The sequence below is a fragment of the Salegentibacter sp. Hel_I_6 genome (assembly GCF_000745315.1).
Classification (GTDB): Bacteria; Bacteroidota; Bacteroidia; order Flavobacteriales; family Flavobacteriaceae; genus Salegentibacter.
Genome location: NZ_JQNQ01000001.1, coordinates 3,575,084 through 3,632,754 on the forward strand (window position 1 = coordinate 3,575,084; position 57,671 = coordinate 3,632,754).

Sequence of the window (57,671 nt, forward strand, 5' to 3'; positions counted from 1 at the left end):
AAAAACATTTTGACTATTACGAACCTATTACCGTTCACGAATCTTCGCTTTCTCCTTGTGTGCATAGTATTCAGGCGGCTCTTTTAGGAAGAACAAAACAAGCTTACGAATTCTACTTGAGAACTTCAAGGTTGGATTTAGACGACTACAACAAGGAAGTAGAGCAGGGTTGCCATATTACCAGTATGGCCGGAACCTGGATGAGTATTGTAGAAGGTTTTGGCGGAATGAGGGTGAAAGAAGATCAACTTTCTTTTAATCCCACAATTCCTGAAGATTGGAAAACCTATTCTTTTAAAGTGAATTTTAGAGACCAGATCTTAAAAGTAAAGGTTGCTGCAGATAAAACGGTTTTCTTCCTGGAAGGCGACAACGCCATTGAAATTAATGTAAATGGGAAAGTTGTAGAAGTGCAACCCAATCAGGAGTGTGTGGTTTAGTACGTCATCCTGAATTTATTTCAGGATCTAACATGTGGAATTTTAATCGTCATTCTGAACTTGTTTCAGAATCTAAGTTGTTATGATATAAAAACACCTGCACGGTTTTCAAAACCTTGTAGGTTTATAATAAATAGATAAAATCTTTTCAAAAAGTAATTTAAAACGTCATTACGAAAGGAGTGAAGATAAAAATCGGGATCGCAATGACGGGATATTGAGAATACAATAATTTAAAATAATAGTCATGAAAAAAATACTAATCACTTTAATTCTCTTCACCGGTTTAACCGGGTTTGCGCAAATAGAACGCGTAGAGCCGCCAAACTGGTGGACGGGTTTTGAAGAAACCGAACTCCAGTTAATGGTTTACGGCGAAAATATTGGAAATGCCACCCCGAATATCGATTATCCGGGTGTTAGCATTGAAAATGTTGAAAAAGCCGATAGTCCGAATTACCTGTTTATCGATTTGCAAATCGGGCAGGCCAAAGCGGGAACCTTTGACATTGTTTTTGAAATGGAAGAGGGTTCAGAAGAAATTTATAAATATGAATTAAAGGAGCGCGAAAAACCTGCATCAGAATATGTAGGTTTTGATAATACCGATGCGATTTATCTCATCACACCGGACAGATTTGCGAATGGAGATAAATCTAATGACAGCTTTGATTACTTAAATGAAAAGACCAAAAATCGCGAAGATGATTATGGCCGCCACGGGGGTGATATCCGCGGGATCATCAATCATTTAGATTATATAGATGATCTGGGTTTTACCGCTATTTGGCCTTCGCCTTTAGTGATTAACGATATGAAATCGGGTTCTTATCATGGTTACGCAATGACCGATTTTTATAAGGTAGATCCGCGGTTTGGAACTCTAGAAGAATATAGGGAATTGGCCGATAAAGCTGCCGATCGTGGAATAAAACTGGTTATGGATCAGGTGGCTAATCACGCCGGCGTTGAGCATTGGTGGATGGAGGATTTACCTTTTGATAACTGGATCAACTTCCAGGAGAAATTTGAAAATGGAGAAGATCTGGTATATTCCAATCACCGTAGAACCACCAACCAGGATTTATACGCTTCAGAAACCGATAAAAAAGGAATGACTGAAGGCTGGTTTGTAGAAACCATGCCCGATCTAAACCAGGAAAATCCGTTTATGGCCAAATATCTTATTCAGAATAGTATTTGGTGGATTGAAACTCTTGGTTTAGGAGGAATTCGGCAGGATACTTATCCATATCCCGATAAAGCATTTATGAGTGATTGGGCGGGAGCAATTATGGCCGAATATCCAAACTTTAATATTGTAGGCGAGGAGTGGAGTTTAAATCCATTACTTATTCGTTACTGGCAGGATGGTGTGGATAATGGATATGATTCTAACCTAAAATCCACGATGGATTTCGCGATGCAGGAAAAAATTGTAACCGGCTTAAAAGCTGATGAAACCTGGGGTACCGGGCTTGTAGAGATTTACGAGGGCTTAGCCAACGATTTCGCGTATGCCGATCCTGAAAATATAATGATTTTCCCCGATAATCACGATAAAAGCCGAATCTACACCCAACTTGGAGAAGATGTAGCCAAAACTAAGATGACGGTGGCTTATATGGCCGTTTTGCCAAGAATTTTCCAAATGTATTACGGTACCGAAATTTTAATGGACGATACCGAAAATCCTGGTGATCATGGTTTAATTAGAACCGAATTCCCCGGCGGTTGGGACGATAGCGAAGTGAATGCTTTTACTGGTGAAGGACTTTCAGAAGAAAAGGCTGAGATGCAGGAATTCGTTAAAAAAGTGATGAATTATCGCAAAAACAGCGAGGCAATCCATTCAGGAGAAACCAAACATTTTGCTCCGGAAGACGGTACCTACTTAATTACCCGAAAAGCAGGGGATGAGATTATAGTGCTTATTCTGAATAAAAACAAAGAGGCGGTTAATTTGGATTTGGAACGTTTCAGTGAATTGAACTTAGAAGGAAAAAGCTTTAAAAATCTAATTTCAGAAGAAAACTTTATGTGGGAAGATTCTTTAGAACTACCTGAAGAAGGTGTTTACTTTTTTACTACTAAAATGGAGTAACCTAAATCCTGCGAGGTTTTCAAAACCTCGTAGGTATGTAGAAAAAGGAAAACCTACAATGTTTTAGAAACCTTGCAGGAATAAAAATATAGGGCACGTCAAGCTGAACCTGCCCGTCCATTCAGGCGGGCTTGTTTCAGACTTTATCCCGAATTTACTTCGGGGTTCTAATATGATTTTAAATTCAAACATGTTAGATCCTGAAACGAGTTCAGGATGACGTTTAAAGAAAGACTAATGGAAAAACTAAATTTCAACTAAAATAAATAAAAATGAAAAAAACACTAATAATGCTGCTGGCTTTTACGGCCTTATTTTCCTGTAAAGAGAACGAAAAACAAGAGCAGCCAGAACAGCAAGAAAAGCAAACTATAGAACCGGTTTCTAACGATGCCCTGGAATCAGCGGTGATTTACGAAGCAAATATTCGCCAGTATTCACCGGAAGGAACTTTTAATGCCTTTACAGAAGATATTCCACAGTTAAAAGAACTGGGTGTAAAAGTGATTTGGTTAATGCCTATTTACCCGATATCTATGAAAAATAGAAAAGCAACCGGCGATCTTTCAGTAGAAGATATTGAAGATCCGGAAGAAAGAGAGAAGTACCTTGGTAGTTATTACGCGATTTCAGATTATACCGATGTTAACCCTGAATTCGGAAACTTTGAGGATTTTGAAAACCTGGTAGAAACCGCTCACGAAAACGGAATTTATGTGATTTTGGATTGGGTGGCTAACCATACCGGTTGGGATCACAAGTGGATTGAGGAAAAACCTGAATATTACCATAAAAATGAGGACGGAGAAGTTACAGATCCTATAAACCCTGCAACCGGGGAATCCTGGGGCTGGACAGATGTTGCTCACCTAAATTTTGAAAATGAAGAGCTTCACAAGGCAATGGGTGAAGAAATGAAGTTTTGGGTAGAAAAATATGATGTAGACGGGTTTAGAGCCGATGTTGCCGGGGAAGTTCCTACCGAATTTTGGGAAAGCATTGTGCCGCAATTAAAAGATATAAAACCTGTGTTCATGTTAGCCGAGTCAGAAGACAAAGATCTTTTTGAAAATGCTTTTGATATGGGCTACAACTGGGAAGGTCACCATATTATGAACGAAATGGCGCAGGGTAATAAAACTCCAAAAGATTGGGACGCTTATATGCAGAAAATAGATACCACTTACCAGGAGGATGATTATTTGATGAATTTCGTGACCAACCACGATGAAAATTCCTGGAATGGAACGGTAAAGGAAAGAATGGGAGATGCTTCAGAAACTATGATGGCGCTTACCTACACCTTGCCGGGAATGCCGCTCATTTACAGTGGGCAGGAATATGATATGGATAAAAGGCTTTTATTCTTCGAAAAAGATACTATCCCTAAAGAAAAAGGAAAAGTATGGCCATTACTGGAGAAACTTGGGAAATTGAAGAACGAAAACAAAGCCCTTCACGGCGCAAAAGAAGCAGCTTCTTATGAAAATATAGAAACTTCAGAAGAAGAAAAAATTCTGGCTTTCAAAAGGGAAAAAGAGGGGGCTGAGTTAATTTACATAGCTAATATGAGCGATGAGAAAACCAGTTTCAGTATAAAAATAGATGGAGATTTTGAAGATTATTTATCGGGTGAGACGATAGAAATTTCAGAAGATAAAAATATGGATTTGGATCCATGGCAATACTTTATCTTAATAAATAAGTAATAAATTTACTAAAATAGTAAAAACAGCCCTCTCAAAAGGGCTGTTTTTGTTAGTTATCAACCGAAAACGTTTTAGTTTTTTAGGAAATTAGGTTATATTGTAAAATTGGAATAGCTTTGGGCTAATGGCGAAAAAAATTAATAAAATTGCAGTTTTAACATCTGGAGGTGATGCCCCTGGAATGAACGCTGCTATTAGGGCGGTTGTTAGATCCTGTTCTTACTATAACCTGGAGTGTGTGGGTGTTTACCGAGGCTACCAGGGACTTATAGAAGCAGATTTTGAAGCGCTTACCGCAAGATCTGTTAGAAACATCATTAATAAAGGTGGAACTTTTCTAAAATCTTCCCGATCTGAAGAATTTAAAACCGAAGAAGGAAGGGCGAAAGCTCATAAAAATCTTACCGATGCTGGCGTAGACGCTTTGGTAGTTATTGGTGGAGATGGAACTTTTACCGGTGGACTTTATTTTAATAGAGAATTTGATTTTCCTATTGTAGGAATTCCCGCAACTATAGATAACGATATTAACGGTACCGATTATACCTTGGGTTACGACACCGCTTTAAATACGGTGGTGGAAGCCATAGATAAGATTCGGGATACCGCAAGTTCTCATAACCGCTTATTTTTAATTGAGGTTATGGGTCGGGATGCAGGTGATATTGCTTTAAATAGTGGTATTGGTGCAGGAGCCGAAGAAATATTACTTCCGGAAGAAGACCAGGGAATTCAGCGTATGATGGATTCTTTGGAAAAAAGTAAGAAATCCGGAAAAACCTCCAGTATTATCGTGGTGGCTGAAGGTGAAAAGAGCGGAAAAAATATTTTTCAGTTAGCTGAATTTATCTCGCAAAGCCACAAAGAATATGACATTAGAGTCTCTGTGCTGGGTCATATTCAAAGAGGAGGTTCTCCAAGTTGTTTTGATCGTGTTCTGGCCAGTAAACTTGGTGTTGGTGCGGTTGAAGCATTAACCGATGGTAAAACCAATATCATGGTAGGTGTACACCACCAAAAAGTGGTGCACGTACCTTTGGAAACTGCTTTAAAAGAAGACAGGGAATTTGATCAAGAATTGAGAAGGGTGGCAAACATCACTTCCGTGTAAAATTTTTAAAATTTAAATTATGAGTACAAAAATTGGAATTAATGGTTTTGGCCGAATTGGACGTATCGCGTTTAGAATCGCGGCTGAAAAGAGTGACGTAGAAGTTGTAGCAATAAACGATTTACTGGATGTTGATCATTTGGCTTATTTGCTGAAGTATGATTCTGTTCACGGTAGATTTAAAGGAGATGTTTCTGTAAAAGACGGAAATCTTGTAGTGAATGGTAAAAACATTCGTATTACAGCAGAGAAAAATCCGGAAGACCTGAAGTGGGGAGATGTTGGAGTAGACGTTGTAGTAGATTGTACCGGAATTTTCAAAGAAAAGGATAGCGCTAGCGCACACCTTAAAGCAGGAGCTAAGAAAGTTGTAATTTCTGCACCTTCTAAAACTGCACCTATGTTTGTAATGGGTGTGAATCACCAGGATGTAAAACCAGAAGATACTATAGTTTCTAATGCTTCTTGTACTACCAACTGTCTTGCACCACTTGCAAAAGTGATAGATGATGAGTTCGGACTTGTTGAAGGTTTAATGACCACGGTTCACGCAACTACAGCTACTCAGCTAACTGTAGATGGCCCATCAGCAAAAGATTTTAGAGGAGGTAGAAGTGCTCTTATGAATATTATTCCTTCTTCAACCGGTGCAGCTGTAGCTGTAGGAAAAGTAATTCCTAAATTAGACGGGAAACTTACCGGGATGGCTTTTAGAGTACCAACTGCTGATGTTTCTGTAGTAGACCTTACGGTTAAGACTGAGAAGTCTGTAAGTTACGATCAGGTTAAGGCTGCTTTTAAGAAAGCTTCTGAAGGTTCCTATAAAGGAGTGATTTCTTATACAGAGGATGCAGTAGTTTCTCAGGATTTCGTATCAGATGCACACACGTGTAACTTTGATGCCGATGCTGGAATCGCACTTAACGATAATTTTTTCAAATTAATTGCTTGGTATGATAACGAATATGGTTATTCTGCTAAGCTTTTAGAATTGGCAGCACACGTTAATTCAATTTAATATTTTATTTTAGAGCCTGAAGAAAGTTACGCTTAGGTTATTTTTAATCTTTTTAGCGCTTTCTTCAGGCTTTTTAATTTAAATTATATTCACACACATGATATTAATAGCGGACGGTGGCTCAACAAAATGTGACTGGATTTTACTTAGTGAAAAAGGGGAAGAATTACTTAGAACCCGCACCAAAGGATTAAATCCGGCAGTATTTCCTGAAGTAGTACTGGAACAAAGAGTTGAAGAAAATGCCGATTTAAGGGAAGTAAAGGATAAAGTAGAACGCGTGCACTTCTATGGTGCAGGTTGTGGTACCGAAACTCCTAAGAAATTATTGGAAGGGATTTTTACAAATTTCTTTACTAATGTAGAAGAAGTTATAATTCTTGAAGATATGGTGGCTGCGGTATATGCTGCCACTACAGAACCCGGAATTGTTTGTATTCTTGGTACCGGTTCTAATAGTTGTTACTTTGACGGGAAAGACATACACCAGGCCGTTTATTCTCTGGGTTATATTCTTATGGATGAAGCCAGTGGAAACTACTTCGGAAAAAGACTTATAAGAGATTACTACTATAAAAGAATGCCCCCGGAACTAGCAGAAGAATTTGGTGCAAAGTATAACATGGAATCTGATGAGATCAAGAAGAATCTTTATCGCAAAGAGAATCCAAATACTTATCTCGCCTCTTTTGCTGAATTTATTTTTGCCAACGAAAGAAATGGCTATTTCTATAAATTAGTTCACGAAGGTATTACAGATTTTATGCACTCCCGAGTAATGTGTTACAAACAGGCACAAAATACACCGGTTCATTTTATTGGTACCATTGCTTATTTTAGCGAAGATATTATTCGTGCAGTGGCCCAACCTTATGGGATAGAAATTGGGAATATTGTTCGTAGACCAATTGATGCACTAATAGAATATTACAGAAAAGAAGTGCTTATTGCTAAATAGCTATAGTTTTTTATAAAATTTAGTACATTTAAGAAAACAAAATTCTTAGATGCTTATTAAAGTTTACGGAAGTGCCGTATTTGGGGTAGAGGCAACTACAATTACTATTGAGGTAAACGTAGCAACCGGTATTGGATATCATTTGGTTGGTCTTCCAGATAATGCGGTTAGGGAAAGCAGTTTTAGAATTGCTGCAGCCCTTCAGAATAACAAGTATAAATTCCCAGGTAAGAAGATCATTGTCAATATGGCGCCGGCAGATCTTAGAAAAGAAGGATCGGCTTACGATCTTAGTTTAAGTCTTGGAATCCTGGCCGCTTCAGGCCAAATAAAATCAGAAAATATATCAGATTATCTCATTATGGGTGAGCTTTCGTTAGACGGAAGCTTACAACCCATAAAAGGAGCATTACCCATTGCTATTAAAGCTAAGGAAGAAGGTTTTAAAGGTTTCATCCTTCCAAAGCAAAACGCAAAAGAAGCTGCTATAGTTAGCGGACTTGAAGTTTACGGAGTTGAAAATATCACAGAAGTAATTAACTTTTTTGATAAGGATGAAGCTTTGAAGAGAACAATAATTAATACCCGTGAAGAATTCTATAAAAGTCTTGATCATCCAGAACATGATTTTGCCGATGTAAAGGGGCAGGAATCTATAAAACGCTGTATGGAAATTGCTGCGGCGGGCGGTCATAATATAATTCTTATTGGTCCGCCGGGAGCCGGGAAAACGATGTTGGCAAAACGTCTTCCCAGTATTTTACCACCAATGACTTTACATGAAGCCCTGGAAACTACTAAAATTCATAGTGTTGTTGGGCGGGTAAAAGAACACGTGGGATTGATGTCGCAAAGACCTTTTAGAAGTCCGCATCACACAATTTCAGACGTAGCACTTGTCGGCGGTGGGGCGTATCCGCAACCGGGAGAAATTTCACTTTCGCATAACGGAGTTTTATTTCTCGATGAACTCCCGGAATTTAAGCGTGGTGTTTTAGAAGTAATGCGGCAACCTCTGGAAGACAGGGAGGTAACTATTTCCCGGGCTAAATTTACGGTGACTTATCCTTCCAGTTTTATGCTGGTAGCAAGTATGAATCCCAGCCCAAGCGGTTATTTTAACGATCCAGACGCTCCTGCATTTTCTTCTCCGGCAGAAATGCAACGTTATTTAGGTAAGATTAGTGGTCCGCTATTAGATAGGATAGATATTCATATTGAAGTCACTCCCGTGCCTTTTGAAAAACTTAGTGAAGAACGCCGTGGCGAAAGTAGCGTTGAAATTAGAAAGAGAGTGACTAAGGCGAGGCAGTTTCAAACCGAACGTTTCGCTGAATCTGATTCAGTGCATTATAACGCACAAATGAGTGTAAGGCAAATTCGTGAATTTTGTGCTTTAGATGAGGCTTCTAAAACTTTACTTAAAACCGCGATGGAGCGTTTAAATTTATCAGCCAGGGCCTATGATCGTATTCTTAAAGTTTCAAGAACTATAGCCGATTTAGAAAATTCAGAAAACATTAAAGGAAACCATATTAGCGAAGCTATCCAATACAGAAGCCTGGACCGGGATGGCTGGTTGGGATAATTTTCTTCTATTTTAAGTTAATTTTGATAATTTTGAAGGCAATATCGGTTTAAATATGTCAACTTTTAAATTTATATTTACTCGAGAATTAACGCTACGAAATAGTTTACTTTGCAAAAATGGAATTAAATAATTCATTTTCAATGCTAATGAAGAATTTGTTTCCGGCTCCAGTTTACTAAGACCTAATTACTATGAAAAAAAAATTATTGCTCCTAATCGCGGTTACCATATTTGCGTGTAAAGGAGATCCAGAGGTTGAGCCAGTTTCAGAAATGGAAAATGATAGCATTAAGGAGAAGAGTTTTTTAGATGGGGAATTGCTTGGTGAAAGTAGTATAAAATTCACTAAAGAGGAAGCGAATAAGCTTGCCGAACTTCCTTTAAACTGCATAAATACCGAGTATCCTAATAAACTCAATCAAACCCTCGAAAATAAAGAGGCTATAGGAGAACCTTCAGATTTACACCCGGCATTTTACGGCTGTTTCGATTGGCATTCTTCGGTACACGCGCATTGGTCTATGGTGAGTTTGTTAAAGCAATTTCCTGATCTTGAAAAAGCGGAAATTATAAAAGAAAAATTAAAAGAATCGCTTACCGCGGAAAATATCCAGGGAGAAATAGCATATTTCAAAAGGGATCAAAGCGATTCGTTTGAACGTACATACGGTTGGGCCTGGCTATTAAAACTGGCTGAGGAAATTGAAACCTGGAATGATCCCCTGGCCGATGAAATTGGTGAAAATTTAGCTCCTTTAACCAATCTTATCGCCAATAAATACCTGGAATTCCTTCCAAAATTAAATTACCCTATTAGGGTAGGTGAGCATGCGAATACAGCTTTCGGACTTAGCTTTGCTTATGATTACGCAATTGTGGTTGGGAATACTGAGCTTGAGGAGCTTATCTCAAAACGGGCAAAAGATTTTTATCTGAAAGATGATGACTGTCCTTTAACCTGGGAACCGGGCGGATTTGATTTTCTCTCACCCTGTTTGGAAGAGGTAAATATTATGCGCCGTATTTTACCGAAAAATGCTTTTGAAATGTGGCTTGACGATTTTCTTCCACAGTTAAAAAATTCTGATTTTGAGATGGAAGTTGGGGAAGTTTCTGATAGGACCGATGGAAAACTGGTTCATCTTGACGGACTTAATTTTAGTCGTGCTTGGGTCTTCTACGGATTAATAAATAAATATCCTGAAAAATTTTCCCATTTAAAGGAACTTGCCAATACACATGTGGCTTATTCATTTCCAAATTTAACAGGGGATAGTTACGAAGGTGGTCATTGGTTGGGAACATTTGCAATTTACGCCTTGCAGGAATCTAAAGGTATGTAGTGCGAAATTTCTTGAAAAATCTTGGGCCGGGAATCCTTGTTTCCGCGGCGTTTATTGGCCCGGGAACGGTTACTGTTTGTACGCTGGCTGGGGTTGAATTTGTATACAGCTTGCTCTGGGCCTTATTGCTATCTATTTTTTCCTGTATTATTTTACAGGAAATGGCTGCGCGACTTGGTGTAGTTTCTCAAAAAGGCTTAAGCGATGTAATTCGTGAAGAGATTAAAAAACCGATCTTCAGGGTTTTAGCGATTATTCTTATTTTTTCAGCCATTGTTATAGGGAATGCTGCTTACGAAGCAGGTAATATTACCGGCGCCGTTCTTGGAGCCGAAGCTATCTTTGGAATTCAAAATCTTCTAATTGGCGATTTCACGCTTAACTTATGGAGTATTTTTATTGGCGCAGTCGCGTTTATACTTTTATTCACCGGAAGTTATAAAACCCTCGAAAAGATCTTTATTGGCCTGGTTTTACTAATGAGTATAAGTTTTGTGCTTACTGCAATTCTTACCAAACCGGATATTTTAGAAATTTTAAGCGGGCTTATGCCTACAAGTAATGCTGCTGGATTGCTTACGGTGATGGCTATTGTAGGTACTACCGTGGTTCCTTACAACTTGTTTTTGCACGCTTCTCTCGTTAGTGAAAAGTGGAAAGAAGCTTCTTATTTGCCCATTGCCAGGAAAGAACTCATAGTTTCTATAATCCTTGGAGGTGCGGTTTCTATGGCAATTCTTATTAGCGCTGCTTCTTCCGGCTTAAGTAATGTAAATTCGGCAGCTGACATGGCGGTAAGCCTCGAGCCACTTTTCGGGAAATTTGCTACCTGGTTTATGTCCTTGGGACTTTTGGCTGCCGGGATCACTTCTTCTATTACCGCTCCTTTAGCCGCCGCTTATGTAGTAAAAGGCTGCTTTGGTTGGGAAGGAGGGATGAAGTCAGCGAAATTTAAATCAGTCTGGGCCGTGGTTCTTATTTTGGGTGTGTTCTTCTCTTCCCTGCAAATTAATCCTATTGAGATTATACGCTTCGCCCAAATTGCCAATGGAATCCTATTGCCCGTAATTGCTATTTTCTTATTTTGGGTAGTCAATAAAGCCTCGGTTTTGGGTAAACACCGCAATTCTAAGCTTCAAAATGTATTGGGAATACTTGTTATTGCACTTTCCGTATTTTTAGGAATTAAAGCGATTCTAAGCGTTTTACAAAGTTTTTAATAAATTCCGAATATTCTATTTACTACGAAGCTTACGTAGCTTTAAGGAATTGCAAAACTTAAAATAAAAAGATGAAAGAAATCCATATAAACTGCGATTTAGGTGAAGGCGGCGACTTTGATGCAGATCTAATGCCGCATATTTCTGCCTGCAATATTGCTTGCGGTGGTCACGCCGGAAACCTTGAAACCATGCAGCAAACTATTAAACTTGCTGTGGAGCATGGAGTGGAAATAGGGGCGCATCCTTCTTATCCCGACAAGGAAAATTTCGGAAGAAAAACTATGAAGATTTCTGCGGAAGAATTGCAGCGTTCTATTGTTGCACAAATTTTAAGTTTAAAACAATTGGCCGAAGCAGAAGGTGTAAAACTCACCCATGTAAAACCTCATGGGGCACTTTATAATGAAGCTTCAAAAGACGAAAAAACAGCTCAAATTATCATAGATTCCTTGCTGGAATTTGATCAAAATTTGGCGCTTTTTTGTCCGTTAAATTCGGTGATTTCTGAGCTTGCAAAAGCTCAAATTCCAATTGTTTTTGAAGCTTTTGCAGACCGAAATTATAACCCCGATTACAGCCTGGTTTCTCGTTCAAAATCTAATGCCTTGATAAGCGAAAAAGAAGCTGTTTTTGAACATCTATTTTCTATGTTTTCTGAAGGGGAAATTACCTGTGAAAATGAGGCTAAAATTAGTTGCAGCGCCACTACGTTTTGCCTGCACAGTGACACGCCAAATTCAGTTGAAATTATGAGTTTTTTACAGCAGAAATTTACGGAGCATAATATTAAAATTAAGAATGCAAAATGAATGATTTTCCTAAAATAACACCGATGGGAGAGCGGGGAATTCTTATAGAATTTGAGCCTGAAATTAGTGAAAAGCTTCTCGAAAAGCTCCTTTTTTACAAAGATAAACTAGAAGAGTTTTACGATGAAGTAAATGTTGAGGTAATCAATACATATAACTCGTTATTAATTAGTTATATGTTTAGTATAGAAAACTTCTATAATGAGGTTTCAGCGATTAAAGAGCTGTTTGGAGAGGCTAAGATAGGAAAAATAAATAACCAGCAAATTTTCTATTTACCGGTTTGTTATGAGGAAGAATTTGGTTGGGATCTGGAATATATTTCCAAAGAAAAAAAACTCTCAAAAGAAGAAATTATCGAGCTGCATACCAAACCATTTTATACCGTATTTTTTACAGGGTTTTTACCCGGATTTTTATACCTGGGAGGGCTTGATGAAAAGCTACAAATTTCGCGTAAAGATCAACCCAGAATGAAGATCGAAAAAGGGGCTGTTGGAATAGGCGAAAACCAAACCGGAATTTACCCGAAATCAAGTCCAGGCGGATGGCAAATTTTAGGCAACTGTCCGGTTCAATTTTTTGATAAAAATAACGATCCGCCTTGTGAGATTTCGGCGGGTGATAAAGTGAAATTTTATTCGGTTTCTAAAGAAGAATTTGAAGAAATTTCAGAGCAAATTTCCGAAGGAACTTTTCAACTAAAAAAAGAAAATTATGAAAGCTGAAGTTGAAATTTTACATCCGGGATTATTTTCCACGATCCAGGATTTTGGTCGTCGTGGATTTCAAAAATATGGAGTTCCTTTAAGTGGAGTGATGGATAGGATCGCTCTAAAAACCGCCAACCTTATTTTGCAAAATCAGGCCGATGCCGCGGTGATGGAAATTACCCAAATGGGGCCAAAACTTAAATTTTCGGCAGCGACAAAAATCGCCATTAGCGGAGGAAATCTTTCTCCAAAACTAAACGATACTGAAATTGACAATAATGAAGTAGTGAAAATTCACGAAGGTGATATTTTATCTTTTGGAAGGCCGGAATACGGAATGCGTTCGTATTTAGCAATCCTGGACGGATTTAAAACAGAAAAAGTCCTGGGAAGCCGTAGTTGGTACGAAGATATTACCAGCCACGAAAAGCTCGAAAAAGGAATGAAACTGCAGTACGAAGCTTCTGAGGAGGAAAAATATGAGACTCACGCTGGGATAAAGTTTGATGAGGAATATCTGAATTCTGAAGAAATAGAAGTTTTTCCCGGCCCTGAATTTGAAAAACTGCCAGAAACTTTAAAAAGTCATTTAAAACAAAGTAAGTTTAGTATTGATAAAAATAATAATAGAATGGCGATCCAGCTAAGTGAGCTCTTAGAGAACGAACTTCAGCCTATTATTACCGGCCCGGTGCTTCCTGGGACCGTTCAACTCACTCCCGGCGGAAAATTAATTATTCTTATGCGCGATTGTCAAACCACGGGTGGTTATCCAAGGGTTTTGCAATTAAGCGAGAAAGGAATTAATATGATGGCGCAGAAAAAGGCGGGGAATAAGATTAGGTTTAAAAGCCCCCCGACCCCCAAAGGGGGAGAAGCTTTATCCTGAAAAAGTTGTGTTATATTTTTCTTTATACTTACGTCAACCTGAACTTGTTTCAGGTTCTAACACGATAAACATTCGAATAAAGTTCATAGTAGTTTCTGAATGAAGTTCATTTTGAAGAATTATTTTAAGCAAAGAGGGTGAAAAATTCCCCCTTTGGGGGCTAGGGGGCTTTTGTCCCGATGTAAAATCGGGATTAGTTCGCTCTAAGATATTCATTACGGCCAAAGGCCTTATTAATATCAAGGCTCACTAAAATAAAAAAGTGCCGCCTTGGTTACGAGAAGCCTGATTACCCTACCAATCAAACTCCTCACCGTTGACGACACTTTTTTGCCCCAAAACACTTTAGCTAACTAAAATGACTATGTCAAATGTAGAAGATAAGTACGCTCGTCACAAGGGGAAAAATCCCCTTTCTTCAGAACGTCATGCTGAATTTATTTCAGCATCTAACATGATAGACCTCCGAATGAATTTCGGAGCAGGCTCTGAAACAAGTTCAGGGTGACGAACTATTTTCAAAAAGAAGATAATAGGAAAAAAAAACTCCCTCTTTGGGACTAGGGCGCTTTCGAGCGCATAGTGATAAAAAAATATTCGTGGCAAAAAAACAACAAATCTCAAACAATAAACACCAAACTGCCAACCACACCCTTAACCGGATTAACCGAGAACAAGAAACTCATAACTGAGAACCCACAACCGAGAACTCATCCAGAACAGATTACACGTCGGATATCGGCTTCTCCCAATGGCGCAACAGAAAATATTCGTGTATTCGTGGCAAAAACAGAAAACTCACAACTGAGAACTGAAAAACAACTGACAACCAAAGATTTGTCAAACAGAAAAATTCTCCTAAATTTACCTTAACAAAAAATTAAGTTTTTAATCAACCAACTTAAAAATGAAAAAACCAAAGAAATGCATTAGCGTTGAAGAGGCGCGAAAGGAACAGGACGAATGGGTAAAAACCCGTGGGAAAGACATTCGAGAAGCCGAAGGTTATGAAGATACCCGCGAATTCTGGTATAGTGTGGATGAATTACAGGAATACCTGGATTATGTTAAGGAGAAATCTAAGGAGCAGGGCGTAGAGAAACCGGGGATTCGGTTTTATTTAGGGGCTTATCCTACTATAAATGATAAAAAAGGATATTCTACCATGTTTTTGTCACCCACAAAAGAAGCTGCGGGAGATACAGCAACTGCCAAGGAAGATTCTGACCCTAATAATTATGAAATTGAGCCTATGAATATAATCCAGAGTGGTGATCCTCCAACAAATTATTAATGCAAAAACTTATTTTTCTGGTAATTTTGCTCGAAGGTTTTGCGGCAATCTCAGGCCTTTTTTATTATAAGAAAAAGCCGACCGATAAAGCGGTCGGTTTTTTTTCCTATTTTTTATTGCTTACATTCTTGGTGGAAGTTATAGCATCAATTCCCAAAATAATTTATTTGTATGAGCCTTTTCATTTTCTTAAAAGCACTTTTTTGTATAGTAATTTCTGGCTTTATAATCCTTATCTGGTCATAAGTTTTGTTGTGTATATACTTTATTTTAAATGGAATATTTCAAATAATAAAACAAGAAAATTTATTGATAAAGCTTTATTATTATATGTGATAATTTGCATTATTAATTTAATATTTTCAGATGTATTTCTTCAGAGTAACTCCGTAGTTACTTATTTATTGGGTAGTTTTTTTCTGCTGGGGGTAATTTTCTATTATTATTTTGAAATTTTATTGAGTTCTAAAATTCTAAATATTAAAAGGGAAATCAGTTTTTATATTTCCTTTGCGGCACTTCTTTTCTTTTTAACTTCAACACCTATTTTAATTTACTATAAATATTATACTACTCAGAGTCCAGAATTTATTACGCTAAGTAAATCCGTTCTAATCGGTTTGAATATTTTTATGTATAGCTCTTATAGTATCGCCTTTTTGAGCCTGGCCAACAATAGAAAACCAACTTCTAAGAATATAAAAAATGCTTTCTAAGGAAGAAATTTTACTCATCATTTACTTTATTGTAGTTATCCTCCTGCTAACAGCTTTTGTGATCGTTTTTTTTGTGGTATATCAACGACGAAAAAACAAGATGCTAAAAGAGCAATTTGAGGCCAAGCAACGCTTTGAGCTGGAAATTTCCCAATCGCGTTTAGAAATGCAGGAACAAACTTTAAAAAACGTAGGCTGGGAGCTGCACGATAATATTGGTCAGTTGCTTTCTTTAGCCAATATGCAGTTGAATATTTTTTCAAGAAAGCTACCTGAAGCCGAAAAAAACTCAGCTTTAGAAATTAAAGAAACCGTCTCGAATTCACTTCAGGAAGTGCGTTCGCTCTCAAAGTCCCTAAACAACCAGGTGATTGGTTACGCTGGTTTGGTGGTTTCGGTAGAAAATGAGCTGGCAAGGTTTCAGCGTATGGGCGTTATTGAAGCCGAATTGAAAGTAACCGGAGAAAAACAGGAAATTCCGCAACAACACAGTATAATTTTATTCAGGATACTTCAGGAATTCTTTTCTAACGTGATCAAGCATGCGAAAGCTTCAACATTAAATGTTCATATTAGTTTTACTTCCGAAGAAATTATTATTACTGCAAAAGATAACGGGCAGGGATTTGATATGGAAGCGGTAAAGAAGAATTCAGGATTATTCAACATGGAAAGCAGAGCAGCGCTGATACAGGCAAAGTTTGAGCTGGAAACTTCTATGGGAGCGGGAACTTCCTTATCTTTACGTTATTCTTTAATGGGGCAACAAGATGAATAATACCGTAGCAATTGTAGACGATCACACTTTATTTTCACAATCTTTAAAAAACCTGGTGAATTCTTTTGAGAATTACGAGGTTAATGGCGTGCATAAAAACGGGCAGGAACTGGTGACTCAATTTAAAGCTAACCAGCCTAAACCCGATTTAGTGTTGTTGGATATTAGAATGCCAATAATGGATGGCCCTGAAACGATGGCCTGGCTCAAAGAGAATTATCCCGACCAGAAAGTTTTGGCGCTTACTATGGAAGACGATGAGGAAACCGTGACTTTTATGGTGAAATTGGGTTGTCGCGGGTATTTGCTAAAAGATATAGATCCAGATGAGTTTAAATTTGCTTTAGATGAAGTGATAAAAGAAGGTTTTTTCTATAGCGATGCGGTTTCTGAAGCGATTAAAAATAAGGATAAAGAAAATAAACTTGCAAACCTTACTAAACGCGAACTGGAATTTCTTAGCCTGGCCTGTTCTGAAATGACCTATAAAGAAGTGGCTAACGAAATGAATCTTAGCCCAAAAACCATAGACGGTTACCGCGAAAGTTTGTTTCAGAAACTAAACGTAAGAAGCCGAACCGGTTTGGTACTTTATGCAATTAAACACAGGATTTTGTTGTTGTAAAAAGCCCCCCAGCCCCCGAAGGGGGAGTAACGAAAATTTTAAATAGAACTAAGATTATTTGAATATGTTTCTAACAGTTATGATCTTACCATAGAACGTCATGCTGTTTCAGACTTTATCCCGAATTTTCTTCGGGAATCTAACATGAAAACTAGTTACGCTCTACTTAGACCCTGAAACGAGTTCAGGGTGACGATTAACAAGAACAAGGATTGAAATTGTAAAAGGTAATTCGTCAGAAAAACTATTCGCGAATTCGAGTCAAATCACTTTCCCATTTTTAATAGATAACTTTCTGCTGTATCTTCGCAATCTCAAAAAAACAATGTCGTGAACGAAACTCCCAAAATTGAACTTCGAAATTTAAAGCTTAAAGATTATCAGGAACTCAAAGTTTCTATGATAAAGAGCTACCAGAAAATGCCAGAGGAATACTGGAGTAAAGATGAAATTAGGAATCTGGTCAATAAGTTTCCCGAAGGGCAGTTTTGTATTATTATAGATAATAAAATTGCGGGCTGTGCGCTTTCCATCATCATCGATTCTAAAAAGTTTGATGAAGATCATACTTACGATGAAATAATTGGGGGTGAAAACTTTTCTACACATACTAAAAACGGTGATATTTTATACGGAATAGATGTTTTTATTCATCCAGATTACCGCGGGATGCGCCTGGGAAGACGTCTGTACGAAGCCCGAAAAGAGGTTTGTGAGCAGCTTAATCTAAAATCTATTGTGTTTGGTGGGCGTATTCCTAATTACGCGACATATTCTAAAGAACTCACGCCTAAAAAATATATTGAAAAAGTAAAACTTCAGGAAATTCATGATCCTGTCTTGTCTTTCCAGCTTTCAAACGATTTTCACGTAAAAAAAGTAATTAAAGGCTATTTGCCCGGCGATGCCGAAAGTAAGGAATACGCGGTGTTAATGGAGTGGAATAATATTTACTACACCAAAACCACCAAATTGATAGATACGCCCAAAACCGTGGTTCGTCTTGGTTTGGTACAATGGCAAATGCGACTTTTTAAGGATTATGACGCGCTGGTTTCCCAAATTGAATTCTTTGTAGATGCGGTAAGTGATTATCAGAGTGATTTTATTCTTTTTCCTGAATTGTTTAATGCGCCACTTATGGCCGAATTCAATGAATTAACTGAACCTGAAGCCATCCGTGGACTTTCTACCTATACTGAACGTTTGCTGGAAACCTTCCAGGAATTTGCGGTGAATTACAATATAAATATCATCACCGGAAGTATGCCGATGGTGATTGGTGAGCATATGTATAACGTAGGCTTTTTATGTCGCCGCGACGGAAGTTATGAACGTTATGAAAAATTACATATCACTCCGGCTGAAGAATCGGCCTGGGGAATGAAGGGCGGTAGCAAACTCCAGACCTTTGATACCGACTGTGGGAAAATAGGTGTACTAATTTGTTATGATATTGAATTCCCTGAAGTAGGCCGAATTTTAGCCGAAGAAGGAATGAATATTTTATTTGTTCCGTTTATGACCGACACCCAAAACGGTTATTCCCGCGTAAAAATTTGCGCGCAGGCCAGGGCGGTAGAAAATGAATGTTATGTGGCTATTGCGGGGTCCGTTGGGAATTTACCCAAAGTGAATAATATGGATATTCAATATGCCCAAAGCGCCGTATTAACGCCTTCAGATTTCGCATTTCCCGTAAACGGAATTAAAGCCGAAGCTACGCCTAATACCGAAAGTACTTTATTGGTTGATGTAGACCTGGATTTGCTAAAAGAGTTACACGCCTTTGGAAGTGTAAGAAATATGAAGGATCGCAGGAAGGATTTATATTCTTTAAAGAAGAAAAAGTAGGTTCCAGTAAGCAGTCTCAATTCTCAGTAGGCAGTTTTCAGGTGGAATTATTTACAATTGCCACTTACATTAACTTGTTTACCGTCATTGCGAGACCAGATACCGTAGCAATCTTTTCTAAAATGTTAATTATTTCGAGAACCTAGTATAATTACCAAATTATTAGAAACTCAGCTTAAAATAGTCAAAAAACAAAAATTACCTCAATAAATTAAGAATCTTTCAAAAGCCCGAAATTCGTAGAATTCCGGGCTTTTTCTTGCTGTAATTTTTCCTCTTCAAAATGCCTTTTCAGGTATCGTAATCAAAACACGGTTAAAGTTCTGTAAAACAGTTGTTTAGGTTAATTATTTTTATTCCGAAAGTAGTGCTTTCTATACTGCAACTTAACTGTTGAATTCTTATCGGCTTACTTTTAATCTTTAAATCACACGAAGAAGAATAAGTAATGCATAATAAATTCAGTAAAGTTTTAACACAAAGCGATTCGCAACCGGCATCACAGGCTATGTTGCACGCCATAGGTTTAACCAAAGAAGATTTTAAAAAACCATTTGTGGGTATTGCCAGTACCGGGTACGAAGGCAATCCGTGTAATATGCACCTTAACGATTTGGCCAAATTGGTTAAAAAGGGCGCTAACGAGAATGAACTTGTTGGTTTAATTTTTAATACCATTGGCGTGAGCGACGGGATTTCTATGGGCACGCCTGGAATGCGTTATTCGCTGCCATCTCGAGACATTATAGCCGATTCGATGGAAACGGTAATTCATGCGATGTCTTATGATGCATTGATCACCGTTGTGGGATGCGATAAAAATATGCCCGGCGCGCTAATGGCAATGTTACGAATAAACCGACCATCAATTTTAGTTTATGGTGGGACGATAGCTTCCGGTTGTCATAAGGGTAAAAAACTCGATGTGGTTTCCGCTTTTGAAGCCTGGGGCGCAAAAACTGCCGGAGATATCGACAAGGATGAATATGATAGCATTATAGAAAAAGCCTGTCCGGGTGCAGGTGCCTGTGGTGGGATGTATACCGCTAACACTATGGCTTCTGCGATTGAGGCTTTAGGAATGGCGCTGCCTTATAATTCTTCAAACCCTGCGGTGGGTGAAGAAAAGAAAACTGAAAGTGAGGAAGCCGGAAAAGCGGTGCGTTTGCTAATTGAAAAAGATATAAAGCCTCGTGATATTGTAAATCGAAAATCATTGGAAAATGCGATTCGTTTACTTACGGTGCTAGGTGGTTCTACCAATGCTGTATTACACTTTTTGGCCATTGCGAAATCGGCCGAAGTTGATTTTAGCTTAACCGATTTTGAAAAAATATGTGATAGCACTCCGTTTTTAGCCGATCTAAAACCAAGCGGAAAATATGCTATGGAAGATGTGCATAGAATTGGAGGAATTCCAGCGGTTCTAAAATATATGGTGGAAAACGATATGCTTCACGGCGATTGCCTTACTGTAACCGGAAAGACCTTAGCCGAGAATCTGGCAGATGTTCCAGGTATGGAAGAAGGCCAGGATGTATTTAGGCCTTTGGATAACCCAATCAAGAAAACCGGACATATCAGGATTCTCTACGGAAATCTTGCTGAAGGCGGATCTGTAGCGAAAATCACCGGAAAGGAAGGTTTACAATTCACCGGAACAGCTAAGGTATTTAATAGTGAATATGATGCTAATGATGGAATTTCAGAAGGAAAGGTAAAAAAGGGAGATGTCGTCGTCATTCGGTATGAAGGGCCAAAAGGCGGTCCCGGAATGCCGGAAATGTTGAAACCTACTTCTGCAATAATGGGAGCAAAACTCGGTAAAGATGTGGCTTTAATTACGGACGGAAGATTTTCTGGAGGAACCCACGGTTTTGTCGTCGGTCACATTACACCGGAAGCCCAGGAAGGTGGTTTGCTGGCATTTCTGAAAGATGGAGACCAGATTACCATAAACGCTGAAACCAATAAAATTGAAGTTGCGCTTTCAGCAGAAGAAATAGAGAAAAGAAAAGAAAACTGGAAAGCCCCCGCTTTAAAATTTAATAAGGGTGTGCTTTACAAATATGCAAGAACGGTTTCTTCGGCCTCTCAAGGTTGTGTTACCGATGAATTTTAATAAGGTGAATTATGGAAGTTAAAACAGCTAGTTTCGAAAAAACGGCTTCCCCAAAAGCAACCACGGTTTCAGGAGCTGAAGCAGTGATAAAATGTTTATTGGAGGAAGGGGTGGATACGCTTTACGGCTATCCCGGCGGAGCAATTATGCCCGTTTATGATGAATTGTATAAATATCAGAAACAAATTCACCACGTCCTCACCCGTCACGAACAGGGTGCAACCCACGCCGCACAAGGCTATGCTAGAGTTAGTGGAAAAGTAGGGGTAGCGATGGCAACATCGGGTCCCGGAGCCACGAATTTGGTCACAGGAATTGCAGATGCGCAAATAGATTCTACCCCAATGGTGTGTATCACCGGGCAGGTAGGTTCGCATTTGCTGGGAAGTGATGCTTTTCAGGAAACCGATATTATTGGAATTTCCACGCCTATTACCAAGTGGAATTACCAGATTACCAAAGCAGAAGAAATCCCGGAAATCTTAGCTAAAGCTTTTTTTATCGCTCGTTCAGGAAGACCGGGTCCGGTTTTAATAGATATTACCAAAGATGCACAATTCGCTTCATTGGAATTCAATTATAAAAAATGTTCTGGCATTAGAAGTTATAAACCTACACCTGAAATAAATTTAATAGAAGTTGAAAGAGCTGCCGAAGCGATCAACAATGCTAAAAAGCCTATGATCGTTTTTGGTCAGGGAGTGATTTTAGGTGGTGCTGAAGAACTTTTTAAGCAGGTTGTTGAAAAATCGGGCGTACCGGCTGCCTGGACAATTTTAGGGCTTTCAGCAATGCCAACCGATCATCCTTTAAATGTGGGAATGGTTGGAATGCATGGAAACTATGGTCCAAATGTGTTAACCAATGAATGCGATGTGTTAATTGCCATTGGGATGCGTTTTGATGACCGGGTAACCGGGAATTTGGAGAAATATGCTAAACAGGCTAAAGTGATCCATTTTGAAATAGATCCGGCTGAAATTAATAAAAACGTTTATGCCGATATTCCGGTTCTGGGAAATGTAAACGAAACGCTTAAAGTTTTATTAGAACTTTTAAAACCTAATAAACACGAGGCCTGGCATCAAAAATTTAAAGATCATTATAAAATTGAATTCGATAAGATCATTAAAAATGATTTAAATGCAGAACGCGGTAAAATTGGAATGGCCGAAGTTATTGATGAAATAAATAAATGCTCTAAAGGTGATGCGGTAATTGTTTCAGATGTTGGTCAACATCAAATGGTGGCCTGTCGCTATTCAAAATTCAATCAAACCAGAAGTAATGTAACTTCCGGAGGCTTAGGAACAATGGGATTTGCACTTCCCGCGGCTATTGGTGCTAAAATGGGGGCACCAGAACGCGATGTGGTTGCAGTAATTGGTGATGGCGGTTATCAGATGACGATACAGGAATTAGGTACTATTTTTCAAACAAAAGTTCCTGTGAAAATTGTGGTTTTAAATAACGATTTCCTCGGAATGGTGCGGCAATGGCAGCAATTGTTTTTTGAAAAGCGCTATGCCTCTACTGAAATGATCAATCCAGATTTTATAACAATTGCTAAAGGATATCATATTAAGGCAAAACAGGTTAGTAAGCGGGAGGGTTTAAAAGAAGCGGTTACCGAAATGATGCAATCTAAAGAGGCATATTTCCTTGAAGTAAAAGTTGAACAGGAAGAAAATGTTTTCCCAATGGTTCCTACCGGGGCTTCAGTTTCTGATATAAGATTAGAGTAATGGAAAAGAAAAATTTCACAGTTTCGGTGTATACCGAAAACAACATAGGCCTTTTGAGCCGTATTGCAGCTATTTTTCAAAAAAGGCACATCAATATAGAGAGTATTACAGCTTCCAGGAGCGAGGTAAACGAAGTAATGCGCTTTACCATTGTGGTGCAGGTTACTGAGGAACAGGTTAAAAAAGTTGCCGGACAAATAGAAAAGCAAATTGAAGTAATTAAAGCTTTTTACCATACCGATGATGAAATGATCTACCAGGAAACCGCGCTGTATAAGATCAACTCAGCCGATTTTGTTGAAGATCTTAATATCCAGGATTTCATAAAGGAATCTAATGCGCGCATTGTCACGGTTACACCAAAGTTTTTTGTAATAGAAAAAACCGGAAAACGCCATGAAACCGATAGCCTTTACGAAAAATTAAAACCTTATGGATTGATGCAGTTTGTACGTTCGGGCACTATTGCAGTGACTAAGAACGAAATGCCAATCTCGAACATTTTAGAACAATTTGATACAACCAATTAAATAAAAGTGATGACGAATTATTTTAACAGTCTTTCTTTACGTGAACAATTAGCCCAATTAGGAACCTGTAGGTTTATGGGGAGTGATGAATTCAGCGACGGAGTGGCTGCTTTAAAAGGAAAAAAGATAGTGATTGTGGGCTGCGGCGCTCAAGGCCTTAACCAGGGCTTGAATATGCGAGATAGCGGCCTTGATATTTCTTATGCGCTTCGGGATGGAGCTATTAAAGAAAAGCGCCAATCTTATAAAAACGCTTCAGAAAATAATTTTAAAGTCGGGACTTACGAAGAATTGATTCCCACAGCTGATTTGGTAATTAACCTAACGCCAGATAAACAACATACTTCAGTAATAAAAGCGATTCAGCCGCATATTAAAAAAGACGCGGTGCTTTCTTATTCCCACGGATTTAATATCGTGGAAGAAGGAATGAAAATTCGGGAAGACATTACCGTAATTATGGTGGCGCCAAAATGTCCTGGTAGTGAAGTTCGAGAAGAATATAAAAGAGGTTTTGGAGTGCCGACTTTAATTGCCGTGCATCCTGAAAACGATCCGCAGGGAATTGGTTTTGAATGGGCTAAAGCCTATGCCGTTGCCACTGGGGGAGATAAAGCAGGTGTTTTGGCATCTTCTTTCGTTGCTGAAGTAAAATCAGATCTTATGGGAGAGCAAACCATATTATGTGGAGTGCTGCAAACCGGGTCTATTTTGAGCTTCGATAAAATGGTCGCTGAAGGTGTGGAACCTGCTTACGCTTCGAAATTAATTCAGTATGGTTGGGAAACCATTACCGAGGCTTTAAAACATGGCGGAATTACTAATATGATGGATAGGCTATCAAATCCGGCCAAGATCAAAGCCGATGCGATTTCCGAAGAATTAAAGCAAATATTGCGTCCGCTTTTTCAAAAGCATATGGATGATATTATTTCAGGAGAATTTAGTAGCCGAATGATGCGTGATTGGGAAAATGGTGATAAGGAATTGTTTGAATGGCGTGCAGCCACCGGGGAAACTGCTTTTGAGAAATCTGAAGCAACTTCTGAACAGATCAAAGAACAGGAGTATTTTGATAAGGGAGTTTTACTGGTAGCCTTTGTGAAGTCTGGTGTAGAGCTGGCTTTTGAAACTATGGTAGAAGCTGGAATTATTGCAGATTCTGCTTATTATGAATCCTTACACGAAACTCCGTTAATCGCCAATACTATTGCCAGGAAGAAATTGTTCGAGATGAACAGGATTATTTCTGATACGGCAGAATACGGTTGTTATTTGTTTGATCATTCGGCAAAACCGCTTATTAAAGATTATGTGAGTGGATTGCCAAAAGAGGTTATAGGCCATTCTTTCGGAACTGATTATACCGGAGTGGACAATCAACAGTTAATTGCAGTAAATGATGATATTAGGCAACATCCCGTTGAAAAAGTGGGTGGAAGGCTAAGGAAAGCAATGACTGCAATGAAAAAAATACAGGAATAAAATGGATACTTTGCTGGCAGATAAAAAAACATATAAACCTCAGTTAAAAGCTGTGAAAGAAGCGGCAGGACGCATTTCTAAGGTGGTTGTTAAAACCCCTTTGATGCCTTCTTTTACCTATAGCAATAAATTTTCAGCAAATGTAATGTTGAAAAGGGAAGACTTGCAACAGGTTCGCTCTTATAAAATTCGCGGAGCTTATAATAAGATTTCGAGCCTTCCGCAAGAACAGCTGGATAAAGGAGTTATTTGTGCCAGCGCCGGAAATCACGCCCAGGGTGTAGCTTTTGCCTGTAATAAACTGCAGGTAAAGGGTGTGATCTATATGCCCATTACCACCCCAAGGCAAAAAGTGGAACAAACAAATATGTTTGGGGGCGATTGGGTTGAAGTTGTTTTAAAAGGAGACACTTTTGATGATTCGTTTAAAAGTTCTATGAAACATGCCGATAAATTCGGGTTGGTTTTTATTCATCCGTTCGATGATGAAAAGGTAATAGAAGGCCAGGCCACTATTGGTTTGGAAATCCTGGAACAAGCTAAGGAACCTATAGATTATGTTTTTGCACCCCTTGGTGGTGGTGGACTTTTAGCCGGATTGTCATCAATGTTTAAGCAACTTTCGCCAAATACAAAGATAATTGGTGTAGAACCTGAAGGGGCTCCTTCTATGACTTCTTCTTTAAAAGAAGGAAAACTGGTAGAATTAAAATCGATTGAACGTTTTGTTGATGGTGCCGCGGTTCAGAAAGTCGGGAGCCGAAATTTTGAAATTTGTAGGGAAAATCTCGATAAAATGATCACGGTCCCTGAAGGAAAGATCTGCCAAAGTATTCTTGACCTTTATAATCAGGATGCTATTGTGGTGGAACCTGCCGGGGCAATGGCTATAAGTGCACTCGATTTTTTTGCTGAAGAAATTAAAGGAAAAAACGTGGTGTGTATTGTTAGCGGAAGTAATAATGATATCACCAGAACAGCCGAAATTAAGGAACGTGCTTTATTGTATGCAGGTTTAAAACATTATTTTGTGATAAGCTTTCCGCAAAGAGCAGGTGCATTAAAAGATTTCCTGGAAAAAGTTCTGGGACCTAAAGACGATATTACCCATTTTGAATATTCTAAAAAGCATCACAGGGAAAATGCTCCCGCGGTTGTGGGGATAGAAATAAACGACCCGGCAGATTTTGAGCCATTGGTTAACAGGATGAAAGCGAATAATTTTTACGGGGAGTATCTTAACGATAAGCCTAATTTGTTTCAATATTTGGTATAAATATTTTGTTGGTTAAAATAATTATGTACATTTACAATATGCTTTCAATGAGACAAATAATATTTCCCGTTTTTCGCTTCTTCCTGCGCCGCCGCAGGTAGTAAGTGAATTGCATTATTCTTTTTTTAATATTATTTGATTTTAATTATAACTTGAGAGATCCACAAAATATACCGTCCAATTTAAATTTCAGAATTACTTCTGAAATTACACCTATTCGCCGCCGCTTTCCGCGTCGCACCTTGGTGCGTGTATAATTTAATGGAACTTAGGTGAGTCCGGTTCCCCTTTCAAAAAGAACAAATCAAATTTATTTTCTCACTAATTTCTTAGCAAATGAAGATTGTCATTGCTAATAAATCTCACGCTCAATACGCTGAGATTATTTGTACAACTATAGAAGAATCTGCAAAGGTTCGCGGCACCGGCATTGCCCGCCGAACTTCCGAATATATCATTGGTAAAATGGAAAAGGGGAATGCGGTTATTGCTTTAGACGGTGAAAAATTTGCCGGCTTCTGCTATATCGAAACCTGGAGTCACGATAGGTATGTGGCAAACTCAGGCCTAATTGTGCACCCCGATTTCAGAAATCAGGGATTGGCCAAAGAGATCAAGGAAGTGGTTTTTAACCATTCCAGGAAAATGTATCCCAATGCTAAGATCTTCGGGATCACTACAGGTTTGGCTGTGATGAAAATAAATTATGAGTTGGGATACCAACCTGTAACTTTTTCTGAATTAACCGATGATGAAGCTTTTTGGAAAGGCTGCCAAACTTGTAAAAATTACGATATCCTTACCCGAACCGAGCGTAAAATGTGTCTCTGCACGGGAATGATGTATGATCCTGAACGAAAAAAGGAGAAAACACAGAAAAAGGAGAGTTTGAATGATAAAGCTTTTAAAAGGCTAAAAAATATCAAGCAAACTTTATTTTATAAAAAGGAGAAAAATGAAAACTGAGTGTTTCCTTCCCTTTTTAAGGGAAGGTGATTCCGCGTGCGGAATCGGAAGGCTTAAACCATCCCGCACGCATTTAAGGAAGGAAAAACAAAAATATTAGTGAATTCGTGGTGAACCCCACGATTTAAATTTAAAAAATGAAGAAAGTAGTTATAGCATACAGTGGAGGTTTGGATACTTCTTACTGCGCAAAATATTTATCTAAAGAAGAAAACTTTGAAGTCCATGCCGTGAGTGTCAATACCGGTGGATTTTCAGAAGAAGAAGTGAAGAAAATTGGGGAAAATGCCCAAAAAATAGGTGCAAAAACCTATAAAAACATTGATGCGGTTTCTTCATTTTACCAGAAAGTGGTAAAATATTTAATCTTCGGAAATGTGCTAAAGAACAATACCTATCCACTTTCAGTAAGTGCAGAGCGAATTGTACAGGCCATAGAGATCGTGAATTACGCAAAAAGTATTGATGCTAAATATATTGCGCACGGTAGTACGGGTGCAGGAAACGATCAGGTAAGATTTGATATGATTTTTCAAATTATCGCTCCGGAAATTGAGATTATTACGCCAATCAGGGATAAGCAACTCAGTAGACAGGAAGAGATTGAATACCTGAAGCAGAATGGAGTGGAAATGAATTGGGAAAAGTCAAAATATTCGGTGAACAAAGGCCTTTGGGGAACCAGTGTTGGTGGAGCAGAAACTTTGACATCAGAAAAGCCTTTACCCGAATCGGCTTATCCTTCCCAGCTTCTTGATAAAAAACCGAAACAAATCAGTTTGACATTTTTCAAGGGTGAACTTTCCGCAGTAAATGGAAAAGAAAATTCTCCTGAGAAGAATATTGAGATCCTGGAGAATATCGCTTCCAAGTATGCAATTGGGCGAGACATCCACGTAGGCGATACGATTATTGGAATTAAAGGTAGAGTGGGGTTTGAAGCCGCCGCGGCCTTAATTACTATTAAAGCTCACCATTTAATGGAAAAGCATACGCTAAGTAAATGGCAATTACAGCATAAAGATTATTTGGCTAACTGGTATGGTACGCATTTACACGAAGGTCAGTATTTAGAACCTGTAATGCGAGATTTGGAAGCTTTTTTAGAAAGTTCACAAAAGCAGGTTAGCGGAGAAGTTTTTATCACTTTGCATCCTTATAGATTCACTTTAGACGGAATTAAGTCTGAAAATGATTTAATGAATTCCAGTTTCGGAAATTATGGCGAAGAAAATAAAGCCTGGACTTCCCATGATGCCAAAGGATTTATAAAAATTCTTTCGAATGCGGGCAAGATCTACCAACACGTTAATACAGAAAAATGATAAAAGCAGGAATAATAGGTGGCGCTGGTTATACGGCCGGGGAACTCATCAGGATCTTAATAAATCATCCAGAGGTAGATCTGGACTTTGTTTATAGCACCTCGCAGCCGGGGAAACCTGTTGCAGGAGTGCACCAGGATTTACTGGGTGAAATCGATTTGCAATTTACCGGGGAGATCAATAAAAATGCAGATGTGGTTTTTCTATGTTTGGGACACGGAAATTCCATAAAATTCCTTGCTGAAAATCAGTTTTCAGGAAAAACAAAAATTGTAGATCTAAGTACCGATTATCGAATGAATGGCGAACATTCGTTTGTTTACGGTTTACCAGAATTCAATAAAGAAAAGATCAAAAAAGCTGATTTTATTGCAAATCCCGGATGTTTTGCCACGGCTATTAGTTTAGCAATTTTACCGCTTGCAAAAGCCGGATTGTTGCAGAATGAAGTGCATATCAATGCGGTAACCGGAGCAACCGGAGCTGGGACTTCACTTTCGGCTACTACGCATTTTACCTGGCGAGATAATAATTTCTCCAGTTATAAAGCTTTTGAACATCAGCATTTAAATGAAATAGGACAGAGCTTAAAGCTACTTCAGAATAACAAGCTCCCGGAAATCAATTTTATTCCGAATAGAGGTAATTTTTCCAGGGGAATTCACGCCACGGCGTACACAAAGTTTGAAGGAAGCCTGAAAGAAGCCAAGGCGATTTATTCTGAAGCCTATAAAGATTCGGTTTTTACGTTTGTAGTAGAGGAGGAACTGCATTTAAAACAAGTAGTAAATACGAATAAATGCCTGCTGAAATTACAGAAATTCGGTAATAAGATTTTGATCACAAGTGTAATTGATAATTTACTAAAAGGAGCTTCGGGGCAGGCAGTTCAGAATATGAACTTGATATTTGGTTTTGAAGAAACCACCGGATTAAAATTAAAAGCGAGTTATTTTTAATGAGATATGCCACTAATACACGAATTTAAAACGTCATTACGAACGGAGTGAAGTAATCTCACAATTAATTTTCAGATTGCTTCTCCCGATAAAAATCGGGATCGCAATGACGAGTAATAATTGTTTTGCACAATCACTTATTAATATTTGTAGAATAACCAACTAAAACCAAACCAATGAAAATAGCCATCATAGGAGCCGGAAACCTTGGACTTTCCATAGCTAAAGGACTTATTGTGAACAATGCGTTTACCACGCTTTACCTCACAAAACGAAAGATCGAGGAGCTTCAGGAGTACGAAGAATATTCAAAAGTTACGGTAACTAAAGATAACCGCGAAGCTGTTCAAAATTCAGATATCCTTGTTTTCGCAGTTCAACCTACGCAAATGGAGCGAATTCTGGAAGAGATAAAAGATCAGCTTACCGAGAAACACGTTCTTATTTCTACCGTCACAGGCTTTAAGATCGCTGCGATGGAAGCTATTGTTGGCAAGGATCAATTTATTGTGCGTTCCATGCCCAACACGGCCATTGCAGTGGGTAAATCAATGACCTGTCTTTGTAGCAACGAAAAAGGTGAAAAACGTATCGCTATTGCTGAGGCTATTTTTAATCGTTTGGGTACCAGTATTATTATTCCGGAAAATAAAATGCAGGCTGCCACGGTAATTTGTGCAAGCGGCATCGCTTTCTGGATGCGACTGATTCGTGCTACAACCCAGGGTGCGGTGCAGCTTGGCTTTGACGCGAAGGATGCACACCAACTGGCGATGCAAACCTGTTTGGGAGCTTCCAGCTTGCTTATAGAATCAGGTAAACACCCCGAAGAAGAAATCGATAAGGTAACCACGCCGCGGGGTTGTACTATTGAAGGACTAAACGAAATGGAACATAACGGCCTGAGTTCGTCTTTAATAAAAGGAATCCAGGCTTCCTTCAAGAAAATAAATACGATTACAACCGAATAACTATGGACTTATTTGATGTTTACCCGCTTTACGATATTACACCAATAAAGGGTGATGGGGCTTATATATTTGATAAAGAAGACAGGAAATATTTAGATCTTTATGGGGGGCACGCAGTAATCTCGATAGGGCATTCCCATCCGGCTTATGTGAATGCAATCTCTAAACAAGTTGGCGAACTTGGTTTTTATTCCAATTCAGTTAAAAATCCTTTACAGGAAGAATTTGCAGATAAACTGGAAAAACTTTGCGGGGTAGAAGATTACAACCTGTTTTTATGTAATTCGGGTGCAGAAGCGAATGAAAATGCTTTAAAAGTCGCTTCTTTTCAAACCGGGAAGGATAGGGTTATTTATTTCGAAAATGGCTTCCACGGAAGGACTTCAGGAGTAGTAGCGGTAACTGATAACGACAATATTAAAGCTCCTTTTAACCAAAACCATAAGGCTACGAAAGTTGCTTTTGAAGACTCTGAAGCTTTGGAAAATGAATTGAAAAAGGGCGATGTTGCAGCCGTTATTTTTGAAGTGATTCAGGGCGTTGGTGGCCTGGATGAAGCTTCTACTGAATTTTATCAAAAAATAACAGCACTTTGCAAAAAATACGGTTCGCTTGTAATTGCAGACGAAGTACAGTCGGGTTATGGTAGAACGGGAGATTTTTTCGCCTTTCAGAAACACGAAATTCGCCCCGATATTATTTCCATAGCCAAAGGAATGGGCAATGGTTTTCCGGTTGGTGGGATTTTAATAGACAAATCCATTCCAGCTAAATCGGGTATGCTGGGAACCACTTTTGGTGGAAATCACCTGGCCTGTGTCGCTGGGATTTCGGTTTTGGAAATTATTGAAAAAGAAAATCTTCTGAAAAATGCCAGTGAACTTTTTGAATATATAAAAGAGAAAGCGGCGGAAATTCCGCAGATCAAAAAAATCAAAGGCCGGGGATTAATGATTGGCCTGGAATTCGATTTTGAGATCGCACAGATAAGAAAAGAGCTTTTGTTTAAACACCAGATTTTTACCGGGGCTTCTGCAAACAAAAAACTACTGCGAATTTTACCGCCTTTAAATATTAAAAAAGAGCATTTTGATGAGTTATTTAAAGCTTTAAAGATTATTTTAAAATAAATTCGAGTAGACCTCAAAGGTTTCGGAAACCTGTGAGGTCTTAAAAATGAAAATAACTCCTGCGAGGTTTCTAAAACCTTGTAGGTATGTACAAAATAAAAACCTACAAGGTCTCGCAGACCTTGCAGGAGAAAACCAACAAAATGAGAAATTATACCGAATTATCAGATATAGAAAATTTACAGCAATTAATTACCGAAGCCCGGGAGTTAAAGAAGGGAGCGTCTACTTTAGAAATTGGAAAAGGGAAAACTCTAGGAATGTTGTTCTTTAATCCGAGTTTGAGAACGCGTTTAAGCACAGAAAAAGCCGGGAAGTTATTGGGAATGGACGTGATGGTGATGAATGCGGGGAGTGATAGTTGGAAACTGGAATTTGAAGATGGCGCCGTAATGGATTCCGATAAAGCTGAGCACATTAAAGAAGCGGCGGCGGTTCTTTCCCAATATTGCGACATCATAGCAGTTAGAGCTTTTCCCGATTTACAGAACAAAGAAAAAGACGAAGCTGAAACGGTATTAAATAGTTTTAAAAAATACGCCTCAGTACCGGTGGTGAATCTTGAAAGTGCCACGGGGCACCCATTGCAGGCGCTTACCGATGCGATTACTATTTCAGAATTAAAGAAAAAAGATAGGCCAAAAGTAGTGCTTAGCTGGGCGCCGCATCCTAAATCCCTGCCGCAAAGTGTACCCAATTCTTTTGCTGAAATCATGCAAAAGCTGGATGTTGATTTTGTAATTACCAATCCTGAAGGCTATGATTTGAATCCTGAAATCACTAAAAGTACTCCTGTAATTCACAACCAGGATGAAGCTTTAAAAGATGCCGATTTCGTGTATGTTAAAAATTGGAGCAGTTATGAACACTACGGTCAGAAACTAAGTGAAGACCGCAACTGGACTTTTTCCGCGGAAAAATTAAAACTTACCAATAATGCAAAAGTGATGCATTGTTTGCCGGTAAGAAGAAATATGGTGATTGGTGATGAGGTTCTTGATGCAGAAAACTCAGTGGTGATTCATCAGGCGGGAAATAGAACCTTTGCTGCACAGGCGGTTTTGAAAAGAATTTTAGAGGAAAAAGTAAAAGAAACCGAGTTAGGGAAAAATGCTTAAAATATAATGTCAGTTCGAGCGCAGTCGAGAACTCATTTAATTAGCGTTTAGGACATCTCGACTCCGCTCGATGTGACATTTAACCAGGTTTTGGTTGTGAAAGTAAAGATATATGAAAAAGAAGGTTTTAAAAGTTGTAAAAATAGGAGGGAAGCTTATTGAAGATGAAACGAAGTTTTCAGTCTTCCTGGACGATTTTGTTGCTTTAGATGGTCCCAAAATCTTGGTTCACGGCGGGGGAAACCTCGCTACCGAAATTGCAGGAAAGTTCGGTTATAAAACCCAAATGTTCGAAGGACGAAGAATCACCGATGCCGATTCAATTAAGGTGATTACTATGGTTTATGGAGGTTTCATCAATAAAAATATTGTTGCTAAACTTCAGGGGCTTCAAACCAATGCAATTGGTTTAAGTGGTGCCGACGGAATGAGCATTGTTTCCAAAAAACGTCCTGTGAAGGAAGTCGACTTTGGTTTTGTAGGAGATGTGGAGAAGGTTAATTCTAAATTTATAACTTCACTTTTAAAACAAAATATTACGCCGGTTTTTTCGGCAATTTCCTCTACCGCTGAAGGATTACTTTTAAATACTAATGGCGATTCTGTTGCCGCGGAAATCGCCAAAGCGATGAGTGCTATATATGAGACCGAACTTTATTTCTGCTTTGAGAAAAAAGGCGTTTTGGCCAACGCAGAAGACGATAATTCGGTAATTGAAGAAATTACCAGTGGAAAATACCAGCAATTGCTCCTGGATAAAGTGATAAGTGATGGGATGCTTCCAAAACTACATAATTGTTTCCAGGCGGTTGAAGGCGGCGTTAAGAATATTTTCCTGGGAGATTTCAGGCTATTGAAAAAGGAATCTATTTACACTAAAATCACGAATTGATGAAGCTCGAGGAATTACAAAATGATGCTTTAGACTTACTAAAAAATCTTATTAAAACGCAATCCTTCTCAAAGGAAGAAGATAGAACGGCCGAATTACTGGAAGACTGGTTTCGAATTAAAGAAATGACCTTTTATCGGCATTTAAATAATGTTTGGGCTATAAATAAATATTTTGATCCGGCTAAGCCAAGCTTGCTGCTTAATTCACATCACGACACGGTAAAACCGAATTCAGCATATACTCGAGATCCATTTGAACCCAAAATTGAGAATGGAAAATTATATGGCTTGGGTAGTAATGATGCCGGTGGTTGCCTGGTTTCTTTACTCGCTACGTTTACGTGGTTTTATGCAGACAAAGACCTGGAATATAACCTGATTTTTGCGGGAACTGCCGAAGAAGAAATTAACGGTAAAAACGGGATTGCCTGTATGTTACCAAAAATGCCGAAAATTGATGTGGCGATTGTTGGAGAACCTACTTTAATGCAATTGGCAATTGCTGAAAAAGGCCTGGTGGTTTTTGATGCGAAGGTAAAAGGAACACCTTCTCACGCGGCACACCCCAACGATAATAATGCGATTTACAAAACTGCGGAAGTTCTAAAATGGTTTGAGAAATTTGATTTTCCGAAGGAATCGGAGGCACTGGGGAAAGTAAAACTTACGGTAACCCAGATCAATGCCGGCAGCCAGCATAACGTGGTGCCCGGCCACGTTGATATGGTAATTGATGTTCGGGTTAATGATGCGTATTCTAATGCTGAAATTGAGCAAATTTTGCAGGAAAATGCCCCGGTAGATGAGATCAAAGCCCGTTCGCTTCGGTTGAACTCCTCTTCAATTCCCAAGGATCACGAATTGATTAAAGCGGGTATTTCTTTAGGAATGGAAACCTATGGTTCACCTACACTTTCTGACCAGGCGATGCTAAATTGTCCTTCCCTAAAATTAGGTCCGGGAGATTCCACAAGATCGCATTCGGCAGATGAATTTATTTATGTAAAGGAAATTGAAGAAGGAATTGAGAAGTATATAAAATTGCTCGATAAAGCTTTAAAAGTATAAAAAACTATAAGTAAACTGATAGAAAAAAAATGCGTCAGGCTGTCCCGAAGCTTCGGGATTGTTTCAGCTTCTAATGCGTTGCGGGTATATAACAACTTAGATTCTGAAATAAATTCAGAATGACGTTTATAATTAATTTTCAGCTTAAAATAAATATTATGAAACTCTGGGATAAAGGATTAGCTATAGATAAAAAGATTGAAAACTTTACAGTTGGAAATGACAGGGAGTTAGATATGCATATCGCTGAATACGATTTAAAAGCTTCAAGAGCACATGCTAGAATGCTTGGGGAAGTGGGTATTTTGACTTCTGAAGAAGTGAAAAATATTGAGGAGAAACTGGCAAAACTTCAGCAGCAGCTTGAAAATGGAACTTTTCAGATTGAAGAAGATTTTGAAGATGTGCATTCCAAGATTGAATTTGAACTTACTCAAACTTTAGGCGATACCGGAAAAAAAATACATACCGCTCGCTCCAGAAACGACCAGGTTTTGGTGGCGATGCAGTTGTATTTTAAAGAAAATTTGAAGGAAATTTCAGGTAAAACCAAACAACTTATAGATGTTCTTTTGGGTCTTGCAGAGAAGCATCAGGAAAAACTACTCCCTGGATATACTCATCTACAGGTAGCGATGCCATCTAGCTTTGGTTTATGGTTTTCGGCTTACGCCGAATTGCTTATCGACGATCTTTATTTACTGGAAGCCGGTTTGAAAGTTGTAGATCAGAATCCGTTAGGTTCTGCTGCAGGTTATGGTTCTTCTTTTCCTATAGACCGTGAATTTACCACTAAAGAATTAGGTTTTTCAACCTTAAAATATAATGTGGTCGCCGCGCAATTGGGACGTGGAAAATGTGAGCGAACCGTTACTTCCAATATTGCATCGGTTTCCAATACGCTTTCCAGATTTGCGATGGATATTTGTTTATATATGAGTCAGAATTTTGATTTTATCACTTTCCCCGATGAACTCACCACCGGTTCTAGTATTATGCCACATAAAAAGAATCCCGATGTTTTTGAACTGATTCGTGGAAAATGCAATAAACTACAAAGTATTGCAAATGAGATGATTTTAATTACCAATAATTTACCGAGCGGTTATCACAGGGATTATCAATTAATTAAAGAAAACAGCATTTATGCAGTTGAAAATATTAAAGAGATCCTTGATATTTTTATTCACTCTATCGCTTTAATTAAGGTGAAAGATATCAATTTACAGGATGAAAAATATAAATACCTCTTTACAGTAGATAGTATCAACGATTTGGTGATGCAGGGAAAATCTTTTAGAGAGGCTTATCAAATAATTGGCGGCCAGGTGCAGGAAGGAACTTATGAAGCTGCTGAAGGTAAAAAGCATTCACATTTAGGAAGTAAGGATAATCTGGCGCTGGAAGAAATTAAGAGAAAAAAGGAAGAGGTTTAGGTTTTTGAATTTATGTGAGTATAGAATAATAAGATCCCGACTGAAGTCGGGATAGTTCTACCAACAGATCCTGGAAGCTTGAAAAGCTTCCAGGATCTGGGTATCACTAAAAAACCCCCCGCAAAACCACACGAAATGCGAAGGGTTCAAAACATAAATGAAGAAAAAATAATCTTAAATAATAGTCATTTGCCCAAGGTTCAGGTTCTCGTTATTGATACTAATATTATCAACTTCACTGATAAGTCCCTCAAGGAAATCACCCACTTTTTCGGTGGTATAATGGTTATCTTTGTTAATGTCTATGGTGCAAACATTTAGTTTAATACTAAGTTCCACCGCCTTTTTTACTGCCTCGGCTTCTTCTACCAAACCGAAATGCTCTAAAAGCATTGCTGCCGATAAAATGGAAGCTACAGGGTTTGCGATGCCTTTACCGGTTGCCTGCGGATAGGAACCGTGAATAGGTTCAAACATTGCGTTTTCTTTTCCTACAGATGCCGATGCCAATAATCCAATGCTTCCACCAATTACACTGGCTTCATCTGAAAGAATATCGCCAAACATATTTTCGGTAAGAATTACATCAAATTGAGTTGGGTTAAGAATCATTTGCATGGCCGCGTTATCTACAAAAAGGAAGTCCAGTGCCACATCTGGATATTCTTCGCCAATTTTAGTTACTGTTTTTCGCCATAACCTGGAAGTTTCCAGAACATTGGCTTTATCTACCAGCGTTAATTTTTTAGATCGTTGTTGTGCAGCTTTAAAAGCTAGGTGTGCCATCCTGGAAATTTCTTCTACAGAATAGGTGCAAATATCGGTGGCGCTTTGGCCATCTTCAGCCGTAAATTTATCGCCAAAATAAATTCCGCCCGTAAGTTCCCGGTAAATCACCATATCGGCACCTGCAATACGATCGGCCTTTAATGGCGATTGTTCTATAAGTTTATCATAAGCTTTTACGGGTCTAATATTGGCAAAAAGTCCCAGGCCTTTTCTTAGCTGCAAGAGTCCCTGTTCGGGTCTAACTTTTGCATCGGGATTATTGTCGTATTTTGGGTGTCCTATGGCCCCAAATAACACAGCATCAGATTTCTTGCACAATTCCAGCGTAGCTTCAGGTAACGGATTGTCCAGCAAATCTATTGCTGCCGCACCTACCAAGGCGTCTTCAAATTGAAAGTGGTGATCAAAACGATCTGCTACAGCTTTCAAAACTTTAACTGATTGCTGTGTGATTTCAGGACCTATCCCGTCTCCGGGCAAGACTGCTATTTTTAATTTCATTTTTCTTCTTCTTTATGTGTGGTTATTTTTTAATCTTATAAACCGTCTTAGAATTATAACTCTCGTCAAGCTGAACTTGTTTCAGCTTCTAACAGGTTTAATCAACTTAGATCCTGAAACAAGTTCAGGAAGACGTTAATTCCAGATATCTATTCATATTCAAATTATACGGCTGTGGTCCCTTGTAATTTTTGTGATCTTTTCTGTTCATATTCTTTTATCGCATCCAGTTTGCTTACCAGAAAATCTATATCGTCAAAACCATTGATCATACAGGTTTTTTTATAAGGATCTATTTCAAAGCTTTCTGAAATATTCTTCTTCGGAATACTAATTTTCTGTGCTTCCAGATCTACCTTAATTTCTACTGAAGGATCTCTAGTGATTTCAATAAAAAGCTGTTCTAAAAACTTCGGACTTACCTGAACCGGAAGCAATCCGTTATTAAGTGCATTTCCTTTGAAGATATCGGCAAAATAACTGGAGACCACTACCGTAAAGCCATAAGCTTTAAGAGCCCAGGCCGCGTGCTCACGGCTGGAGCCGCAACCAAAATTATCTCCTGCTACTAAAATAGATCCTTTATATTCTGGTTTATTTAAAGCAAATTCCGGATTAGGTTCATCATTTTTATCAAAACGCCAATCCCGAAACAGGTTTTCTCCAAACCCCGCTTTATCGGTTGCTTTTAGGAACCTTGCAGGAATAATCTGGTCGGTATCTACGTTTTCTATTTCTAAAGGAACCGCTGTATCGGTTAATGTGATAAACTTTTCCATTTAATTTAAGTGTTTTGTAAAGTCGGTTAATTTGCCTGAAACTGCAGTTGCAGCCGCCGTTAACGGACTTGCTAATATGGTTCTGGAACCTTGTCCCTGTCTTCCTTCAAAATTTCTGTTGCTGGTAGAAACACAATATTCACCAGCGGGAATTTTATCATCGTTCATTGCCAAACAAGCCGAACAACCGGGTTGTCTTAGTGTAAAACCGGCATTTTCGAATACTTCGCGTAGTCCTTCCGCTTCAATTTGTGCGGCAACCTGGCGTGAACCAGGTACAATTAAGGCATTTACATTTTTCGCTTTTTGTTTACCTTTTATATAAGCTGCTGCCTGTCTAAAATCTTCGATTCTAGAGTTAGTACAACTTCCTATGAAAATCCAGTTTATAGGTTTTTCCAGTAAAGATTCTCCTGGTTTAAAGCCCATGTAGGCCAAAGCTTTAGCATCACTTTTTCCACCTTCCATTGGGATCGCACCGGTAATTTTAATTCCCATCCCCGGATTTGTTCCGTAAGTGATCATCGGTTCAATATCTTCTGCATCAAATGAATATTCCTGGTCAAACTCAGCGTCTTCATCGGTTTTTAAAGTTTCCCAGTAAGCTTTTGCCGATTCAAATTCTTCACCCTTTGGAGCAAATTCTTTATCTTTTACATATTCAAAAGTAGTTTCATCGGGAGCGATTAAACCACCCCTGGCACCCATTTCAATGCTCATATTACAAACCGTCATACGGCCTTCCATAGACATTTCTTCAAAGACATTCCCCGCATATTCGCAGAAGTATCCTGTTCCGGAATTTGTGCCGAGTTTGCTTATTATATACAGAATAACATCTTTTGGTAAAACTCCTTTTTTAAGTTTTCCATTTACGTTTACGCGCAATTTTTTAGGCTTTTGAACCAAAACACATTGGCTGGCAAAAACCTGGGAAACCTGGCTGGTACCAATTCCGAAAGCAATTGTTCCAAATGCACCGTGAGTAGAGGTGTGGCTGTCACCACAAACCATTGTCATTCCCGGTTGGGTAATCCCGAGCTCGGGAGCCATTACGTGAACAATCCCGTTATAAGGATGTCCAAGACCGTAAAGGATAATATTATTTTCTTCGCAATTTTGGGTTAATTCTTTGAGTTGTTTCCTGGATAATAGATCTTTAACCGGTAAATGCTGATTTTCAGTCGGGGTATTATGATCTGCCGTAGCCACAATTTGATCTGGGCGAAAGACCGAAATATCCCTTTCTTTCAATTCATTAAAAGCCTGTGGGCTCGTAACTTCGTGTATTAAGTGTTTATCGATATATAAAATATCGGGACCGTCGGGTATAGATTCTACCACGTGTGCATCCCAAATTTTATCGAATAAAGTTTTCTTCATTTTTATAAATTCAATCCTGGTTTATATTCAACTTTATACAGAATTATTAGGCTATTGCTCTTATTTTTCTTTCTGAAATTTCCATGATTTCGTGAATATCATTGTCTTCCACGCATCTTCTGGAATCAGCATAATTTAGGAATTCAGCATAAACTTGATCTAACTGAAGTTTAGTTAAATCGTATCCCATTTTCTTGGCTTTAAAAGCTAAGGCAGCTCTTCCGCTTCTTGCGGTAAGTACGATGGCAGATTCAGTTACCCCAACTTCTGCGGGATCTATAATTTCGTAAGTTTCACGGTTTTTAATTACTCCGTCCTGGTGAATTCCGGAGCTATGTGCAAATGCATTCGCACCTACAATTGCTTTGTTTGGTTGTACAAACATTCCCATTTCACGGGAAACCATACAACTGGTATCAAAAAGGAATTTTTGGTCTATATCTGTATTTAAATTTAAAGTTGGGTGTTGTCTTAAGATCATGACAACCTCTTCCAAAGCGGTATTCCCGGCACGCTCCCCAATTCCGTTGATGGTGCATTCTATTTGCCGTGCGCCATTCTGCACACCTGCAATAGCATTTGCTGTAGCAAGCCCTAAATCGTTGTGACAGTGGCAGGAAATTCTAACCTTATCGATGTCTTTTACGTTGTCTTTTAAATACTTTATTTTTCTTCCGTATTCATCAGGAAGGCAGTATCCGGTAGTATCAGGGATATTTAGAACAGTTGCTCCGGCTTTGATCATTTCAGTACAAACACGGGCAAGAAATTCATTATCGGTTCTTCCGGCATCTTCAGCATAAAATTCAACATCGTCTACAAAATTCTTAGCATGTTTAACCGCGGCAACACCACGCACAATAATTTCTTCTCGTGTGGAATTGAATTTATATTTAATATGAGAATCTGAAGTACCAATCCCGGTATGAATACGTGGTTTTTTGGCGGGTTTTAAAGCTTCAGCAGCAACTTCGATATCTTTTTTAACAGCACGTGTGAGTCCACAAACGGCGGCATTCTTTGCCAGTTTAGAGATTTCATAAACCGATTGAAAATCGCCGGGACTGGACACAGGAAAACCTGCTTCAATAACATCTACTCCCAGCTCATCAAGGCGCGCAGCTATTTTAAGTTTTTGGGCTGTATTTAATTTACAACCTGGAACCTGCTCTCCGTCTCGTAACGTTGTGTCAAAAATTTCTACCTTTTCTGTGCTCATAAGAGATTTATTTTACTTTATCTTTAACTAAAGTATTATTATCTATACACTCCCGGCCTCAGAAAATTAGGTCATTACGATAATTAAAGTATAAATTCAAGTCTATATATACTGATATTCAGTAAGTTAAAAACTATGTTGTTACAATGACTAATGATTTAACCGATAACTTATTTTTTCTAATTAAGTCGCTTTCGCCTTCTGAAAAGCGGCAATTTTCGTTATATGTGGGAAGGATTGGCGTGAATACCGATAGTAAATTCCTGAATTTATTTAAGGTAATGACCAAGCTGAAAAAGTATAATGAGAAAGAGATTCTGTTGAAAACAAAGATCAGTAAACAACAATTATCTAATGTAAAAGCACATTTATATAAGCAAATTCTTATAAGTTTAAGGTTGAACCCTGCACATCAGAGCATTCCGGTGCAAATAAGGGAACAATTTGATTTCGCTTATATTCTTTATCGAAAAGGGCTTTACAAACAAAGTTTAAAGTTGCTGGATAAAATTAAAGGTCAGGCGCTTGAATACGAAGAAAAAAACCTCGCTTATGAGATTCTGGAACTTGAAAAGATTATAGAATCACAATATATTACTCGAAGCATAGAAAACCGTTCAGAAAGTTTGATTCAACAAACCAGGGACTTAAGTGCTCTTAATTTAATTTCCAGTAAGCTTTCTAATTTATCTTTGCAGCTATATGCCATTTTTTTAAAAATGGGTTATGCCAGGACTCAGGAAGAAGCCGATAGTATTAGAAATTATTTCTATCAAAACTTACCAGAATATAAATTCAGCGAACTTGGGTTTAGGGAGAAATTATGGCTTTACAAAGCTCATTTATGGTTTAGCTTTATTACTCAGGACTTTCTTTCCTGTTATCGTTACTCAATGAAATGGATAGATCTTTTTAATGAGCATAAACATTTAGTACCTATACATCCGGTTTCCTATTTAAAAGGGAATCATTACTTGTTGGAATCTCTTTTCTACTTAAATCACACCAAATTATTTGAAAGTACTTTGAAAAATCTTGAAGCTACTTTAAAAGATCCTAAAATTCCAGACGACGATAATATTAAAGCGCTTGCTTTTCTATATCTGTATTCCAATAAATTAAACCTGCGTTTTATGCAGGGCAATTTTGCAAATGGCGATGAACTTGTGGAGAAAATTCAGAAACGAATTAAAAAATATAAAGATCGACTTGATGAGCACCATATTATGGTGTTTTATTATAAGATTGCGAGTTTATATTTTGGGGACGGTAACAATAAAAAGTGTATTGAATTTCTAAATAAAATTATCAATAATAAATCCCTTGAAATGCGGGAAGATTTAATGTGTTTCTCCAGAATATTGAGCCTGGTTGCGCATTACGAAGCCGGACTGGATTATCATTTAGATCGTTTGGTGAAATCTACCTACAAGTTCTTGATAAGGATGAACGATCTTCACGAAGTTCAAAAGGAAATGATACGTTTTCTTAGAAATTTACCTGAAGTTTCGCCGCTTGAAATTAAGGATGAATTTAGAAAACTGCATAGTAAACTGAAGGAGTTTGAAGATCATCCATATGAGCGTAGGGCATTTCTCTATCTCGATATTCTTTCCTGGCTGGAAAGCAAAATAGAAAATCGCCCGGTGGCAAATGTTATCGCTGAGAAGGCGGCTTTGGTGAGTAGATAGTTATTTTTGAAAAACGAGTGGTAAACTATAGCTAATCTTAATTATTTCTCCAAATCGCTTAGCGGGTTTCCATTTTGGCATTTCTTTTATTACTCTGTAGGCTTCTGCTGTATATTTTGAAGGAGCATCTTCTTTTATCTTTATATCTATAATTGAGCCATCAGTATCTACAGTAAAATTAACCACAACCCTATGAGTAGAATTATGCTCAGAAGGCATTTGTATGTTTAGTTTAATATATTTAGATAAAGTCGCTAAACCACCCGGAAATTCAGGCCGAATAAAATAATTAAAATGCTCAATTTCTTTACCATCCTGATTCCAAACTTTTCCATTTTTAAACTGATCTCTTTTAAAAACATCGTGTCTTCTTTTGTTTCCATTTTTCCAATAGGCTATAAGATCACCGTGTTTTTTTCCATTTTTAAAATCTATATTATAAAAAAGTTCTCCTGTATCATACCAATATGTATGCTCCCCTTCATTTATTTCCTTATCGTTTTCTAAATCGTATGTCTCTTTAGATTTAATTTGTCCGTCTAAATAATGTAAAGTTCTTAAAAATTCATAATCTTCGTCTGGAGTAGGAGTGATAATTTTGAAATATTCAGCATTCTTTTTATTATCTAACTCCTGGTACTTATTATCCATATAAATGGTATCCTGGGCAAATGCAGAAAATGAAATTACTGTAAAAATTAAGCTGAGGTAAAGTTTCTTCATAGGTGATTTAGTTACTTTTTAGTTAACACAATTATTCCAAAGCACTTCATCTGGAGGAGGTGCAAGAATGTGAATTTCTTCTTTTTTTACGGGATGAATAAATTTAAGTTCCCTGGCATGCAGATGAATACTGGCGTCTTTATTACTTCGGTCAAATCCGTATTTTAAATCTCCTTTAATCGGGCTGCCAATCGCTGAAAGTTGACTCCTAATTTGATGATGCCGCCCGGTATGCAAATCTACTACCAACAGAAAATAGTTATCCAGTTTTTTTAAAAGTCGATATTCCAGAATAGCTTTTTTGCTTTCAGGAACTTCTTTAATATGAGCGTAAGATTTGTTTTGTTTCGGATTTCTCTTTAAAAAGTGAATTAAAGTATCTGAATCTTTCGGGGGAGCATTTTTTACAATCGCCCAGTAGGTTTTCTTTGCTTCTTTTTCCTGAAAAAGTTTGTTAAGTCTTGGCAGGGCTTTGGAAGTTTTTGAAAAAAGTACGATTCCGCTGGTTGGCCTGTCTAAGCGATGAACAACACCTAAATAAACATTCCCTGGTTTATTGTATTTTTCTTTTATAAATTCTTTTACAACTTCACTAAGCGGTTTATCACCGGTTTTATCACCCTGTACAATATCACCAGGCCGTTTATTTATCACAATAATATGGTTATCTTCAAAAAGTATCTGAAGATTGTTCTTGTTTGAAATTATTTTTTCCAAAGAGAAGGTTTTATTTATACTGCCTACTGCAACTGTTCGCTGCCTACTGAATTAATACTGTTCATCATCAGATGGAAAACTTTTGCTTTTTACATCATCCCGGTAATGCTCAAAAGCATTTGTCATTTCAGTGTGAAGATCGGCATATCTTCTTAAGAACCTGGGATTGAATTCATGGGTCATTCCAAGCATATCGTGAACTACCAAAACCTGTCCGTCTACACCATTTCCAGCACCTATTCCAATTACCGGAATGCTTATACTTTCGGCTACTTCCCTGGCCAATTGCGCGGGAACTTTTTCTAAGACTATAGCAAAGCACCCAAGACGTTCCAATAAAATTGCGTCAGATTTCAATTTTTCAGCTTCAGCTTCTTCTTTTGCTCTAACAGTATAAGTTCCGAATTTATATATGGATTGCGGGGTTAAACCCAAATGTCCCATAACAGGAATTCCGGCATGCAAAATTCGTTTGAGCGATTCTTTAATTTCTTTTCCACCTTCAAGTTTTACGGCGTGGCCACCGCTTTCTTTCATAATTCTAATAGCCGATCTCAAAGCTTCTTTGGGGTCGCTCTGGTAACTTCCAAAAGGAAGATCAACAACTACGAGCGCGCGATTAATAGCCCTAACCACACTGGTTGCGTGGTATATCATTTGGTCTAAAGTAATAGGAAGTGTGGTTTCGTGACCTGCCATAACATTACTGGCAGAATCTCCAACAAGAATAACGTCCATACCTGCACCATCTACAATTTTCGCCATTGAGTAGTCGTAAGCCGTAAGCATAGCGATCTTTTCGCCATTCTTTTTCATATCTACCAATGACTTCGTGGTAACTCTTTTATATTCTTTCTTAGCTATAGACATTACTTGAATTTTAATTTGAGTAAAAGTAGTAAATTTGTGAGCTACAATCAAAAAGCATCTGGATGAAACGATTAATAATACTGGCATTTCTGGTTACCTTCAATTTTTCTTTTTCTCAAAATGCTGAAGACGAGAAAAAAGCAAAGAAACTTATTGAAGATTTTTTTGAAGCCTTTCATGCGCAGGATGCTAAAGAGTTAAAAAGTTTTGCACACTCTGAAATTAAAATGCAATCAATAGCTATAGATGCTGAAGGAAATACCACACTTTCTACCCAAGAATATTTAGACTTTTTAAAATCTATTGCATCTATTCCTGAATCAACAAATTTCGAAGAAAAATTGCACGACTTTGAATTCAATATTAATGGGATGATCGCTAATGTAAGTACGCCCTATTCTTTTTATGTAAATGATAAATTAAGTCATTGCGGTGTAAATACCTTTCAATTAATGAAGACTGAAGGGGAGTGGAAAATTATTTACCTGGTAGATACCCGCAGCAAATCGGGTTGTGAATAATTCTTTTATTCTATATCTTTTACACACCTAAAACCTAAATGTTCCAAACCGCTTTCTGGAGTAGAACTCATTCTGGCGGCATTTCTATAACCGGTGCAATAAGATTCACTACATAAAAAAGAACCTCCGCGAATTACTTTTTGCTGTTCTTCATTAAAATATTCTTTAAAATAACCGTCGGTGCGTTGTTCCAGTTTTGAATAGGCATTGGGATAATAAGTATCTAAAACCCATTCCCAGGCATTTCCTGAAATTTCATAAAGTCCGAAAGCATTTGGAGGAAAGCTTTTTACCGGCGCGGTTTTCTCAAAACTGTCTTTTACTTCATTAGTCACTGGAAAATCGCCCTGATGAAAATTAACAAAATCGGTAGCTTGCTCAAAATCATCTCCCCAGTGGTAGATCTCTTTTTCTTTTCCGCCTCGAGCCAGATATTCAAATTCTGCTTCAGTTGGTAAACGTTTTCCAGCCCATTTCGCATAAGCCATAGCATCATACCAGGAAACCTGCACCACGGGATGATCTTCTTTTCCTTCAATATCACTTTCCGGGCCTTGCGGATGTTTCCAGTTAGCACCTTCTTTAAATTTCCACCAGGCCTGCGGATTATTAGGATTAAAAACCATGGCACCGGGAGGAAATTTTTCTCCTTTAATTTCAAAGCTGCGTTCGGCGGTAGTTACGTATCCGGTTTTTTCTACAAATTTTCTGAACTCAGCATTAGTAACCTCAGTTTTATCTACCCAAATGGTTTCAATTGTTTCTTTATGCTGCGGAAATTCATCGCGCCTTGCTTGTTGTGAATTTCCACCCATCATATATTCCCCACCTTCAATTTTTAGCATTCCGGAGGTTGAAATTGAATCGCGTTCTTCTATCGCTGCAATTTCTTCCAGATATTTTTCGTGATAAGATTTTTCAGTTTTTTCAATCTTTTCTTCGGAAGTTTTAGCCTTCTCTTTTTCCTGATTTTTACAGCTGAAAAATGAACAGAAGAGACAGGCGACGATGAAATATTTTAGAAAGGAGAAACGCATTAATAGATTTTCGGCTAAAGATAAATAAGTGAATAGAAATGATGAAAATTAAAAGAGCCACGAATGCACTAATCTATACTTATTAAGGGGAAAGAAATTTTCAAGTGATTTTTAAATTTCAAGAAAAACTTTCCAAATTTATTATTCGTGAATTCGTGGCAAAATCACGCAAATGAAAAGCCACGAAATTCAAAATTAGTATTTGAAAATTCCGTGGCAGTTTTTTATAAAAATCAAAGTTTATTAAGGTTTTAAAACCACTCTAAATCTCGCTTTATTATTGATCATTTTATCATAAGCTTGACTAACTTTATCAAGCGGATATTCTTCTATTTTTGGTTTTGTACCCGTCATTGCGCTAAACTTTAGAGTATCTTCAGAATCCATTGCGGTACCACTAGGCCAACCCGCAACCGATTTTCTTCCCATTAAAAGTTCCATTGGCGAAACCTCAATAGGATCTCCGGTTGCTGCCACCATTAATAGTTTACCGTCTATTCCCAGGCCACCAATTACAGAGGTAATTGCTTCGCTATTGGGTGCAGTGGCCAAAATTAATTTAGCACCGCCAATATTTTGTAATTCTTTGGCCGCATCTTTTTGTTTTGCATTTATAAAATGGTGTGCCCCTAATTCTTCGGCTAGTTCTTTTTTGCTGTCGCTGGTAGAAATGGCCACGGTGCGCATTCCCATTTTTGCGGCATATTGAATGGCCAAATGACCCAAACCGCCAATTCCCTGAACAGCAACGGTGTCGCCTGCGGTAATTCCTGAATTTCTTAAAGCATTAAAAACCGTAATTCCGGCACAGAGCAGGGGAGCAGCTTCAGCAGAAGATAGATCTTCCGGAATACTTGCTACCGCTTCCTGTGGCGCAGTCATAAATTCGGCGTAACCACCATCGTAAGAGATCCCGCTTATTTTTGCGTTTTCACAGCTAATAAAATCGCCGCGGCGACAGGGTTCACATTCAAAACAATGTCCGCCGTGCCAACCCACGCCAACGCGCTGGCCTTTTTTCCAGTTATTTACGCGAGCACCAACTTCTTCAACGATTCCTACCACTTCGTGGCCGGGAATGCGCGGATATTCAATGCCTGGAAATGCGCCATCTTTTACAAAAGCATCGCTATGGCAAATTCCACAAGCTTCTACCTTGATTAAAACTTCGTTTTCTTTTGGTGAAGGTTTGTCTATTTCAACAACATGAAAATCACCACCTTTTTCTTTTACCTGTACAGCTTTCATAACTTTTTTTAATTGGAAACTGAAGTTACAAAAAGGCTAAATGCTTCTGTTTTAATCCTTTGTTAAATAAGTCTATAAAATCTTTGGAAGCAGGAAGAATACTACAATTCCGTTATTCATGGCGTGCATTGTTATGGGCCAGATAAGGTTTCCGTTTTCGACTTTTATTTTTCCAAAGAAATACCCGGCGATAATTCTTGGGAAAATTAACAGGAATAAAATCAGGTCAAATTGCCAGCCTTCAACGTAATTCCAAATATGAACCAAGCCGAAAAGAGCAGCGGTAAGTAGCCATATTAACCTATAATTTCGGTAGAGGATTATACGAAATACTCTAAGAAATCTTGAAGGTTTAAGAGATTGCAAAAAAAGAAAAATGATAATAGCCGATAATATTACCAGCCCATATTTAAGTAATGAATGCGCTTCCTGCGGAATAAAACCGAGGCCTACAAAAGCAAGTACCGCACAAATAAAAATATAGATTTCGGTGAAAGAAGGTTTAATGAGTGTCCTAAACATACTTTCTTCTAAAATTGGGGCTATAATAACCGCCATAAGAATAAATGCCAACGGACTTTCATCCATTAAATTGAATAATTCGGTTTGCTGGTATTGTTCCAGGTCCAATTCTGGTAAAAAGGTGTTTAGAAATCCCAGAATAAAAAAGAACAAAAAGTAAGTCCCAATCATCAACCAATAGTTGCGAAAGAGATTACTGACTTTTGGTGGGAGGTTTAGGAGCTGCAAGGGATTGAATTTGATTATGGCTGCAATTTAAGACTGTATGATATTTTAAGCCACGAATTCACGAATTTTTATTTTGAATTACATAAAACCTAAAATGAGAACTAAAAACCTAAAACCGAGAACAGAACCAAAACAGATTACCACGTCGGCTATGGCCTCCTCGTAATGACGTTTTTCTTTACCACGAATTCACCAATTTTTCTTTTTGAATTAAATGGAACCAAAACAGAGAACGGATTAAGAAAGGATTGCCGCGTCAGCTATCGCTTCCTCGCAATGACAGATCAATACCCCAACCATAAACTACAAACTAAAAACCAACAAGCAGTCAAAGAACAGATTTCCGCATCGCTTCGCTCTTCGCAATGACGCCAGGATTAGCAATCGCTCAAATTCACCTTTACAGCAAGCCCACCTTCTGAGGTTTCTTTATATTTGGAATTCATATCTTTTGCGGTGTCCCACATGGTTTCAATCACTTTATCCAGTGGAACTTTTGCTTTGGTAGCATCGCTTTCCAGGGCAATTTCAGCTGCGTTAATGGCTTTTATGGCGCCCATTGCGTTTCTTTCAATACAAGGCACCTGAACCAAACCAGCAATAGGATCGCAAGTTAATCCCAGATGATGCTCCATCGCGATTTCTGCTGCCATAAGTACTTGTTCCGGTGTCCCACCAAGTAGTTCTGTTAATCCGCCGGCAGCCATTGCCGAGGATACGCCAATTTCTGCCTGGCAACCACCCATTGCGGCAGAAATCGTAGCTCCTTTTTTAAAGAGACTGCCAATTTCACCGGCAACCAGCATAAAGCGTTTCATATCTTCAAAAGTAGCTTCGTGGTTTTCTATCACCATATAATACATCATTACTGAAGGTACAGTACCGGCGCTACCATTTGTTGGTGCGGTGACCACACGGCCCAAAGATGCATTTACCTCGTTTACACTAATGGCAAAACAACTTACCCATTTAAGGATTTGCCTGAACTTTACTTCAGTTCTTCTAATAGCGGTTATCCAATCTTCGGGCGAATCATATTTTTCTTCCCCAATAAGGCGCTGGTGCATTTCAAAAGAACGGCGTTTCACATTGAGTCCGCCGGGAAGTGTTCCTTCGGTATGGCAGCCAATGAACATCGATTCCAGCATCACATCCCAAATTTGTTTTAAGCCGGCATTTATTTCTTCTTCGGTTCTAAGGGATTTTTCATTTTCCAGAACTATTTCAGAAATAGGTTTGTTTTCAGCTTTACAATAGGCGAGGAGTTCTGTAGCTTTTTCAATAGGAAAAGGAAATTCTAAAAAGCTTTTCATCTTCTTGCTGGCGTTTTTACGCTCTTTCTTTACAACGAACCCGCCGCCGATAGAATAAAAAGAAGAAGATGTTTTTTTACCGTTTTTCAGTTTAGCCCGAAATGTCATTCCGTTAGGATGAAACTCAAGGAATTTCTTGTTAAACTTTACATCATTAGCAATGCTAAAATCGATCTCTTTTTCGCCGTTAAATTGAAGTTTTTTTGTTTCCCTGATCTTTTGAATTTCAGGATCAATTACCGAAATATCCATAGTTACAGGATCGTGACCACAAAGTCCTAAAACAGTAGCAATATCTGTGGCGTGCCCAATTCCGGTAAGGGAAAGAGAGCCATAGAGATCTATATGTATATTTTCCACGTCATCAAAAGTGCCTTTTTGCTTTAATTCTGCAATCCAGCGTTGTGCTGCACGCCATGGGCCTAAAGTATGAGAACTGGAAGGGCCCACGCCAACCTTCAACATATCAAAAACACTAATACATTCAATTTTTCGCATCGTATAACTCCTATTTTACTGCAAAAATAAGGATTTGTTAGTATGAAGTAGAATGAATTGAAGAATATTAAAACGATTTCTGGAATGTTTGTGAACAGGCTTTAGGTTTTCACTATTTGGTAAAGCGCAGATTTGGCAAGAGGTTTTAGAAATAAATGACAACCTGTCATAAGTTTTCTGCTGGCATAAAGATTGACTTTAACACATCGAAGAAATGAAATCAATAATATAAAATATAACGAATAGAATTATGGGTAAAATAATTGGAATTGACTTAGGAACTACCAACTCTTGCGTTGCAGTAATGGAAGGTAACGAGCCTACGGTAATACCTAATGCCGAAGGAAAAAGAACTACACCATCTGTTATTGCATTTGTAGAAGGTGGCGAAATAAAGGTTGGAGATCCTGCGAAGAGACAGGCGGTAACTAATCCTACGAAGACCGTAGCATCTATAAAGAGATTTATGGGGAATAAATATTCTGAATCTTCTAAAGAAGCAGGAAGAGTTCCTTATAAAGTAGTAAAAGGTGATAACGATACTCCGCGTGTAGAAATTGACGGAAGAAAATATACTCCGCAAGAACTTTCTGCAATGGTGCTTCAAAAAATGAAGAAAACTGCAGAAGATTATCTTGGACAGGATGTAACTGAAGCGGTAATTACCGTGCCTGCTTACTTTAACGATTCTCAGCGTCAAGCTACAAAAGAAGCTGGTGAGATCGCAGGATTAAAAGTTAGTAGAATTATAAACGAGCCTACTGCAGCAGCACTTGCTTACGGACTTGATAAAAAATCACAAGATCAGAAGATCGCTGTATATGACCTTGGTGGTGGTACATTTGATATCTCTATCCTTGAATTAGGTGATGGTGTATTTGAAGTATTGTCTACAAATGGTGATACGCACCTTGGTGGTGATGATTTTGATGAGGTATTAATCGATTATCTTGCAGATTCTTTCCAGAAAGCTGAAGATATTGATTTGAGAAAAGATCCAATGGCACTTCAGCGTTTAAAAGAAGCTGCTGAAAAAGCTAAAATTGAGTTGTCTTCTTCAACACAGACAGAAATCAATTTACCTTATGTAACGGCAACTTCCAGCGGGCCAAAACACCTTGTAGAAACTATTAGCCGTTCTAAATTTGAGCAATTGGCTTCAGAATTGGTAACGCGCTCTATGGATCCTGTTAAAAAAGCGCTTAGCGATGCAGGACTTTCAAAAAGCGATATAGACGAAGTAATTCTTGTTGGTGGTTCTACCCGTATTCCTAAAATTCAGGAAGAAGTAGAAGCATTTTTCGGTAAAAAACCTTCTAAAGGTGTAAACCCAGATGAGGTTGTTGCAATTGGTGCAGCTATCCAGGGTGGTGTATTAACCGGAGATGTAAAAGATGTATTGTTACTTGATGTTACTCCTCTTTCTTTAGGTATTGAAACTATGGGAGGAGTTAATACAAAACTTATAGAATCCAATACAACCATTCCAACTAAGAAATCACAGACCTTCTCTACGGCTGCCGATAATCAGCCTTCAGTGGAAATCCACGTATTGCAGGGTGAGCGTCCAATGGCGACCGATAACAAAACAATTGGTAGATTTCACTTAGATGGAATTCCACCAGCGCCAAGAGGAACACCTCAAATTGAAGTGACTTTTGATATTGATGCCAATGGTATTATTAAAGTAAGCGCTACCGATAAAGCAACCGGAAAATCTCAGGACATTCGAATCGAGGCTTCTTCAGGATTAACCGAAGAAGAAATCGAGAAGATGAAGAAAGAAGCTGAAGCAAATGCTGAAAGCGATAAGAAAACCAAAGAAAAAGTAGATAAGCTGAACGAAGCTGATGCTATGATCTTCCAAACTGAAAAGCAGTTAAAAGAATTTGGTGATAAGATTTCTGAAGACAAGAAAAAGCCGGTAGAAGAAGCTTTAGAAGAATTGAAGAAAGCTTACGAAACCAAAGAGTTGGATCAAATCACTCCTGCTTTAGACAAATTGAACGAAGCCTGGAAAACAGCTTCTGAAGAAATGTATAAAGCACAAGCTGACGCACAAGGCGGACAGGCAGGACCACAACAAGGTGCTACCGGAGCCGAAGGCGGCGAACAAGCTGGAGGAAACTCTAAAAGCGGAGACGACGTAGAAGATGTAGATTTTGAGGAAGTGAAGTAAGCAGAAAGCCATTTTTCTTCGCGCTTTGCGCTAAAGAAAAATGTGCGAATCGCTTATCCTGAACTCACATTTCGGGATCTTCACGAGATCGAATCACAATAAGCTTGAAAAGCCTCGCAGCAATGCGGGGCTTTTTTTATGCACAAATTTTGACTGGAAGGGAGAGTTAATAAAATCAGAGAAACGCAATCATTATGATCTGGTCATCTCATTGAAAGATGAGCTTTCCTTACACATAAAATACTTCACTTATATACTTTTGATTTGATGAGGATTAGAACCTTTAAGAGATAGTTATTTTTTTAAAGGAAATCCCCTATAATATATTCTTATGAGATTCTATAGTTTTGATAACGATTCAATCCTGAATCACTTTTAGATTACTATTTATTATTTGACCCCTGCCATTTTATCCCCTCGTAGAAATCATTAAGACATACAATTTTGTATGGACTGATTTTGTAGTGCTTTGTTATTAACCACTCAATTTTAATAATTATGGAAAATTTCAGATTGCAACGATTTCTAATGCTATTTCTGGTAGTACTGATCGTCTCCTGTAGTAATGATGAAAAAGTAATCCCAGATAATCTAACCAATGAGCATGTAGCTATAGTTCATTTGGGAGCTATTCTAAATGATTTTAATGATCAACAATCAAGACAGTCTTTAGAGGATATTCCAGATTGTAGCGAAGAGGCGCCCGGTTTTGCACAAATCGTTCTAACTTATGGGGACGAAGGGACATCTGTAGATATAGTAATTGAAATTTTAGAAGATGAAAATGGTTTATTCACAGTTTATGATGAAGCTTTAGAGATTCCAATCCCGAGTGGGGAAACTAGTGTTTCGGTAACTTTAAATGAGTTTTTCGTCTGGACCAATGTAGATGATGAACCAGGAGAGATCATCTGGGCCGCTCCAAAAATTGGAAGTGATTTCGCAGATCTTGTAGAAAATCCTTTGCCATTTACCTGGAATCTGAGGGCTGGATCTAAAACTTACACAAATGTTGATGTTCTGTGCTTCGACGATAGATTAGTAAATCTTTATGGATATCAATTCTTTGATATAGCTCCAAAGGTTATTTATGAATTATGCTTCTTTGCGAATTATTGTACAAATTCGGGAAGACATTATACCGCTACTTACAGTCTTGATATTTATTATGGCACAGATGCTAATGGTGCACCGTTATATACAGGTGAAATTCCTATGACTGGTGAGGATGGTGAATTTTATGCTGATCCACTTTGTTTAGCTATTCCCGGACCACAAAATGATGAAGCAGCCGATGAACCTTATTTATATTACGTTGCCACTTTGATTGATTGGGAAGATAATTACGGCGATGCTAATGGTCAATCAGTAAATGGAACTTTGAGTTGGAATGAAGTTCAAGACTTGTTAAATGCTGATGGAGAGACCAATGAATATGTGCATATATTTATTAATTGTGATGAAGGAGCTACCGAGTGTGGCGAATTTGAAGCTATTCCAGAATCTTCTTTTTACGAAACTATTATCCCTGAAAACCCCGTTGATTATTTCGAAATTGTAACCTATTTGGATGAAATTATATTTAATTTCTCCCAGGGCGAATTATGTGCAGGTGCTGAAGATATGGCTAATTGCACCAATGAATTCAATAATCTTATTGCTGATGATGGTTTCGTAATAAGTTGTTTGCCAGCAGGATGTTATACTTTCATCAGGGAGCAGACAGATGGAGTGAATCAACTTATTACTACCGATGAGGAATTGCTGGAGTTCTTAGGAAACATAGATTCTAAAGGGGACGCTTTATTACTAGCCTTAGCCAACGATTATTACTGGAGTATAAATGATATAGAAAACGGAGCTATTAAGGAAGCTTGTAGCGGTTATGAGTTAATAGCGAGTAAAATAGTAAGTAGTTGTGCGCCTTTACAAATAGACAGGTTTCTTTTGAGGATTACCCCATCGGGCCAGATTATTATTTTAGATCAGGAAGTGATAGAATTTGGTGAGAATCTATGTATTTAAGCTAACAACTTCCTAAGGTCCCGGATCAAGGTTATTGTTTCATCTCTTTCAGAAATGCTAGGAACTGAGCTTCAATATTCCAATGAGAGGTGGATATTGGCGAACCCCGATTATTGTTTGAGTCGGGGATTTAAAGAATATATTTCTGTAGAACCTTAACTCGAGTCTTTTGAGTTAAGGTTTTTTTTCTTGCTATTTTAGCGGCAGGGTAGAGTAGAGTCAAAGACTTATTTGTGTTAAATTATTTTCTCCCGGACGGCAATCAAGGTGCTAAAAGATTTTTTATTTTTTTATACTTCCAGAACTTCCGGATTTTAATTTCACTCCGCTTAATTTTCTTCGAAAGGATTCCTCAATAAAATACTGTAGTAAATCTGAAGCTTTTTCAATACTTAATCCATTCTCATGAATATTGGAAATACAATTACGTCGTTCATCTGTAGTTCCCGGCTTGGGTTCATAGGTTGTATAAATCCCCAAACTTTTTGGAGAAGATAATCCGGGACGCTCTCCAATAAGAACCACAGTAAATTTTGTTTTGAGCGTGGAAGCAATTTCATCACTAATTGCTACGCGTCCATATTTCACTAAACATAATCCGATGTTATAATTAACTTTCAGTTTTGGAAGAATTTCCTGAAGTAGCGGAATTGCCCTTTCGTTAATAGCATCGGCAGCAAGACCATCTGTTAAAATGAATAAAATATCAAAATCATTATTTTTACCAGAAGACTTTGGATCTGCCAGTTTTTTACCAAGGTCCGGACGTTTTAGATATTCTTTTCTGTCGCTAACTTTTGTATCAAATAGAAAAACAGGTAGATCGAATTCTCCCAATGCTCTCTTAAGTTCTTCAATTTTTAAATCTGAATAGATGGCATCTTTAGTAAAAGCATGGTCTTCCTGAAAGTTCAATACTTCTTTGGTAGGCAAACTTCCACCTGTATTACCCAATGCTATTCTAGCTCTAGATAGAGACCTTAGTTCTTGCCAGGGATCTTTCTGAAAATAATTATTTTTAGAGATTTCTTTTGGCATTACCTCAGTTTTAAAATCTGTTCAGGAATTTCTCTTCGATTTCCTTCTTCGTCCATAATGCCCATATTAAGTAACCATTTTTCAAATTCCGGAGCCGGTCTTTTATTCAGAACTTTCCTAAGATACATGGCATCATGAAAGGAAGTTGATTGATAATTCAGCATAATATCATCAGCTCCCGGAACGCCCATAATATAATTACAGCCTGCAACGCCCAATAAGGTAAGTAAACTATCCATATCATCCTGGTCAGCTTCCGCGTGATTGGTATAACAAACATCGCAACCCATCGGCAAACCAAGGAGCTTTCCACAAAAATGATCTTCGAGCGCGGCTCTGGTTATTTGTTTTCCGTCATATAAGTATTCCGGACCAATAAATCCTACTACTGTATTTACCAGGAAAGGATCGAATTTCCTGGCCACAGCATAAGCACGGGCTTCACAGGTTTGCTGATCTATTCCATGATGGGCATTTGCTGAAAGCGAAGAACCCTGACCGGTTTCAAAATACATCATCTGTTTTCCAATGGTCCCCCGGTTTAATTCTTTCCCGGCATTATAAGCTTCCTGAAGCAATTTCAGATCGATGCCGAAGGAAGAATTGGTTTTCTCTGTACCACCAATAGATTGAAAAATAAGATCTACTGGAGCTTTATCGATAATTTCAAGAGTGGTGGTAAGATGGCTAAGAATACAATTTTGAGTAGGTATTTCATACTGATGTCTGAACTCATCCAGTTGCTTTAAAAGTTTTGAAACCTCCTGTGGATTATCGGTAGCAGGATTTATTCCAATAACAGCGTCACCACAACCGTACATAAGTCCGTCGATGATACTTGCGGCAATTCCTTTTGGATCATCAGAAGGATTATTTGGTTGTAAACGAACTGAAAAATGACCTTTTAAACCTACCGTATTTCTGAATTGGGTAATTATTTCAATTTTTGAAGCGATAGAGATAAGATCCTGGTTACGCATGATCTTAGAAACAGCCGCAACCATTTCAGGAGTCAATCCCGCTGACAGTTTTTTAAGTGAGCTTCCATCAACCTGATAAGAAAGCAGAAAATCACGAAACTCACCAACCGTTAAATTTGATATTGGTTTAAACGCTTCAGCATCATGATCATCGATAATGAGCCGGGTTACTTCATCCTTTTCGTAAGGAATCAAAAGATCCTCTAAAAAGGTTTGCAGCGGAATCTCACTGAGGCAGTATTGAGCGGCAATACGTTCTTTATTATCTACCGCAGTGATTTCGGCTAAGGCATCTCCAGACCTTTCCGGAGTAGCTTTCGCTAAAACGGTCTTAAGATCTTTAAAAGAATAGGTTTTTCCGCGAAGTGAAAATTTGTATGCCATGGTTTGCATTCCTGAACTGAATTTACAAAGTTTATAGCATAAGATGTATAGAATTAAATGATTTATGTTTTATTTAATGCTTCCCTTGTAACGATTAACTGATTAATGTGTAGATATAAACAAAATTAAATATCACCAAAAGAGCAAAACAAATCAAGCTGAAAACTCTATAATTCTTTCCCGGGCGATGTTTTTGGGGCATTTGTTTTCCCGTCACGAGTTTATAATTAAACCAGGCTAAAAATGGCGCCGATAGAAATGAAAGTCCGGCGGCGAAATCTACTAAAATTGTAAATGAACCGGAGAGGAAATATAAAATTGAAAGGGATAGTACCGGAATAATAAAAATGGAAGTTCGGTAAATTTTCCATTTTTCTTTTTTGTCTTCAGGTTTATCTTTTTCCGGGTTTTTTAATTCAGAAATCACCCTGGGGTAAGCGTCGGTAACCGTTAAGACTGTACTCAACATGGTAATAAAAGCTGCAACCGAAATTAAGGGTTTGCTCCATTCCCCAAGCGTTTTTCCGTAAAGTTCTACTAATTGGCTCGAAAACTCTACACTGTTGCTGGAAAACGAAGTGCCGCTGCCAAACATTACTAAAACGCCGAGTAAAAAGAATAATAATCCAATAAATGCAGCCGAAAGATAGCCTACGTTGAAATCGGCAAAAGCACCTTTTACTGAAATTTTCTGTTTGTTTTGAACTGCTTTTTCTTTGGTCCAGATAGAATGCCAAACCGAAGCATCTAAAGGAATAGGCATCCAGCCCATAAAAGCGATTATAAAACCTAAACTAGCAGTAGACCATAACGAAGGTGGTTCGGT

48 protein-coding genes (2 of these 48 running past the window's edge) are annotated in these 57,671 nt (G+C 38.2%); 34 read left to right on the top strand and 14 right to left on the bottom strand.

Annotated elements, in window-relative coordinates; genetic code table 11:
* From FG27_RS15805 to argH, 30 genes are all read left to right on the top strand, one after another.
* Positions 1–440, top strand: the end of a protein-coding gene (locus FG27_RS15805) for a glycoside hydrolase family 65 protein (protein WP_037320812.1). It extends 1,867 nt beyond the left edge of the window; only the last 440 of its 2,307 coding nucleotides appear in the window; the start codon falls outside the window, past its left edge; the stop codon is at positions 438–440.
* Positions 441–687: 247 nt separating this feature from the next.
* Positions 688–2,544 carry a glycoside hydrolase family 13 protein gene (locus tag FG27_RS15810; RefSeq protein ID WP_037320814.1) on the top strand — a complete coding sequence of 619 codons (1,857 nt, stop codon included), beginning with the start codon at positions 688–690 and terminating at the stop codon, positions 2,542–2,544.
* A 272-nt stretch (positions 2,545–2,816) separates the two neighbouring features.
* Positions 2,817–4,253, top strand: coding sequence for an alpha-amylase family glycosyl hydrolase (locus FG27_RS15815; RefSeq protein WP_037320817.1), 1,437 nt, complete (start codon positions 2,817–2,819; stop codon positions 4,251–4,253).
* 124 nt (positions 4,254–4,377) lie between these two features.
* On the top strand, positions 4,378–5,364 hold the full coding sequence (gene pfkA, locus FG27_RS15820) for a 6-phosphofructokinase (protein ID WP_037320820.1): 987 nt from the start codon (positions 4,378–4,380) through the stop codon (positions 5,362–5,364).
* 19 nt (positions 5,365–5,383) lie between these two features.
* The gene (gap, locus tag FG27_RS15825; protein ID WP_037320822.1) at positions 5,384–6,382 is read left to right on the top strand and encodes a type I glyceraldehyde-3-phosphate dehydrogenase; all 999 of its coding nucleotides are present in this window, start codon (positions 5,384–5,386) and stop codon (positions 6,380–6,382) included.
* A gap of 97 nt (positions 6,383–6,479) precedes the next feature.
* A complete protein-coding gene (locus FG27_RS15830) occupies positions 6,480–7,340 on the top strand; it encodes an N-acetylglucosamine kinase (protein ID WP_037320823.1) in 861 nt (286 codons plus the stop codon).
* Between the two features lie 49 nt (positions 7,341–7,389).
* Positions 7,390–8,928, top strand: a complete 1,539-nt coding sequence (locus FG27_RS15835; RefSeq protein ID WP_037320824.1) for a YifB family Mg chelatase-like AAA ATPase — start codon at positions 7,390–7,392, stop codon at positions 8,926–8,928.
* A gap of 194 nt (positions 8,929–9,122) precedes the next feature.
* On the top strand, positions 9,123–10,274 hold the full coding sequence (locus FG27_RS15840) for a DUF2891 domain-containing protein (protein WP_037320826.1): 1,152 nt from the start codon (positions 9,123–9,125) through the stop codon (positions 10,272–10,274).
* Positions 10,274–11,494, top strand: a complete 1,221-nt coding sequence (locus FG27_RS15845) for an Nramp family divalent metal transporter (RefSeq protein ID WP_037320827.1) — start codon at positions 10,274–10,276, stop codon at positions 11,492–11,494. Before FG27_RS15840 ends, FG27_RS15845 begins: the two co-directional genes overlap by 1 nt.
* A 71-nt stretch (positions 11,495–11,565) precedes the next feature.
* The gene (pxpA, locus tag FG27_RS15850; protein WP_037320829.1) at positions 11,566–12,306 is read left to right on the top strand and encodes a 5-oxoprolinase subunit PxpA; all 741 of its coding nucleotides are present in this window, start codon (positions 11,566–11,568) and stop codon (positions 12,304–12,306) included.
* On the top strand, positions 12,303–13,034 hold the full coding sequence (pxpB, locus tag FG27_RS15855) for a 5-oxoprolinase subunit PxpB (RefSeq protein ID WP_037320832.1): 732 nt from the start codon (positions 12,303–12,305) through the stop codon (positions 13,032–13,034). The genes pxpA and pxpB overlap by 4 nt, the downstream gene beginning before the upstream one ends.
* Positions 13,024–13,908 (top strand): biotin-dependent carboxyltransferase family protein, encoded by an 885-nt coding sequence (locus tag FG27_RS15860; protein ID WP_051935892.1) that lies wholly within the window; start codon positions 13,024–13,026, stop codon positions 13,906–13,908. Before pxpB ends, FG27_RS15860 begins: the two co-directional genes overlap by 11 nt.
* Before the next feature lie 907 nt (positions 13,909–14,815).
* Positions 14,816–15,202, top strand: a complete 387-nt coding sequence (locus tag FG27_RS15875; RefSeq protein ID WP_037320840.1) for a hypothetical protein — start codon at positions 14,816–14,818, stop codon at positions 15,200–15,202.
* 705 nt (positions 15,203–15,907) lie between these two features.
* Positions 15,908–16,696, top strand: a complete 789-nt coding sequence (locus FG27_RS15885; protein ID WP_037320842.1) for a sensor histidine kinase — start codon at positions 15,908–15,910, stop codon at positions 16,694–16,696.
* On the top strand, positions 16,689–17,321 hold the full coding sequence (locus FG27_RS15890; RefSeq protein WP_037320843.1) for a response regulator transcription factor: 633 nt from the start codon (positions 16,689–16,691) through the stop codon (positions 17,319–17,321). Before FG27_RS15885 ends, FG27_RS15890 begins: the two co-directional genes overlap by 8 nt.
* Before the next feature lie 330 nt (positions 17,322–17,651).
* Positions 17,652–19,175, top strand: coding sequence for a bifunctional GNAT family N-acetyltransferase/carbon-nitrogen hydrolase family protein (locus FG27_RS15895; protein ID WP_037320845.1), 1,524 nt, complete (start codon positions 17,652–17,654; stop codon positions 19,173–19,175).
* A 448-nt stretch (positions 19,176–19,623) separates the two neighbouring features.
* Positions 19,624–21,297 carry a dihydroxy-acid dehydratase gene (gene ilvD / locus FG27_RS15900; protein WP_037320847.1) on the top strand — a complete coding sequence of 558 codons (1,674 nt, stop codon included), beginning with the start codon at positions 19,624–19,626 and terminating at the stop codon, positions 21,295–21,297.
* Positions 21,298–21,308: 11 nt separating this feature from the next.
* A complete protein-coding gene (gene ilvB / locus FG27_RS15905; RefSeq protein ID WP_037320849.1) occupies positions 21,309–23,042 on the top strand; it encodes a biosynthetic-type acetolactate synthase large subunit in 1,734 nt (577 codons plus the stop codon).
* Entirely contained in the window at positions 23,042–23,572 is a 531-nt protein-coding gene (ilvN, locus tag FG27_RS15910; RefSeq protein WP_037320851.1) for an acetolactate synthase small subunit, read from the top strand. Before ilvB ends, ilvN begins: the two co-directional genes overlap by 1 nt.
* Before the next feature lie 9 nt (positions 23,573–23,581).
* Entirely contained in the window at positions 23,582–25,057 is a 1,476-nt protein-coding gene (ilvC, locus tag FG27_RS15915) for a ketol-acid reductoisomerase (RefSeq protein ID WP_037320853.1), read from the top strand.
* A gap of 1 nt (position 25,058) precedes the next feature.
* Complete coding sequence (gene ilvA, locus FG27_RS15920; RefSeq protein WP_037320855.1) at positions 25,059–26,333, top strand: threonine ammonia-lyase IlvA; 1,275 nt, start codon at positions 25,059–25,061, stop codon at positions 26,331–26,333.
* A gap of 336 nt (positions 26,334–26,669) precedes the next feature.
* Complete coding sequence (locus tag FG27_RS15925) at positions 26,670–27,299, top strand: GNAT family N-acetyltransferase (protein ID WP_037320857.1); 630 nt, start codon at positions 26,670–26,672, stop codon at positions 27,297–27,299.
* 137 nt (positions 27,300–27,436) lie between these two features.
* Entirely contained in the window at positions 27,437–28,624 is a 1,188-nt protein-coding gene (locus FG27_RS15930) for an argininosuccinate synthase (protein ID WP_037320859.1), read from the top strand.
* Positions 28,621–29,583: an N-acetyl-gamma-glutamyl-phosphate reductase gene (gene argC / locus FG27_RS15935; protein WP_037320861.1), complete on the top strand. Its 963-nt coding sequence runs from the start codon at positions 28,621–28,623 to the stop codon at positions 29,581–29,583. Before FG27_RS15930 ends, argC begins: the two co-directional genes overlap by 4 nt.
* A 176-nt stretch (positions 29,584–29,759) precedes the next feature.
* The gene (gene proC / locus FG27_RS15940) at positions 29,760–30,554 is read left to right on the top strand and encodes a pyrroline-5-carboxylate reductase (protein ID WP_037320862.1); all 795 of its coding nucleotides are present in this window, start codon (positions 29,760–29,762) and stop codon (positions 30,552–30,554) included.
* A 2-nt stretch (positions 30,555–30,556) separates the two neighbouring features.
* A complete protein-coding gene (locus FG27_RS15945) occupies positions 30,557–31,684 on the top strand; it encodes an aspartate aminotransferase family protein (RefSeq protein WP_037320864.1) in 1,128 nt (375 codons plus the stop codon).
* Between the two features lie 143 nt (positions 31,685–31,827).
* Positions 31,828–32,802 carry an N-acetylornithine carbamoyltransferase gene (locus FG27_RS15950; RefSeq protein ID WP_037322374.1) on the top strand — a complete coding sequence of 325 codons (975 nt, stop codon included), beginning with the start codon at positions 31,828–31,830 and terminating at the stop codon, positions 32,800–32,802.
* Positions 32,803–32,914: 112 nt separating this feature from the next.
* The gene (gene argB, locus FG27_RS15955; protein WP_037320866.1) at positions 32,915–33,694 is read left to right on the top strand and encodes an acetylglutamate kinase; all 780 of its coding nucleotides are present in this window, start codon (positions 32,915–32,917) and stop codon (positions 33,692–33,694) included.
* Positions 33,694–34,764: a M20 family metallo-hydrolase gene (locus FG27_RS15960; protein ID WP_037320868.1), complete on the top strand. Its 1,071-nt coding sequence runs from the start codon at positions 33,694–33,696 to the stop codon at positions 34,762–34,764. The genes argB and FG27_RS15960 overlap by 1 nt, the downstream gene beginning before the upstream one ends.
* A 158-nt stretch (positions 34,765–34,922) precedes the next feature.
* Positions 34,923–36,200 (top strand): argininosuccinate lyase, encoded by a 1,278-nt coding sequence (argH, locus tag FG27_RS15965; protein ID WP_037320870.1) that lies wholly within the window; start codon positions 34,923–34,925, stop codon positions 36,198–36,200.
* A gap of 174 nt (positions 36,201–36,374) precedes the next feature.
* Here the strand turns inward: argH and leuB are convergent, their stop codons facing one another.
* The 4 genes from leuB to FG27_RS15985 all read right to left on the bottom strand — a co-directional run bounded on the left by leuB (position 36,375) and on the right by FG27_RS15985 (position 40,871).
* The gene (gene leuB / locus FG27_RS15970; protein ID WP_037320872.1) at positions 36,375–37,490 is read right to left on the bottom strand and encodes a 3-isopropylmalate dehydrogenase; all 1,116 of its coding nucleotides are present in this window, start codon (positions 37,488–37,490) and stop codon (positions 36,375–36,377) included.
* 164 nt (positions 37,491–37,654) lie between these two features.
* Positions 37,655–38,269 carry a 3-isopropylmalate dehydratase small subunit gene (leuD, locus tag FG27_RS15975; RefSeq protein ID WP_037320874.1) on the bottom strand — a complete coding sequence of 205 codons (615 nt, stop codon included), beginning with the start codon at positions 38,267–38,269 and terminating at the stop codon, positions 37,655–37,657.
* Complete coding sequence (gene leuC / locus FG27_RS15980; RefSeq protein WP_037320876.1) at positions 38,270–39,652, bottom strand: 3-isopropylmalate dehydratase large subunit; 1,383 nt, start codon at positions 39,650–39,652, stop codon at positions 38,270–38,272.
* Between the two features lie 46 nt (positions 39,653–39,698).
* Positions 39,699–40,871 (bottom strand): 2-isopropylmalate synthase, encoded by a 1,173-nt coding sequence (locus FG27_RS15985; RefSeq protein ID WP_051935893.1) that lies wholly within the window; start codon positions 40,869–40,871, stop codon positions 39,699–39,701.
* 146 nt (positions 40,872–41,017) lie between these two features.
* Between FG27_RS15985 and FG27_RS15990 the strand changes: the two genes are divergently transcribed.
* Complete coding sequence (locus tag FG27_RS15990; protein WP_037320878.1) at positions 41,018–42,562, top strand: hypothetical protein; 1,545 nt, start codon at positions 41,018–41,020, stop codon at positions 42,560–42,562.
* Here the strand turns inward: FG27_RS15990 and FG27_RS18770 are convergent, their stop codons facing one another.
* The 3 genes from FG27_RS18770 to panB are packed head-to-tail and all read right to left on the bottom strand — an operon-like array spanning position 42,563 to position 44,872.
* Positions 42,563–43,285 carry an energy transducer TonB gene (locus FG27_RS18770; RefSeq protein WP_051935894.1) on the bottom strand — a complete coding sequence of 241 codons (723 nt, stop codon included), beginning with the start codon at positions 43,283–43,285 and terminating at the stop codon, positions 42,563–42,565. It lies immediately after the preceding gene.
* Between the two features lie 18 nt (positions 43,286–43,303).
* Entirely contained in the window at positions 43,304–44,002 is a 699-nt protein-coding gene (locus FG27_RS16000) for an RluA family pseudouridine synthase (RefSeq protein WP_037320879.1), read from the bottom strand.
* 51 nt (positions 44,003–44,053) lie between these two features.
* Entirely contained in the window at positions 44,054–44,872 is an 819-nt protein-coding gene (gene panB / locus FG27_RS16005; protein WP_037322378.1) for a 3-methyl-2-oxobutanoate hydroxymethyltransferase, read from the bottom strand.
* Positions 44,873–44,934: 62 nt separating this feature from the next.
* On the opposite strand from panB, the gene FG27_RS16010 reads away from it, so the two are divergent.
* Positions 44,935–45,393, top strand: coding sequence for a nuclear transport factor 2 family protein (locus FG27_RS16010; RefSeq protein WP_037320882.1), 459 nt, complete (start codon positions 44,935–44,937; stop codon positions 45,391–45,393).
* A gap of 5 nt (positions 45,394–45,398) precedes the next feature.
* Here FG27_RS16010 and FG27_RS16015 read toward each other — a convergent pair whose 3' ends face one another.
* The 4 genes from FG27_RS16015 to FG27_RS16030 all read right to left on the bottom strand — a co-directional run bounded on the left by FG27_RS16015 (position 45,399) and on the right by FG27_RS16030 (position 50,239).
* Complete coding sequence (locus FG27_RS16015) at positions 45,399–46,430, bottom strand: formylglycine-generating enzyme family protein (protein WP_037320884.1); 1,032 nt, start codon at positions 46,428–46,430, stop codon at positions 45,399–45,401.
* A 243-nt stretch (positions 46,431–46,673) separates the two neighbouring features.
* Positions 46,674–47,678: an alcohol dehydrogenase gene (locus tag FG27_RS16020; RefSeq protein WP_037320886.1), complete on the bottom strand. Its 1,005-nt coding sequence runs from the start codon at positions 47,676–47,678 to the stop codon at positions 46,674–46,676.
* 72 nt (positions 47,679–47,750) lie between these two features.
* Positions 47,751–48,371, bottom strand: a complete 621-nt coding sequence (locus FG27_RS16025) for a type II CAAX prenyl endopeptidase Rce1 family protein (protein ID WP_037320887.1) — start codon at positions 48,369–48,371, stop codon at positions 47,751–47,753.
* Between the two features lie 434 nt (positions 48,372–48,805).
* On the bottom strand, positions 48,806–50,239 hold the full coding sequence (locus tag FG27_RS16030; RefSeq protein WP_037320888.1) for an L-serine ammonia-lyase: 1,434 nt from the start codon (positions 50,237–50,239) through the stop codon (positions 48,806–48,808).
* A gap of 250 nt (positions 50,240–50,489) precedes the next feature.
* On the opposite strand from FG27_RS16030, the gene dnaK reads away from it, so the two are divergent.
* Both dnaK and FG27_RS16040 read left to right on the top strand, forming a co-directional pair.
* Positions 50,490–52,418 (top strand): molecular chaperone DnaK, encoded by a 1,929-nt coding sequence (gene dnaK / locus FG27_RS16035; RefSeq protein ID WP_037320890.1) that lies wholly within the window; start codon positions 50,490–50,492, stop codon positions 52,416–52,418.
* A 498-nt stretch (positions 52,419–52,916) separates the two neighbouring features.
* Positions 52,917–54,443, top strand: a complete 1,527-nt coding sequence (locus FG27_RS16040) for a hypothetical protein (protein WP_037320892.1) — start codon at positions 52,917–52,919, stop codon at positions 54,441–54,443.
* A 282-nt stretch (positions 54,444–54,725) separates the two neighbouring features.
* Here the strand turns inward: FG27_RS16040 and eutC are convergent, their stop codons facing one another.
* From eutC to FG27_RS16055, 3 genes are all read right to left on the bottom strand, one after another.
* The gene (gene eutC / locus FG27_RS16045) at positions 54,726–55,481 is read right to left on the bottom strand and encodes an ethanolamine ammonia-lyase subunit EutC (protein WP_051935895.1); all 756 of its coding nucleotides are present in this window, start codon (positions 55,479–55,481) and stop codon (positions 54,726–54,728) included.
* Positions 55,481–56,845 (bottom strand): ethanolamine ammonia-lyase subunit EutB, encoded by a 1,365-nt coding sequence (locus tag FG27_RS16050; RefSeq protein ID WP_037322381.1) that lies wholly within the window; start codon positions 56,843–56,845, stop codon positions 55,481–55,483. The genes eutC and FG27_RS16050 overlap by 1 nt, the downstream gene beginning before the upstream one ends.
* A 94-nt stretch (positions 56,846–56,939) precedes the next feature.
* A protein-coding gene (locus tag FG27_RS16055) for an NRAMP family divalent metal transporter (RefSeq protein ID WP_037320894.1) crosses the window boundary here: on the bottom strand, positions 56,940–57,671 show its 3' portion. The gene runs 537 nt beyond the window's last position; the window shows 732 of its 1,269 coding nt (coding positions 538–1,269); the start codon falls outside the window, past its right edge; it ends in the stop codon at positions 56,940–56,942.

Excerpts from the sequence above, each read along its gene's own strand:
- FG27_RS15810 (WP_037320814.1), top strand. The coding sequence starts at position 688 with ATGAAAAAAATACTAATCACTTTAATTCTCTTCACCGGTTTAACCGGG.
- FG27_RS15815 (WP_037320817.1), top strand. The coding sequence starts at position 2,817 with ATGAAAAAAACACTAATAATGCTGCTGGCTTTTACGGCCTTATTTTCC.
- pfkA (WP_037320820.1), top strand. The coding sequence starts at position 4,378 with ATGGCGAAAAAAATTAATAAAATTGCAGTTTTAACATCTGGAGGTGAT.
- gap (WP_037320822.1), top strand. The coding sequence starts at position 5,384 with ATGAGTACAAAAATTGGAATTAATGGTTTTGGCCGAATTGGACGTATC.
- FG27_RS15830 (WP_037320823.1), top strand. The coding sequence starts at position 6,480 with ATGATATTAATAGCGGACGGTGGCTCAACAAAATGTGACTGGATTTTA.
- FG27_RS15835 (WP_037320824.1), top strand. The coding sequence starts at position 7,390 with ATGCTTATTAAAGTTTACGGAAGTGCCGTATTTGGGGTAGAGGCAACT.
- FG27_RS15840 (WP_037320826.1), top strand. The coding sequence starts at position 9,123 with ATGAAAAAAAAATTATTGCTCCTAATCGCGGTTACCATATTTGCGTGT.
- pxpA (WP_037320829.1), top strand. The coding sequence starts at position 11,566 with ATGAAAGAAATCCATATAAACTGCGATTTAGGTGAAGGCGGCGACTTT.
- pxpB (WP_037320832.1), top strand. The coding sequence starts at position 12,303 with ATGAATGATTTTCCTAAAATAACACCGATGGGAGAGCGGGGAATTCTT.
- FG27_RS15860 (WP_051935892.1), top strand. The coding sequence starts at position 13,024 with ATGAAAGCTGAAGTTGAAATTTTACATCCGGGATTATTTTCCACGATC.
- FG27_RS15875 (WP_037320840.1), top strand. The coding sequence starts at position 14,816 with ATGAAAAAACCAAAGAAATGCATTAGCGTTGAAGAGGCGCGAAAGGAA.
- FG27_RS15885 (WP_037320842.1), top strand. The coding sequence starts at position 15,908 with ATGCTTTCTAAGGAAGAAATTTTACTCATCATTTACTTTATTGTAGTT.
- FG27_RS15890 (WP_037320843.1), top strand. The coding sequence starts at position 16,689 with ATGAATAATACCGTAGCAATTGTAGACGATCACACTTTATTTTCACAA.
- ilvD (WP_037320847.1), top strand. The coding sequence starts at position 19,624 with ATGCATAATAAATTCAGTAAAGTTTTAACACAAAGCGATTCGCAACCG.
- ilvB (WP_037320849.1), top strand. The coding sequence starts at position 21,309 with ATGGAAGTTAAAACAGCTAGTTTCGAAAAAACGGCTTCCCCAAAAGCA.
- ilvN (WP_037320851.1), top strand. The coding sequence starts at position 23,042 with ATGGAAAAGAAAAATTTCACAGTTTCGGTGTATACCGAAAACAACATA.
- ilvC (WP_037320853.1), top strand. The coding sequence starts at position 23,582 with ATGACGAATTATTTTAACAGTCTTTCTTTACGTGAACAATTAGCCCAA.
- ilvA (WP_037320855.1), top strand. The coding sequence starts at position 25,059 with ATGGATACTTTGCTGGCAGATAAAAAAACATATAAACCTCAGTTAAAA.
- FG27_RS15925 (WP_037320857.1), top strand. The coding sequence starts at position 26,670 with ATGAAGATTGTCATTGCTAATAAATCTCACGCTCAATACGCTGAGATT.
- FG27_RS15930 (WP_037320859.1), top strand. The coding sequence starts at position 27,437 with ATGAAGAAAGTAGTTATAGCATACAGTGGAGGTTTGGATACTTCTTAC.
- argC (WP_037320861.1), top strand. The coding sequence starts at position 28,621 with ATGATAAAAGCAGGAATAATAGGTGGCGCTGGTTATACGGCCGGGGAA.
- proC (WP_037320862.1), top strand. The coding sequence starts at position 29,760 with ATGAAAATAGCCATCATAGGAGCCGGAAACCTTGGACTTTCCATAGCT.
- FG27_RS15945 (WP_037320864.1), top strand. The coding sequence starts at position 30,557 with ATGGACTTATTTGATGTTTACCCGCTTTACGATATTACACCAATAAAG.
- FG27_RS15950 (WP_037322374.1), top strand. The coding sequence starts at position 31,828 with ATGAGAAATTATACCGAATTATCAGATATAGAAAATTTACAGCAATTA.
- argB (WP_037320866.1), top strand. The coding sequence starts at position 32,915 with ATGAAAAAGAAGGTTTTAAAAGTTGTAAAAATAGGAGGGAAGCTTATT.
- FG27_RS15960 (WP_037320868.1), top strand. The coding sequence starts at position 33,694 with ATGAAGCTCGAGGAATTACAAAATGATGCTTTAGACTTACTAAAAAAT.
- argH (WP_037320870.1), top strand. The coding sequence starts at position 34,923 with ATGAAACTCTGGGATAAAGGATTAGCTATAGATAAAAAGATTGAAAAC.
- leuB (WP_037320872.1), bottom strand. The coding sequence starts at position 37,490 with ATGAAATTAAAAATAGCAGTCTTGCCCGGAGACGGGATAGGTCCTGAA.
- leuD (WP_037320874.1), bottom strand. The coding sequence starts at position 38,269 with ATGGAAAAGTTTATCACATTAACCGATACAGCGGTTCCTTTAGAAATA.
- leuC (WP_037320876.1), bottom strand. The coding sequence starts at position 39,652 with ATGAAGAAAACTTTATTCGATAAAATTTGGGATGCACACGTGGTAGAA.
- FG27_RS15985 (WP_051935893.1), bottom strand. The coding sequence starts at position 40,871 with ATGAGCACAGAAAAGGTAGAAATTTTTGACACAACGTTACGAGACGGA.
- FG27_RS15990 (WP_037320878.1), top strand. The coding sequence starts at position 41,018 with ATGACTAATGATTTAACCGATAACTTATTTTTTCTAATTAAGTCGCTT.
- FG27_RS18770 (WP_051935894.1), bottom strand. The coding sequence starts at position 43,285 with ATGAAGAAACTTTACCTCAGCTTAATTTTTACAGTAATTTCATTTTCT.
- panB (WP_037322378.1), bottom strand. The coding sequence starts at position 44,872 with ATGTCTATAGCTAAGAAAGAATATAAAAGAGTTACCACGAAGTCATTG.
- FG27_RS16010 (WP_037320882.1), top strand. The coding sequence starts at position 44,935 with ATGAAACGATTAATAATACTGGCATTTCTGGTTACCTTCAATTTTTCT.
- FG27_RS16015 (WP_037320884.1), bottom strand. The coding sequence starts at position 46,430 with ATGCGTTTCTCCTTTCTAAAATATTTCATCGTCGCCTGTCTCTTCTGT.
- FG27_RS16020 (WP_037320886.1), bottom strand. The coding sequence starts at position 47,678 with ATGAAAGCTGTACAGGTAAAAGAAAAAGGTGGTGATTTTCATGTTGTT.
- FG27_RS16025 (WP_037320887.1), bottom strand. The coding sequence starts at position 48,371 with ATGATTGGGACTTACTTTTTGTTCTTTTTTATTCTGGGATTTCTAAAC.
- FG27_RS16030 (WP_037320888.1), bottom strand. The coding sequence starts at position 50,239 with ATGCGAAAAATTGAATGTATTAGTGTTTTTGATATGTTGAAGGTTGGC.
- dnaK (WP_037320890.1), top strand. The coding sequence starts at position 50,490 with ATGGGTAAAATAATTGGAATTGACTTAGGAACTACCAACTCTTGCGTT.
- FG27_RS16040 (WP_037320892.1), top strand. The coding sequence starts at position 52,917 with ATGGAAAATTTCAGATTGCAACGATTTCTAATGCTATTTCTGGTAGTA.
- eutC (WP_051935895.1), bottom strand. The coding sequence starts at position 55,481 with ATGCCAAAAGAAATCTCTAAAAATAATTATTTTCAGAAAGATCCCTGG.
- FG27_RS16050 (WP_037322381.1), bottom strand. The coding sequence starts at position 56,845 with ATGGCATACAAATTTTCACTTCGCGGAAAAACCTATTCTTTTAAAGAT.